Here is a 54565-nt window from a genome sequence, read left to right on the forward strand (position 1 = left end):
CAGCTGGCCATGCTCCTGTAGCCGCCGTTCCCCATGCGGTGGAGGGCCCGCGAGGACCCGACGAGGCACGAAAGCCCCCGCGCGACGTCTGAGTTCCACCGGTCGTTGGGCGGGGGCTTTTCGCTGCCTTTTTCGGTTTCCCTTCATGCACTTGTGTCACGGGGCGAGTTGGCGTGTTTTTCGACTTCGAGGCCGCCCGAAATTTATTCATAAGAGACATGGAAGGTCGCGCCGCAAATATGGGAACTGCGCAGTGAATTCGGCTGCCCATCGATGAACGCGCAGTGAAAGGAAAACAAACAATGCCACGCAGGTCGATGAAAACTCTCGGGACCCTGGCGGCCGCCGCGGTGCTCACCGTCGGCGTCGGCCTCCCGGCCGCGCACGCCGACTCCGGTATCCGTGTCGTGTACGGGGGCGGTGAGAACGACGGTGCCTCCAACGAGGAGTGCGCCGGGCAGTGGCTCCACGCCACGAACCAGTTCCGCCTGCAGGACCGGGACCTGGCCGACGACGACTGGTGCTACATCGACTACCGGTTCGAGGGCAGGGACAACACCGGGCGGTACTCGATCCCGCAGGACCAGAGCAGCGGGTGGTACTACTCGAACACGATCGACAATCCCGGCGCGGTACCGCGCATCGAGTTCAAGGTCTGCCAGGAGCGCCAGAACGACCCTGACCTGTGCCTGAACTGGCGCACGTACAGGACCTGATTCTCCGCGGCCGGAAACCGCCACTGACCAGCCGGGCGCCGGGTGTTCGGTGAGTGCCAGAAGGGCTGCGGAGTGACCACGGCGGCTCCCGCGCGACAGAAGTGTCGCGCGGGAGCCGTGTTCGCCACCTGCTTCTCGTCAGCGCGATTCTCGGTGCCGACGGGAGCACCGGATTCGGCGGGACCGGTGGCCGGGCCGCCGGCCCCCACCTCTCCCGCGCCCGGGTCAGACCACCGCGCGGAAGTGCGTGGTCAGGCGCTGGTCCTCGTCCAGGATGTGGAAGGCCACCCCCGGGGGCTGGTCGCGGTTGGCCGCGGGCTCGCCCTCCCAGGGCATGCGCAGCGTCCACGTCACGCCGGGCGCCAGCAGCAGGGGCCGCCCGGCGAAGGTGGTCGCCCCGCCGGTGTGGGCGTGCCCGACCAGGATCCCCGCCACCCGGGGGTGGGCCCGCAGCAGCCCGGCCAGGTCGTCGGCGTTGTCCAGCCGCATGGAGTCGGGCAGCGGGTGGTGGACCCGCACGGGCGGGTGGTGCAGGGCCAGCAGGGCGGGCCGGTCGTCGGGAAGGGCGCCCAGCGTCTCGTTGATCCACACCAGGGTGGCCGTGTCCAGGTGGCCGCCGTCCTTGCCCGGAACCGTCGAGTCGCAGGCCAGCACCGCCGCACCGCCCACCTCGTGCACCTGGTTGAACGGTGCGGTGGACGGCTCCCGGCCCAGCAGCGACCCGCGCATCCGCTCGCGGTCGTCGTGGTTGCCGGGGCAGACCAGCACGGGGAAGGGCAGGTCCAGCAGCCGGGCCGCCTCGCGGTACTCCTCGGCGCTGGCGTGGTCGGCGATGTCGCCGGTGACCAGGAGCGCGTCCGGTGCCTGGGCGAGGCCGCGCAGGTACTCCACGGTCCGGGCGGCGCGCCCGGTGGTGCGGTCGGTCCCGTCCAGGTGCAGGTCGCTGATGTGGGCGAGCAGGAGCGTCATGGCCGTCCTTCGTCGGTCGCGGGTGCGTCACGCCCTCCGGGACCGCGCGGACCTGCCGGTCCTGCCGCTGGGAGGGCGCACGGAACCCGTGTGGCCGGGACCCCTCGGCTTCCGCTCCGCGCCCGCCCCAGGCCGTTGACCGGCCGTTTCCCGTCGGGTGAGACGAGGCTATTGCGCACGCTGCGGGCGGGACAGGGTGGTTGTCCACCCGCGATCGGCGGCCGCGGTCCCGGACGGAAACCGGGGCGACCACAACAATCTCTGTGTTCAAAACGACCAGAAGATTTACCGGTCGGCAAACCGTGGGTCATGCTCTCGAAACCGGTGCGGATGCGACCGGCGCCACGGAGCGGTGTAACGGCCGCCACGCTCCCGCCTCGGGCGGTCCGTCGGCCCGCGAGCGCCCGCCCGCACCGCGGACCGGCAGCAACGGAGAGAGCCACCCCATGAGTATCCAGCGCATTCTGCGCGTCGGCGGCGCGGTCGCCGCGGCCGTCGTCATCGGCGCCGCGGCGGTCAACGCCTCGTCGACCGGCGGCGACGGCGCCGAGGCCGTACGCAGCCGACTGACCACGATCGTGCCCGCCGCGCCCGGCGGCGGCTGGGACCTGGTGGGGCGCGAGGCGCAGAACGCCTTCCGCGAGGGAGAGATCGTCGCCAACAACCAGGTGGTCAACGTTCCCGGAGCGGGCGGCACCATCGGCCTGGCCCAGGCGGTCCGCCAGGAGGGCCGGGCCAACATGCTGATGGTGACCGGCACCGTCATGATCGGCAGCATCATCGTCAACAACTCCTCGCACGACCTTCAGGACGTCACCCCCATCGCCCGGCTGGCCGACGACTACGAGGTGATCGTGGTCCCCGACGACTCCCCGTACCAGGACATGGGCGACCTGGCCGAGGCCTGGCGGGAGGACCCGGGCGGGATGGCGGTCGGCGGCGGTTCCCTGGGCGGCACCGACCACCTGCTGGCCGGGCTGGTGGCCTCCGACGTCGGCGTCGACCCCCAGGACGTCAACTACATCGCCTTCTCCGGCGGCGGCGAGGCGCTGACCTCGCTGCTGTCGGGCAGTGTCGACGTCGGCATCAGCGGCTACAACGAGTTCAGCGACCAGATCGAGGCGGGCAACGTGCGCGCCCTGGGCGTCTCCGCGCACGAGCGCGTCGAGGGCATCGACGTCCCCACCCTGGCCGAGCAGGACATCGACGCGGTCCTGCCCAACTGGCGGGGGTTCGTGGCTCCGGCCGGCATCACCGAGGAGGAGCGCGCCGAGCTGACCGCGATCGTCACCGAGATGCACGACACCCCCGAGTGGACGCGGACCCTGGAGCGCAACCGCTGGGACGACACCTTCCAGACCGGCGAGGAGTTCGAGGAGTTCCTCGCCCTGGAGACCGAGCGCATCACCACCATCACCGAGGAACTGGGCCTGTCTTGAGTACCGACGCCACCACCCCCACCCGGGCGACGGAGCCCGCCGCCCCGCCGCCCCGCCCCTCCTGGTGGCGGGGCAGGTCCGAACTGCTGGTCGCCGCCCTGGTGCTGGGCATCGCCGGGTTCATCGCCGTGCAGACCGCCGCCATGCCGGTGCCGCCGGGCACCGAACCGCCCGGTCCGCGCTTCTTCCCCACCCTGGTCGCGATCTTCATGGGCGCCACGGGCATCGCCCTGGCGGTGCAGGTCGTCCTGCGTCCGGCCCGCACCGCCGACGTACCGACCACCGGGGAGAACCCGGACGCCGCCACCGACGCCACCGACGGGAGCGCCCCCTCCGGTGAGGAGGGGCCCGTCCGCATCGACTGGCGCTGCCTGGGGATCGTCGTCGCCTCGCTGACGGTGTTCATCCTGCTCCTCCAGCCGGTGGGCTGGCTGCTGTCCGCGGCGCTGCTGTTCTTCGGCGTCGCCCACGCCCTGGGCAGCCGCCGCTTCCTGTTCGACGCCGTGCTGTCGCTGGTGTTCTCCTCCGTCATCCAGCTCGCCTTCGTCGCCGGTCTGGGCCTGAACCTGCCGGCCGGAATCCTCGGGGGCATCTTCTAAATGGACGTTCTCAACAACCTCATGGCGGGGTTCGCCAACGCGCTGAGCCCCGAGTACCTCTTCCTGGCGCTGCTGGGCGTCATGCTCGGCACCGCCGTGGGCGTGGTGCCCGGCCTGGGCTCCTCCATGGCCGTCGCGCTCCTGCTCCCGGTCACCTTCCACCTCGATCCCACCGGCGCGTTCATCATGTTCGCCGGTGTCTACTACGGCGGACTGTTCGGTGACTCCACCGCCGCCATCCTGATGAACACGCCGGGGCAGGCCTCGGCCATCGCCACCGCCATCGAGGGCCACAAGATGGCCAAACGGGGGCGGGCCCCGCAGGCGCTGGCCACGGCGGCGATCGGCGCGTTCATCGGCGCGATCGTGTCCACCACGCTGGTGGCGTTCTTCTCACCGGCCATCGTGCAGCTGGCGTTGCAGTTCGGCCCCGCCGAGTACTTCGCGCTCACCGTCTTCGCGTTCGTGGCCACCTCCGCGGTGGTCTCGCACTCGGCCGTGCGCGGCCTGATCGCCCTGGGCATCGGCCTGGCCATCTCGATGGTGGGCATCGACGGACTCAGCGGCGCCGAGCGCTTCACCCTGGGCGTGCCCCAGCTCTTCGAGGGCTTCAGCATCATCACCGTGACCGTGGCGCTGCTGGCGATCGGCGAGGTGCTGCACGTGGCCGCCACCGCCCACGCGGGCGGCGGGGCCGGTGGCGGCCTGCGGCGCAGCGCCACCCCCTGGCTGAGCCGCGCGGACCTGCGGCGCACCCTTCCGGCCTGGATGCGCGGAACCCTGTTCGGCCTGCCGTTCGGGTCCATCCCGGCCGGCGGCTCGGAGATCCCGACCTTCCTGGCCTTCGGCAGCGAGCGCAAGCTCGCCGCACGTCGGGCCCGGCGCGGCAAGGGCGAGGACGAGTTCGGCAACGGCGCCATCGAGGGCGTGGCAGCCCCGGAGGCGGCCGCCAGCGCCACCGCCGGAACCGCGATGGGCACCCTGCTGGGCCTGGGCCTGCCCACGTCGGCGACCGCCGCGATCATGCTGGCCGCCTTCCAGCAGTACGGCATGCAGCCCGGTCCGCTGCTGTTCGAGCGCGACGGCGACCTGGTCTGGGCGCTGCTGGCCAGTCTGTTCATCGGCAGCGTCATGCTGCTCATCCTGAACCTGCCCTTCGCGCCGCTGTGGGCGAAGCTGCTGCTGGTCCCCAAGCCGTACATGTACGCCGGGATCGCCGTGTTCTCGTCCCTGGGCGTGTACGCGGCCGCGTCCTCCATGGTGGACCTGTGGCTGATGCTGCTCCTGGGTCTGGTGGCTCTGATGATGCGCCGCTTCGACATCCCGCTGGCCCCGGTGCTGATCGCGGTCGTCCTCGGGCCGGTGGCCGAGACGGAGCTGCGCCGCGCCCTGGCCGTGGGGCAGGGCGAGGTGTCGGTGCTCGTGGACAGCGGGATCACCCTGGGCATCTACGGGCTGCTGCTGACGATCGGCCTGATCGTGGCCGTCGGCCGACTGCGCGCCCGGCGGGCCGCGCGTAAGGACCACACCCCGGTGGAGGCGGGCCGCGGCTGACCCCGGCACGGCCCCCTCGGGCGCGGCGGCACGGACCACTCCCCCGTGCCGCCGCGCCGTTTCTGTTCAGGCCCCGGCCCGGTCGGCCGCCGACCGGATGTTCTTGCTCACCCTCGGAAACGGGACGTGCAGCGAACGTCTCGCAGAAGTCTCACGACCGGCCGTCTACGAGAGGCCCCGCTGGTCAAGGACTCGCCCGATCCTCGATCATTCCTCGGCGTTCGACCCTTGCGGTGGGCCGGAGGCCAGGACGCTGGTGACGAAGTCCGCCAACTGTGACCGCATTCTTTCCCGCGGAATGCGCTCTTCTCCGGCCAGGTGCTCGACGAGGTCGGCTCGTGTGGCGGCGAGCAGGGCGTGGGCAGTGAAGCCGCTGTCGGCCAGGCCGGGGGTCTGCTCCAGTACGGCTCGGAGCAGGCGGTGCCACCGCTCGTAGTGCTCCGCCCGGTACGGGCTGCTCTTCCCTCCTTCCTCCAGGGCCAGCGCGAGGCGCCGATTGTCGAGTTTGAAGCACAGGACGGCATCGAGCAGGGCGGGTACGCGATCTCGCGGTGGGGTCGCAGGCCCCAGGGGTGGCGGGCCGGTCTCGACGGCCTGCCTGATCGGTTCGAGCCGAGCCTCGTACAGCGCGCGGAGCAGCCCAGCGCGATCGCCGAAGGCCCGGAAGAGTGTGCCCTTGCCAACGCCGGCCGCAGCCGCGACGTCGGCCATGGTGACGTCCTCGGGACTCTCGCGGCGGGTGAAGAGGGCGTCGGCGGCCGCGAGCACGGCCTCCCGGTTGCGGATGGCGTCCTTGCGAGACGACTGGCGTTCGGGCATGCCGCTCCTTCCACTTGTAAAACGGACCCGTGGTCCATATCGTTGAAACGGACCCGAAGTCCGGATTCTATGATGTGGAGGATACCCATGTCCGCACCGACCTCCCCGGAGGTTCTGTACCGCCACAGCCTGCGGCTGCTGCTCGACAAGGACATACCCGCGTGGGTCGCCCTGTGGGCCGAGGACGGCCTCATGGAGTTCCCCTTCGCCCCCGACGGCTGGCCCCGGCGCCTGGAGGGCAAGAAGGCCATCGCCGCCTACATGCGCCACTACCCCGACCACATTGACCTGCACGACTTCCCCGACCTGCGGATCCACCAGACCACCGATCCACAGACCATCGTGGTCGAGATGCGCGGCGTCGGCCGCTTGGTGGAGAGCGACGCTCCCTTCGACATGACCTACATCGCCGTCGTGACTGTTCGAGACGGACACCTCACCTCCTACCGCGACTACTGGAACCCGCTCGCCGTCCAGGAGCCCGGCGCCGACTTCACCGGGAGCAGCCGATGACCACCACCGGCACCACACTGGTCATCGGCGCCACCGGCACCACCGGAAGCCGTACCGCCGCACAGCTGACGGCTGCGGGTCACCGCGTCAAAGCCGCCAGCCGCCGGGCCACCCCGGTCGCCGACGCCGAGCCGGCCCCCTTCGACTGGTACGACCCCGCTACCCACGCGGCCGCCCTCGACGGCGTCGGCCGCGTCTACCTCATACCGCCACTGGGCGACTCCGACCCCGCGGCGACCATGCTGCCGTTCCTCCAGCAGGCCCGCATCGCCGGCGTGCACCGCGCGGTGCTGCTGAGCTCCTCGGCCATCCCCGAGGGTGGCCCGGCGGTGGGAACTGTGCACCAAGCCCTGCCCGATCTCTTCGAACAGTGGGCGGTACTGCGGCCCTCGTGGTTCATGCAGAACTTCACCGGCACGCACGCGCATGCTCGCAGCATCCGCGACGAGGGCATCATCTGGACCGCCACCGAAAGCGGCCGGATCGGCTTCGTTGACGCCGAGGACATCGCGGCCGTCGCCGTGCACGCTCTGACCGACGAGCGAGCCCCCAACGCCGATCTCCTCCTCACCGGACCCGAGGCACTCGGCTACGACGACATCGCCGCGACCATCACCGAGGTCACCGGCCGACCCGTGGCCCACCGCCGTCTGTCCTACGAGCAGATGCGCGATCGCCTCACGACGCAGGTGCCGGTGGAGTTCGCCGCGATGCTGGCCGACATGGACCGTGCCATCGCCGAAGGCGCGGAGGACCGCATCACCGACACCGTCCAGCGCCTCACCGGTCGGCCCCCGCGCACCTTCCGAGCCCTCCTTGAGAGGGAGACGCGATGCAGCATCTGATGTTCCAGGACGATCAGCGGTTCTGGTTCGAGACCCTGCGTCATCTCGGCCGGGCCGTCCACGGAGGCTCGGGCGTCGGTGAAGTCGTCACACCCGTGCGGTGGCCCGCCGCGCGGGACCTCGGCTCCGCGCGGACTTCAGGGCGCCTCGCGGGCCTCGTGTTCGTCCCTCCGTGGGCGCACGCCCGCGATCGCGATGTCCAGCAGGCGGCCCGCCTGCGCGCCGTCGGGGTGGTCCTCGGTGGCGAGCGAGATGGCGCTGACGAGCGCGACCAGGTCCTCGGCGCGCACACCGGGGCGCACCGCCCGCGCCTGTCGGGCGCGGTGCAGGAGTTCTCCGGCCGCGGTGGTGATCATCGCCGCGCAGCCGTCGTCGCGCTCCAGCAGGTCGGCGTCCCGGCCGTCCCGCAGCAGCGAGGCGGCCAGGCCTCGGCTGGCCTCGGCGTAGGCGTTGAGGTCCCGCAGCCAGGCGGAGAGGGCGTCGCCCGGCTCGCGCGTGCGGGCGTGTTCCCGCGCCCTCGCGCAGAGCGCTTCGACCCGGTCGTGGAAGACGACCTCCAGCAGAGAGCGCCGGGAGGGGAAGTGCCGGTGCAGGGTCGCCGAGCCCACTCCTGCCCGGCGGGCGATCTCCTCCAGTGAGGCGTCGACGCCGTGGGCCGCGAACGCCTCCTCGGCCACGGCGACGATGCGTTCGTAGTTGCGCCGGGCGTCCGCACGCAAGGGCCTTCGCGCTGTGCTGTCGACCACTGTGACCTCCTGCGTTTGCTAAGTGGGGTGCCTCTCCGGTTATCTTAGCGGAGCGAAGTGGGGGGCCACCCCACTTATTGCGGTGAGACGTCCGGGAAAGGACAGCCATGCGTGTGGTGCAGTACGACCGATTCGGCCCGCCCGAGGTGCTGTGCGTCAACGAGGTGCCCACGCCGGACCCGGGAGAGGGCGAGGTGCTCGTCGAGGTGCACGCCGCGAGCGTGGACGCGGGTGAGGTCGCCTTCCGCTCGGGCAGGATGCGCGGGATCACCCGCACCGAGTTCCCCCGGGGCGTGGGCGGCGACTTCGCGGGCCGCGTCGCGTCGGTGGGCGCCGGAGTGCGCACCTGGCGGGCCGGGGACGCGGTGTGGGGGCTCATGCCGCACTTCGCCTTCGGGGCCATCGCCGACTACGTCGCCGTCCCCGAGCAGCGGCTCGCCCGGGCTCCCGAGAACCTCGGCCTCCTGGAGGCCGCCGCCCTTCCGGTGTCGGGCACCACCGCCCTGACCGCGCTTACGGACAAGGCCCGTCTCGCATCCGGCGAGCGGCTCCTGGTCCGCGGCGCCACCGGAGGCGTCGGCAGCATCGCGGTCCAGCTGGGCAAGGCGCTCGGCGCCGAGGTCACCGCCCTCGCCAGCGCCCGCAACCTCGACTGGATCCGGGAGCTCGGTGCCGACGCGGCCCTGGACTACCGCACGACCCGGCCGCGGGACCTCGGCCGCTTCGACGTCATCGTCGACCTGGTCGGCACCGACCTCGGCGCCTACCAGGCGCGGCTGCACCGGCGCGGGCGCATGGTCGCGCTCGCCTTCGACCAGGACCGCGTCCTCAGGTCCGTGCTCGGCATCGGGCTCCGGGCCGCCGTGCGGCCCCGGCGGACCAAGCTCTTCAGCAACAACCCCTCGGCGGACCGCATCGCCGAGCTCACCCGCTTCGCCGAGGAGGGGAAGGTCCGTCCCCTGGTCGACACGGTCTTCCCGATGGCCGACGTCGCGGAGGCCCACCGCAGGCTGGAGGCGGGCGGCGTCCGCGGAAAGTACGTCATCGACGTGCGGCGCACGTAACGGCTCCACGGAGCCGCCCTCCATCCGGCCGCCCCGCGGGTCCCGGGCCGGAGCGGGTTCGGGTCCCGACCGCTCCGGTTCCCCGGCGGGGCCTTGGCCCGCCGACCCGGGAGCCGCCCCCGCGGGCCCACCCGGTGAACTCCCGGGGGATCTCCCGGGGCCCGGGTCAGGCGGCGGCGCGCGCCCCGGCCCCCCGTGCGCGCCGCCTTCGCAGCAGCACGCCCTGGCGGGGCGAGAACAGGTAGGCCAGGGTGAAGGCCGCCGACTGGGCCAGCACGATCGCCCCGCCGGTGGACACGTTCAGGTGGAAGCTGAGGAACACCCCCGCCACGGCCGCCACCACCGCCACCGCCGCGGAGATGACCAGCATCCGCTCGAAGCGGTCGGTGAGCAGGTAGGCGGTCGCGCCGGGGACGATGACCATGGCCACGACCAGGATGATCCCCACCGCCTGGAGGGCCACCACCACCGTGACCGACAGCAGCCCCAGCAGCAGGGTCTCCAGCAACCGGGGGTTGATGCCCACCGCGTGCGCGTGCACCGGGTCGAAGGCGTACAGGGTCAGGTCGCGGTGCTTGTACCAGACCACCGCCAGCACCACCCCGGCCAGGACGAGCACCTGCCAGATGTCGGTGTCCGACACGCCCAGCACGTTGCCGAACAGGATGTGCCCCAGGTCGGTCTGGCTGGGCACGCGCGAGACCAGGACCAGACCCAGGGCGAACATGGCCGTGAAGACCACGCCGATGACGGCGTCCTCCTTGACCCGGGAGGTGCGGTTGACCACCCCGATCAGGGCGACCGACCCGGCGCCGAAGACCAGCGCGCCCACGGCGAAGGGCAGCCCGAACAGGTAGGACAGCACCACCCCGGGCAGGACGGCGTGGGAGACGGCGTCGCCCATCAGCGACCAGCCCACCAGCGTCATCCAGCACGACAGGACGGCGCACGCCACCCCGGCGACCATGCTGACCAGCAGGGCGCGCCGGACGAAGTCGAAGCCCAGGGGCACCGTGAACCACTCCGCGACCGCGGTCAGCGCGTCCATGCCGTTCCCTCCTCCTCGGTGTGGATCCCGAAGGCCTCCATGAGGGTCTCCGGGCGCAGGACCTCCTCGGGGGCGCCGTACGCGACGACGCGCCGTTGGAGCAGGACCGCCTCGTCGCACAGGGCGGGCACCTGGGCCAGGTCATGGGTGGACACCAGCAGGGTGTGGCCCTCGCCGCGCAGTTGCAGCAGCAGTTCGGTGATGCGCCCCTCCGAGCGCTTGTCCACCCCGGCGAAGGGCTCGTCGAGCAGGAGCACGTCGGCGCCCTGGGCGATGGCGCGGGCCACGAAGGCGCGTTTGCGCTGGCCGCCGGAGAGCGCGCCGATCTGGCGGTCGGCCAGGTCGCTCAGGTGGGTGCGGTCCAGAGCGTGCTCCACCGCCTCCCGGTCGGCGGGGCGGGGACGTCGCCGCCGTCCCATGCGTCCGTAGCGGCCCATCATCACCACGTCGCGCACGCGTACCGGGAAGGCCCAGTCGACCTGTTCGGACTGGGGCACGTAGCCCACCAGCCCGCGGCGGCGGGCGGCGGCCCCGGTGTGCCCGAGGATCCGCACCCGGCCCCCGTCGGTGGGGACGAGGCCGAGCACGGTCTTGAACAGGGTGGACTTGCCCGACCCGTTGGTGCCCAGCAGGCCGCAGACGCGGCCGGGGGCCACGGACAGGCTCACGCCGTCCAGCGCCAGGACGTCGCCGTAGCGGACGGTGGCGTCGGTGACCTCGATGGCGGCGTTCAACGCTCCTCCCCCCGCAGCCCGGCCACGATGGCCTCGGCGTCGTGGCGCAGCAGGTCCAGGTAGGTGGGGACGGGGCCGTCCTCCTCGGACAGGGAGTCGACGTAGAGGGTCCGGCCCATGGTGGCGCCGGTCTCGCGCGCCACCGAGCGCTGGGAGCCGTCGTTGACGGTGCTCTCGCAGAAGACGGCGGGGACCTGGTTGTCGCGGACGAACTCGGTGACGGCGGCGGTCTGCCGGGGGGTGCCCTGGGTCTCGGCGTTGACCGGCCACAGGTACATCTCGGTCAGCCCCGCGTCGCGCGCCAGGTAGGAGAAGGCGCCCTCGCAGGTGACCAGGGCCCGGGAGCTGTCGGGGATCCCGGCGAGTTCGGTCTCCAGGTAGTCGCCGACCTCGCTGATCTCGTCCTTGTAGGCCTCGGCCGCCTCGGCGTAGACCTGCTCGCCCCCGGGGTCGAGTTCGGTGAGGGCGTCGCGGATGTTGTCGACGTAGACGGGGGCGTTGTCGGGGGACATCCAGGCGTGGGGGTTGGGCTGGCCCTCGTACTCCCCCGCGGAGACGGGGATGGTCTCGACGCCGTCGCTGAGCACGGCGGTGGGGGCCTGCACGCGTTCGGTGAACTGGCTGAACCAGGCCTCCAGGCCGAGCCCGTTCTCCAGGATCAGGTCGGCGTCCTGGCCGCGGACGAGGTCGTCGGGGGTGGGTTCGTAGCCGTGGATCTCGGCTCCGGGCCGGGTGAGCGAGGCGACCTCCACACGCCCGTCGGCGACGTTGCGTGCCATGTCCGCCAGAACGGTGAACGTGGTCAGGACCAGGAGCCGTCCGTCGTCGCGCTCCTGCCCGGCGGAGGAGGAGCAGGCGGTCAGGCCCAGGACAAGGGCGAGGGAGACGGCGGGAAGCCTCGCCGACCAGGAATGTGAAGAAGCCTCATCTTGAAAGTTCGGCACGCCTAACTTTTTACCACAAGAGAGCCAAACTACACATCGCGGCGGCGCGTCGCGGTCGCGGATCCGGGGCCGGAGACCCGGGTCTCCGGTCCCGGGCACCGCTGACCCACCCGGGCGGGTGAGCCGACACACGGGCGCGGCGCGCCCTCGGAAGCCGCGCTACCCGGACGGACGCCACGGGCACGCGAACGCAGCGGACCCTGCCGGAACCCGCGTCGGGCCGTCCGGCCGATCGCTGACGAGCGCGCTGCTCAGCCCAGGTCGGCCAGGGCCGTCCGGGCCGAGGCCGTCCAGCGCGGCGACCCGGCCCCGGCGGCCACGCGCAGGGCCAGCCGGTAGTGCTCCGCGGCCCGCTCGCGGCGCCCGAGCGCGCGGTCCAGGTCGCCGAGCTGGTGCGCGACCGGCCCCAGGGTCAGCAGGCCGCTGCCCGCACCGGCCAGCTCCCCGGCGGCGGGTGAGAGCAGGCGGTGGGCGCGCTCCATCGCGGGGCGGTCGCCGACGGCGGTGGCGGCCCGGGCGGCCAGACAGGTCAAAGCCTCCCTGAGCAGGCCGGGCGGTGCTTCGGGCGGCGGGGGCGCGGAATCAGGGGAGGCCAGGGCCTCGGCCCAGGGAACGTAGGGGCCCCAGTCCTGGCGCGGGTCCACCGGTGCGGGTTCGCCGACCTGAAGGCGCAGGCACAGCAGCGCCAGGGGCAGGACGCCCTGCTCCACCCCCGGCATGCCGGTGTCGGCGAGCCGCACGCTCGCGGCCCGGTAGGCGGCCTCGGCCTCCTCGGCGGATCCCCGCACGGCCGTGCGCAGCGCCTCGTACCACCGGGTGAACACCCCCACCAGCGGAATCCCGTGGCGCGAGCCCAGCCGGTCGGCGCTGGCCGCGTGGGCGTCGGCGGCGCCGAAGTCGGCGAGCGCGGAGTACGCCTGGACCAGGACGAGGTGGCCGAGCACCTCGAAGGTCACCAGGCCGTGCCGGGAAGCCAGATCGACCAGCTCCGCACCGATCTCCACGCGGCGCGGGGCCCGCCCGGCGCCCTGGAAGGACTGCATGAAGCGGGCGTTGAGCGCCAGGCACAGCAGAGCCGGGTCGCCGAGCCCGCGGGCGGTCTCCTCGGCCTGGCGGGCAGCGTCCGGACCCCGTCCGGTGGCGGCGCCGCGCAGTTCCAGGGCCAGGGCGCACAGCAGGCGGGCGCGTTGCTCCCGGCGGTCCTCGGGCAGAGCGGCCAGGGTGCGCTCGGCGGCTCCGGCGACCTGGCGGGCCAGCGCCTCGTCGTCGTTGCGCGGCCACAGGGCGGGCACGTCGAAAGCGGTGATGACCTGCGCCGTCAGCTCCACGTCTCCCAGTTCCTCGGCCGCGGCGACCGCCCGGGCGCGGTGGCGGCGAGCCTCCTCCAGGCGGCCGGTGACGGCCAGCGCCCGCACCATGCCCATGACCGCCTCCAGGCGTTCACGGACCCGCTCCTGACCGGAGCGGTCGTGGGCGGCGACGGCCTCCCGCCACAGCCGGGCCGCCTCGTGCGGAGCGAAGCGCTCCTCTGCCCGCAGCGCGGCGGCGCGCGCGTGGTGTGCGGCCCGGGCGGCCGTGGCGCGGGTGCCCGCACGACCGAAGTGGTGGGCGAGCACGTCGGCCCGGTCGGGGTGCAGCGCCTCGACGGCCTCGGCCACCGCCGTGTGCCAGTGTGCCCGGCGCGGTCGGGAGAGGTCCTGGTAGAGGGTGTCGCGCACCAGCACGTGCGCGAAGCGCAGGCCGGGTGCGCCGTCGGGCTCGTCCGGTTCCGCGCGGTCGGTGAGGAAGCCCGCCTCCAGCACCTCGTCCAGGGCGTCGAGCAGGGCGTCCCCGCCCGGGGACAGGGCCGACAGGACGTCGGGGTCGATGTCGCGGCCGATCACGGCGGCCTGCCGCAGCAGGGTCTGGGCCCCGGGCGTCAGGGAGCCCAGGCGGTGGCGGATGACGTCGCGTACTCCGGCGGGAACCGCGTCGAGTGCGGTGCCGCCCCCGTCGGACAGCAGTCGGGCCAGCTCACGGACGAAGAAGGGGTTGCCGCCGCTGCGCCGGTGGACGGTGCGCAGGGCCCGCCTGCCGACGTCGTGGCCGACCAGGGCCCGGACGATTGCGTCGGTCGCGTCCTCGCCCAGCCCGCCCAGGTAGGCGCGGGCCGGTTCGCCGGGGGCGAGCCGGGCCAGGGTCGCGGTCAGCGCGGGAAGGACCTCGCCGGTCCGGTAGGTCCCCACGAGCAGCACCGGCCCGGGGAGCGGTTCGGCGGCCAGGAAGGTGAACAGTTCCAGGGTCTCCTCCGCCGCCCGGTGCAGGTCGTCGAAGACCAGGAGGACGGGGCCGCGCCGCGAGGCCGAGGCGAGGAGGCGGGCGGCCTGGCGCAGGACGCCGAACCGGGCCGCCGCGGGGTCAGGGGCGGTACCTCCGTGCGCTGCGGGGTCCGTCCCGGTGGGGCTCGGGGCGCCGGGACCTGTGACGGGTGTTGAGACAGCGGTGTCGCCGTTCCGGCCAAGGCCAGTGGTGCCCCCGTGGACCGCGGTGTGCGTGGTGCCCGTGGTCTCCCGGTCGGTGTCCGCGGTCGCCGCCAGCACGGCGGCGATCTGCGTCCAGGGCCAGGCGGTGGGCGCACCCTCGTGCTCGGGACCGCGCCCCCAGGCCGTGGTCCACCCGCGCCCGGCCAGCCGCCGCGCGAGCTCCTCGGCCAGGGCCGACTTGCCCGCCCCGGCGTCACCGGAGACCAGCGCGACCCGGGCCGGGGTGTGCGGCGCGGCGCAGGCGGCGGCCCCCTCCAGCAGCTCCAGCTCCCGGTTCCGGCCCACGAGGGGCCGCCGGACGCGTTCGGGCGCGGCCTCCGCCCGCGACGGAACCGCGGTGACGGCGGCACGCGGGGTGAGGTGGGGCGCCTGGGCCAGGACGTCGGCCTCCAGCCGCCGCAGTTCGGGTCCGGGATCCACCCCCAACTCGTCCGCCAGGGTCCGGCGGGCCCGGCGCAGCACGGCCAGCGCGTCGCCCTGACGGCCCGAGCGGTACAGGGCCAGCGCCCACTGCCGCCAGGCGTTCTCGCGCAGGGGGTGGGCCAGGGCGTGCGCCTCCAGGACGGGCACGGCGTCGCCCGCCCGCCCCAGCGCCAGGAGCGCCTCGGCGTGCCGCTCCACCGCCAGCAGCCGCAGCCCCTCCAGCCGGTCGGCCTCGGCGCGCGCCCAGGGGTAGGCGGTGAACTCGGCGTAGGCGGGTCCCCGCCACAGTGCCAGCGCCCCCTCCAGGTCGTCCAGCGCCTCCCCGGACCGGTCCTCGGCGAGCAGCGCGCCGCCACGGGTCACGGCCGCGCCGAAGCGGCGGGCGTCGACCGCCTCGGGGCGGGTCCGCAGCGCGTAGCCCGGCGGCGCGGTCACCAGCAGCCGGGCGGGCCGCCGGGCGGGCCGGTCCGGCTCCAGGGAACGGCGCAGCGCGGAGACGAAGGTGCGCACCGCCGCCACGGAGCCCTCGGTGGGCGCCTCCCACAGGTCGTCCACGAGGCGGTCGACGGGCACGGCACGGCCCTCGGCGACCAGGAGCCGGGCCAGGACCGCGCGGTGCCGCGGCCCCTTGAGGGCGAGCGGTCCGTGCGCGCCGACGGCCTCCAGGGGGCCCAGCACACGGAAGAAGACCGCCCTCGCCTCCGTCTCCTCCCCCGTCATGGGAGCAAATCTATCCGGCCGTCCGCACCGGCCGGGGCCGCCGACGCCCCCGCTCAGCCGTTGCTCATCGGCTGCTCATCGGCCCCCGGCAGGCTCGTGGACGACCGAGTTCCCCGGCGACCGCCGGGGACCCGACTTCGACCCACCGGAGGAGACCACCGTGGAACCGAGGATCCAGGGATTCGACTACCAGCGGGTGCCCGTCGCCGAGGGCGTGGCGCTCAACGCCGCCGTCGGCGGGTCGGGCAGCCCCCTCGTGCTGCTGCACGGCTTTCCCCAGACCCACCTGATGTGGCGCCACGTCGCGGCCGACCTGGCCGCCGACCACACCGTCATCTGCCCGGACCTGCGCGGCTACGGCGACAGCGACAAACCCGCCGACACCGACGGGAACGCCTACGCCAAGCGCACGATGGCCGCCGACGTCGTCGCCCTGGCCCGCGCCCTGGGCCACGAACGCTTCGCCCTGGCGGGCCACGACCGGGGCGCCCTGGTCGCGATCCGCGCCGGGCTGGACCACCCCGACGCCGTCACCCACCTGGCCTCGCTCGACGTGCTGCCGACCCTGGACATGTGGGAGGTGATGCGCGGGGCCTCGGCCGCGGTGGGCTTCCACCTGTACCTCATGGCGCAGCCGCCCGGCCTGCCCGAGCAGCTGATCGGCGCCAGCCCGGACGCGTTCTTCGGGCACTTCCTGGACATCTGGACGCGCGACCCCGAGGCGATCCCCGCCGAGGTGTGCGCCGCCTACCTGAGGGCCTCCCGCGAGGCCGTGCCCTCGATCGTGGCCGACTACCGGGCCTCGGCCGGGATCGACGTCGAGCACGACGAGGCCGACCGCGCGGCCGGGCGGCGCCTGGCCATGCCGGTGTCGGTGCTCCAGCAGGACTGGGGTGCGGCGCTGGGCTACGACGCCGCAGCGGTGTGGCGGGCCTGGGCGCCCGACCTGCACCACAGCACGGTGACCTGCGGCCACTTCATGGCCGAGGAGGCCCCGGCCGAGGTGGTCGGGGCGCTGCGCGACCTCCTGGCCCGGTAGGCGGGTCGCGGGGCCGGGCCGCGGCGGGCTCTGTCAGAATTCCCCGGAAAAAGATCGGTGGACGTGTCGATCCGCGGCACCCCCCGTTCGACCTAGGGGTGAAAGGGCCCACAAGGGGCCCGTGGCATCCAGGGAGACAGAGCCATGAAGTACATGCTGATCATGCGCGCCACCGACGAGGCCTTCGCGGGGATGGGCGAGATCGACTTCGACGAGATGCTCGCGACCGTGGGCCGGTACAACGAGGAGATGATCAGCGCTGGGGTGCTGATCGCCGCGGAGGGCCTCGACGACGCCGCCGAGGGCGTGGTCGTCGACTACTCCTCCGAGCCGCCCGTGGTCACCGACGGCCCCTACGGCGAGACCAAGGAGCTGTTCGGCGGATTCTACATTCTCAATGTGGCCTCCAAGGAGGAGGCCGTGGAGTGGGCCAAGCGATCGCCGATGACCGGCCCCGGTTTCAAGACCGAGATCCGCCGGGTCACCACGATCGACGAGTTCCCGCAGGACAACGAGTGGATCCAGAAGGAGCGGTCGTGGCGCGAGGCCACCGGCCAGCTCTGAGCGGACCGACCGGAGATGGCTGACCCCACCGGCCGCGAGGCCGTAGCCGCCGTCTGGCGGATCGACTCGGCGAGGATCGTCGGCGCGCTCGCGCGCTACACCGGCGACTTCGCGCTGGCCGAGGACCTGGGCCAGGAGGCGCTGGCCGAGGCGCTGGTGACCTGGCCGCGCGAGGGCGTGCCCCGCAACCCCGCGGGGTGGCTGCTCACCGTCGGCCGCCGCCGCGCGATCGACGCGTTCCGCCGGCGCTCCGCCCTGGACGACAGGTACGCCGTCCTCGCCCGTGACCTGGGCGAGGGCGGCGCCGCCTCGGGCAACGCGCCCGCCGACCCCGCCCGGGAGGCCGGGGACGTGCTGTGGGATCCGGACCGGATCGACGACGACGTGCTCGCGCTCATGTTCACCGCCTGCCACCCCGTGCTGTCGCGGGAGGCCAGGGTGGCGCTCACCCTGCGCGTGGTCGGCGGTCTGACCAGCGACGAGATCGCCAGGGCGTTCCTGGTCCCGACCGCCACCGTGCAGGCCCGGATCACCCGGGCCAAGAAGACCCTCGGGGCGGCCCGGGTGCCCTTCGAGGTGCCCCCGGCCGAGGAGCGGGCCCAGCGGCTCGGCTCGGTACTCAACGTGGTCTACCTGATCTTCACCGAGGGCTCCTCGGCCAGCTCCGGCGGCGACCTGCTCCGGCTCGACCTCGCGGGCGAGGCCCAGCGCCTGGCCCGGGTGCTGGCCCGGCTGGTTCCCGACCAGTCCGAGGTCCACGGCCTGCTGGCGCTGCTGGAGCTGACCGCGGCGCGCTTCCCCGCCCGCACCGGGGCGGACGGGCGGCCGGTGCTGCTGGAGCACCAGGACCGCCGCCGCTGGGACCGCGCCGCGATCCGCCGTGGGCGAGCCGCCCTGGCCCGCGCCGGGAAGGTCGGCCGGGGACTGGGCGCCTACGGCCTCCAGGCCGCGATCGCCGAGTGCCACGCGCTCGCCCCCTCGGTGGAGGAGACCGGCTGGGAGCGGATCGTGCTGCTCTACGAGGCGCTCGGCCGTCTGGCGCCCTCCCCGGTGGTGGACCTCAACCGGGCGGTGGCGGTCTCCATGGCCCGGGGACCGGCCCCGGCGCTGCGGGCCGTGGACGAGCTGGCGGCGGCCGGGGCGCTGGCGGACTCCCACCTGCTGCCGAGCGTGCGCGGGGAGCTGCTCGTGCGCCTGGGCCGCACCGGCGAGGCGCGCACCGAACTGGAACTGGCCGTGCGCCGGTGCGGCAACGAGCGCGAGCGGGAGGTGCTGGAGCGCAAACTCGCCGACCTGGGCTGACCGGCCCGCACCCCCGGAGAGCGCCGCGCCACGGCCTCCCCCGGCCCTGCGGTCCCCCGGCGGACCGGGCTGACCAGGGACGGCGCTCCCGCAAGGCCGGAGCACCGTCGTACCTCAGTACTATGGTCGCTCCGCTCGCATGGAAAACCGCTGTCCCTGCGGGCTTTTCGACGTCCACGGGGTCACGACGGCCCGCACCGCAAGGGAGTCCGATGGGGGCCGAGCCGCACCGCACACTGCGTGGCCGCTACCAGCTGCTGGCCGAGATCGGCCGGGGCGGGATGGGCCGGGTCTGGCGGGCCCACGACACCGAGCTCAACCGCACCGTCGCGGTCAAGGAGATCCTCCTGGGCCCGGGCCTGGACGACCACGAGCGCGACCGGATGGCCGCCAGGGCCCGGCGCGAGGCGCAGGCCACCGCGATGGGCGGACACCCCAACATCGTCACCGTGCACGACATCGTCCAGGACGACGGCCGCCCGTGGATCGTCATGGAGTTCCTCAGCGGGCGCTCCCTGCACGCGCTGGTCCGCCAGGAGGGCCCGCGCGGCGCCCGTGTGACCGCCCAGTGGGGGCTCGCCCTGCTCAGCGCGCTGACCACCGCGCACGGGCAGGGGATCACGCACCGCGACGTCAAACCCGAGAACGTCATGGTCACCGACACCGGTCGGGTGGTGCTCACCGACTTCGGCATCGCCACCATCGCCGACACCTCCTCCGTCACCCAGACGGCCGGGGTGATGGGCTCCCCCGCCTACCTGGCCCCCGAACGGCTGGCGATGAGCCCGGCGACCCCCGCGAGCGACCTGTGGTCGCTGGGCGCGACCCTGTACCACGCGGCCACCGGCAACTCCCCCTTCCGCCGGGAGGGCATCCCCGCGACGCTGCACGCCGTCACCTCCGAGGAGCCGCCCGACGTCCTGGGGCGGGGTCCGCTGGCCCAGGCGGTGCGGGGCCTGCTGGTGAAGGACCCGGCCGGGCGGATCGACGCCGACCGCTGCCGGGCGCTGCTGACCGCGGAGGGAGGCACCGCCCCCGCGGCCTTCACGGGGCCCTCGGCCACGGCCGCGTTCGTGCCGACGCGGCCGGGGATCGCCCCCACGCGTGAGGTCCGCCCGGGGCCGGCGCCCGTGCGGCCCGGGGTCCCGGGGCCGGTTCCGCAGGCCCCCGCGGCTCTCCCGCCCCAGACGACGATCACGACGGCGCCGGGGCCGCAGCGGGGCGGGCGGCTGTCCTGGCCGATGGTGGTGCTCACCCTGGGCCTGGCCTCACTGGTGGCGGTGGCGGCGCTGGTGGTGGTGCTCGACCCGTGGGGCTCCGACACCAGTGTCGCGGCCTCCGGGGCGGGAACCGGGGACCCGGGCTCCGAGGAGTCCTCCGACCCCGGCGCCGGCGAGCAGGAGGCCGGGGACGGGGACGGGAGCGAGGAGAGCGCCCCCGAGGAGACCGGCGCGCCCCAGGAGGGCGGCGCCGACGGCGACCCCGTCCCCGGGACGACCTGGACCGAGGACCCCGAGGGCTTCGGCCTGCGGACCCCCGAGGGCTGGATCCGCCGGGTGGACGGCAGCAGCGTCTTCTACGAGTCCCCCGCCGACGCCAGCTACCTCCAGATCGACATGGCCCAGCACCCCACCGACGACGAGTACCAGCACGTCCTGGACCAGGAGCAGGGCGTGTACGACTCGGGGCGGCTGCCGGGCTACGAGCGGGTGCGGATCGCGGACGTCACCGGCGACACCGGCTTCCACTCGGCCGCCGAGTGGGAGTTCACCTGGCAGGACGAGGCAGGCGAGACGCGTCACGTGCTGACCCGCAACATCGCGGCGGCGCCCGGGGTGTACTACACGCTGGCCTGGGCGTCCACCGACGCCTCGTGGGCCGCCCAGGACGCCCAGCGCACCGCCGCCCTGGAGTCCTTCGTCCCGGCCTGACCCCGCTCCGGTCCGCCTCGGCTTCGGACCCCCGGGAGCGGGCCGTGCGTAAGGCCGGTGTCCGAAGGACAGCGCCACCACGCCCGTTCGCGAAGGACGCGGCGTCCGCTGTGCCTACTGGCCGCTCACTCGTTCGGTCGCCCCGTCTTCGGGGGTGGTCCCTCCCCGGACGGCGGGGCGGACGGATGCTTCGCGGAGGAGAACTGTCCCGTGGCGATCAGGACCACGACGAGCGCGAGCGGCACGATCCACCCGCTCCAGCCCAGGATCGTGGCCTGCGTGGTGTCGACGTGCTCGCCCGCCTTCGCGAAGAGGAGGTAGGTCCCACCCGCCCCGTTGAACGCGGCGTGCGCCAGAGCCGCGGGCCACACCGACCCCGACCGCAGCCGCAGCCAGCCGAAGACCGCGCCGACCACAACGCACATGCCGACCATCGCGGCCGCGCCGAGCCAGCCCGGTGCGTCGGGGTAGTTGTACCCGAGGAGGATGAGCGGGGCGTGCCAGAGGCCCCAGATCACGCCCGAGACCAGCAGGGCCGGGAGCGTGCCGAGCGGCATCAGTCTCGGGAGCAGCCACCCCCGCCACCCGAGTTCCTCTCCCAGCGCCGGGATGAGGTTGACGAAGGCCGCCACGGGCAGTGCGGCGAGCTGGATGGCGATCAGCGCGCCGACCGGGATCGGGATCTCGGCCGCTCCGGCGGCGCCCGCCTGCTCGTGGAGGTCCTGTTGGAACCCGGAGAGGTTGGCGAAGTCGGCCGGATAGACCCCCAGCAGCGCGCCGACCGGGAGCGCCGCCAGGACGAGCGCGATGGGCACGACGACCCCCAGCGCCGCGTAGCCGAGCAGTCTCCGAGCCGGCCTCAACGGCCACAGTCCGAGCGTCCACGCCTTCTGCCCCGGCCGCTCCACGAGGAACACGACGACGAGGGCGGCGATCGCGGGGGTCATCATCATGGCGGTGGCCACGAGCGGGAACCAGGGGCTGGTGAGTCCGTCGCCGAACCAGAGCGGGAGCGCGACGAGCCAGGCGAGTGCGAACGCCAGGGCGGTGAACACGCCGATGGAGCGCAGGTCGCGGTCGCTCATACGGGATCCGCCTCGGGTCGTGGCCGTCCTCGACACGTTCGGGGATGCGCCGGTCACGACGGCTTCCCTTCGAGGATGTGCAGACCGGCCACGGTGCGGTCGTCGCGGAACGCGATCCGTGCCGTGTAGTCGCCCGCCTCGAACGAGAGCGGCGTGTTCGTGACCGTCACGTCGCCGGCACGGGCGGCCTCCGGCTCCCCCCGCCCCTCGAAAGCCCCCGAAAGGCCGATGATCTGCGCCCACGCGGCCGCGAGCGCGTCCTGTGACAGGCCGTCGCGCATGGTCGAGTCGAACCGCTCGGTGACGTGCGACCACCTCCCGGACGCGAGGTCCTCGATCACCGAGGCGGCCAGTTCGGCGGCGCCGGGGAGCGGTGTGGTGTTCATGGGCTCTCCTGTTCTGGGGTCGATCGGTCTGCCGTAGCGCTGGAAAGCCGCCTGCCTGCTCACGCCGAGCGCGTCACCGATGACCTGCCACGTGACGCCGTCCTGGCGCGCCTGCCCCACGACGGCGCGCACGACGTCGTCGGCGGCCGCACGCATGCTCACGGCGCGCCCCAGCGAGTCGGCCCAGTCGTCGTCCCTCGTCAGGACGCGCGAGGCGAGGAACGCTTCCATGCGCGCTTTCAGGACACGCAGCGCCTCTGTCAACTTTTCTTGCATATGTAAACTATAGGTTTACAAGCAGGCCGTGCGCAAGCGGGTGGGCGAGACCGGCCACGGGGAACGGTGCCTCTCACCGGCATCCGAAGGACTTCGCGGTACGTGTGCCCCTTTTCGGCCTGTGCCGCCCGAACCCCGCCGCGGCCGCGCTCAGCTGTCCAGGTGGCGCAGCACCGCCAGCACCCGGCGGCTGTAGCCGGAGGTGTATGCCAGCCCCAGCTTGTCGAAGATCGCGTTGACGTGCTTCTCCACCGCGCTCAGCGACACGTAGAGCCGCTCGGCGATCGAGGCGTTGCTCAGCCCCTGCGCCATGTGCTCCAGGACGTCGCGCTCGCGCGGGGTGAGTCGGGCCAGCGGGTCGGTGTGGGTGGTGCGCGCCAGCAGCTGGCGCACCACCTCCGGATCGAAGGCCGCCCCGCCCCCGCGCACCCGCTCCAGGGCCTCCAGGAACTCCCCCACCTCCGACACCCGGTCCTTGAGCAGGTAGCCGACCCTGCCCGAGGCCCCGGCCAGCAGTTCGGCGGCGTAGCGCTGCTCCACGTACTGCGACAGCACGAGCACCGCGACCCCCTCGTGCTCGGCTCGGATGCGCAGCGCCGCCCGCAGCCCCTCGTCGGTGTGGGTGGGCGGCATCCGCACGTCCACCACGGCGGCGTCGGGCGCGTGCTCGGCGACCGCGGCCAGCAGCGCGTCGGCGTCGCCGACCGCCGCCGCCACCTCGTGCCCCTCCTCCTCCAACAACCGCACCAGGCCCTCCCTGAGCAGGACCGAGTCGTCAGCGATCACCAGGCGCATGGGGGCTCCGTATCGTGGTCAGGGGCAGCACAGCGCGTACCGTGGTCGGGCCGCCCCGGGGACTGTGTACCGCCAGTGTGCCGTCCAGGGCCCGCACCCGCCTGGCCAGGCCGGTCAGTCCGCTGCCCTCGGGGTCGGCGCCGCCGCGCCCGTCGTCGAGCACCCGCAGGTCCAGGGCGCCTTCGGAGTCGTCCAGGTGCACGGTCACCGCCTCGGCCCCGGCGTGCTTGACGGCGTTGGTGATGGCCTCGCGCGCCACGAAGTACACCGCCGTGGCCAGTTCGCGGGGCGGCGGGGCCGACAGGTGCGCGCGCACCTCCACCGGAAGCGGGCTGCGTTCGGCCACCTCGGTCAGCGCCGCCTCCAGGCCCAGGGTGTCCAGGGCGGTGGGGTAGACCCGCCAGGCCACCTCCCGCAGCTCGTCCAGCAGCACCCGGGTCTCGGTGTGCGCCTGGCGGACCAGCCGCGCCGTACGCTCGGGGTCGTGGCCGCGCTGGGCCCGCCCCAGCAGCATGGCCAGCGCCACCACGCGCTGCTGGACCCCGTCGTGCAGGTCGCGTTCGATGCGCCGACGCTCCTCGTCCACCGCCCGCACGATGCCCGACCGGGTGGAGGTCAGCTCGTCTATGCGCCGGTACAGCAGGTCCTCGTCGCTGGGGCCCACCAGGCGGCGGGCCAGGGCGCGGTCGGCGGCCGAGGCCAGCGCCACCACCAGCCACGTCGCCGCCAGGACGAGCAGGCCCATGAGCAGGCCCACGTTGACACTGGAGACGTGTATCCGCGCGCCGGGCATCAGCACGGGAACGTTGGTGCCGCTTCCGGTGAACAGCTCCAGCGCGGCCCCGCCGACGAAGACCGCCACCAGCAGCAGCGCCGTGGGCGCCAGGTAGCCGCACACCAGCGCCACCGGAAGGCGCAGCAGCAGATAGGCCACGCGCGGAGCGGCCTCGGGCCCCGGATCGACGGTGCTGGCCCCCGTCCACCGGGCCAGGCGTGCCAGGTCCGCGTCGCCCAGGCGCACCGACCACCGGGTCACCGCGCCCCGGAACCGGTTCCGGGCCGGAGAGGTCAGGAGCGGGGAGAACACCAGCGCCGCGACCGCCGCGAGGACCCAGACCAGCGTGAGCACGGCGGTGCACAGTCCCAGCAGGGTGCCCGTCAGCTCGCGCCCGGCCCGTGCCAGCGGCGCGGCCGCCGCCCGCGCCCAGGAGTGGGGGCCGTCCCCGTCCCCGTCCCCGGCCCACTCGGTCATGTGCCCCTCACCCCTCTTCTCTTGCGACCGTCCGCGTTCGCCGCCTCAGGCGTCCCGGAGCCGGAGCACCAGGGCACCCGCGGCCAGGCTCGCCGCGGTCCAGCACACGAGCACCGCACCGCCCGCGGCGGGCGTGAGCGCGTGGTCGAACCGCCCGATCACGAAGGCGCTGTCCACGAACGAGATCCCGGCGAAGAACGGCATGCGCCCGGCGAGGTAGAGGCCCACCTCACTGCCCATCAGCAACAACATCACCGGCAGGCCCAGAATCAGCATGAACACCGTGGTCAGCGCCGCCGCGGCCGACCGCAGCGCGGCGCCGACTCCTATGGTGAACACGGCCACGGAGGTCAGGTACACGGCTATGCGTACCACGTCCGCGGCGGCCTGCCCCGGGTCCAGGGTGCCGTACCCCTCCAGGTAGGGGTGCCGCGTCACCAGGTGCGCCAGAAGCGTACCGACCGTCCCCGTCACCAGGGACGCCGCGAACACGGTGGCGGCCACGGACAGGGACTTCGCCGCGAGCACGCGCGCCCGCACCGGTACCGCCTGGAGGGTGGGGTGGATGGAGCGGGAGGAGTACTCGGAGGTGATGACCGGCAGCGCCACGGCGATGACGGCGAACTGCACGACCCACATGGTGGCGTAGACCGCCATCTCCGAGGCCGGGACCTCGGCGGTCGGCACGTGCCCGTTCTGCATGTTGCTCACCGTCGAGAGCGCCGCGCCCGGCGCCACCAGGGCCATCAGCAGCAGGGCCGCGGCCAGGCCCCACCATGTGGAGCGCACCGAGCGGAGCTTGACCCACTCGGCGGAGGCGGCCGCCGCCAGGTCGGACAGGGCCCGCGCCGGGCCGGGGGCGCGTTCGGGGGCGAGGGCCGGGGGCGTCCCGGTCGTGGTGGAGGTCGTCACGGTCGGCTCCTGTTCGCGGTGGTGTACTGCACGCTGTCGGCGGTCAGCTCCCGGTAGGCCTGCTCCAGGGACGCGTCGCGCGTGCTCAGCCGGTGCAGGGCCACCCCCGCCCGGTGGGCCAGTTCCCCGACGCGTTCGACGGGCACGCCGGTGACCACCAGCTCATTCGGACCGGGGCGCTCCACCCCGGCCCCCTCCGCCTCCAGCGCGGTGACCAGGTCCTCGGGGTGGGGCGCGCGCACCAGCACGGCCGTCCACGCGCTGTTGCCCAGCACCTCGTCCAGGGGTGCGTCGGTGATGAGCCGACCCCGGCCGAGCACCACCAGGTGGTCGGCGGTCAGCTGCATCTCGCTCATCAGGTGGCTGGAGACGAACACGGTGCGCCCCTCGTCCGCCAGGGAGCGCATCAGGTCGCGGATCCAGCGCACGCCGTCGGGGTCCAGGCCGTTGACGGGCTCGTCGAACAGCAGCAGGCCCGGGTCGCCCAGCAGGGCGGCGGCGATACCCAGGCGCTGGCTCATGCCCAGGGAGAAGGCCCCCGCGCGCCTGCGCGCCACCTCGGCCAGCCCCACGGCCTCCAGGACCTGGTCCACGCGGCGGTCGGGGATGCGGTGGGTGCGGGCCAGCCCCAGCAGGTGGGAGCGGGCGCTGCGCCCGGGGTGCACGGCGCGGGCGTCCAGGACGGCGCCCACGTGGTGCAGGGGCCGGTCCAGCTCCCGGTAGGGGCGACCCCCGACCAGAGCCTGTCCGGCGGTGGGCCGGTCCAGGCCCAACACCATCCGCATCGTCGTGGTCTTGCCCGCGCCGTTGGGACCGAGGAAGCCGGTCACCCGGCCCGGGCGCACCTCCAGGTCCAGCGAGTCCACGGCGAGGGTCTCCCCGTAGCGCTTGGTCAGTCCCCGCAGGGTGATCATGTCCGGTCCCCGTCTCGTCGTTCGTGCGGTGATGACCACGCTAGGAACCGCGGCCCCGATCGGACCATGGTGTGGACCGCCAGGTCGGGTGCGGTGGGCGCCCCGGCGGGGGTGGGGTTTTCCTCAGTGCGGGGGCGGGACCGAGCCGTCGGCGCCGTGTCGGTGGGGCCGTTTCGTCCCCGGAGGCGCCCGGGCCCGGATAGCCTCGGTCCGTTCCCCGTTTGCAGGAGGTGCGCGGTGTCCCGGACCTGGACCGCGATCGACTTCGAGACCGCCAACCACGACCGCGGCAGCGCGTGCGCGGTCGGCCTGGTGCGGGTGCGCGACGGCGCGGTCGTGGACCGGTACACCACGCTGATCCGGCCGCCGAGGCAGGTGGACTTCTTCTCCCGGCACAACATCGCCGTGCACGGCATCACCGCGGCCGACGTCGCCGGCGCCCCCTCCTGGGAACAGGCGCACGCGCGCATCGTGGAGTTCGCCGACGGCAGCCCCCTGGTGGCGCACAACGCCGCCTTCGACATGGGGGTGCTGCGCCAGGCCTGCGGGCACACCGGGCTGTCCCACCCCGCGTGGGAGTACGCGTGCACGCTGGCGTTGTCCCGGCGCACCTGGGGCGGGCTGCCCGACCACAAGCTGCCGACCGTGTGCGCCCACATCGGGCACCGGGTGACGCACCACCACCGCGCCGACGCCGACGCCGAGGCCGCCGCGCGCATCGTGATCGCCGCCATGGAGCGCTACGGCACCCCGTCACTGGCCGACCTGGCCCGCGCCGCGCGCATGGACCTGCGCCGGGTGGAGGCCTCGGCAGGGAGCGCGGTGCCCGCCCCGGCCGCGGCCGCCGCCGTGCCCGAGCCCGCCCTGTTCGCCGCGCCCGCCGTTGCGCCCGCCGCGCCCGAGGACCGGTTCGGCCGGTGGCAGCGCGACGCCCAGACGCCGCTGCCCGAGCCCTCTCCGGACGCGGACCCCACCGGGCCGCTGTACGGGCGCACCGTGTGCGTCTCCGGCGACCTGGAGTCCATGGACAAGCCCGAGGTGTGGCGGCGTGTGGCCGAGGCGGGCGGGCGGCCCGCCAAGAACGTCACCAAGAAGACCGACGTGCTCGTCCTCGGGGGCCACGGCGGCCTGGGAAAGACCGCCAAGCACCTGCGGGCCGAGACCTACCGCGAGCGCGGCCAGCGCATCGACCTGGTCACCGAGGCCGAGCTGCTGGCCCTGCTGGGGATGACCACCCGCCCCTGACCGGCGCGCGCTTCCCGCTTCCGCGCCGGAAGAAGAGGACCGCCCCGCCGGTACCGCGCACGGCGGCCGCCCGCGCCCCGAGACGGACGCGGGCGGCTCCGTGGCGGTCGGTCAGACCCTCTCGTTCGGCGACGTGGGAAAACGCAGGATCGCGCCGTTCTCCGCACTGGTGTGACCGTGGTCGAGTACCTCGCCGAAACCGGCGTCGGCCGCCATCGCCGAACGCAGCATCAGCGCGCTGGCCGGGGCCCGGAACGCCGAGTCGGGGTCGTCCAGGTCCGCCGGGTCCTTCGACACCAGCACCGGCTCGCCGGGCGAGCCCCACAGTTCGGGTTCGCCGTCACGGTCGGCGCCCAGCAGCAGGGTGCGCACCCGCGCCTCCGACAGCATCGGCAGGGTGGGCTCGGTGCCGCGCACCGCCTGGTCGTTGGCGAGCTTCTGGTGGTAGTCGGCGATGATGTCGTCGTGGCCGTCGATGACGAAGTCGCGCAGCGCCTCCGCCGCGGCCTCGTGCAGGCGCTCCTCGGCGTCGGGTCCGCCCCGTCCTCCGGGCACCAGCCTGATCGGGATGCTCAGCTTGCGCTCGCCCAGGTTGTCGCGCAGGTAGGCGATGGCCTCCTCGTCACCGCCGACGAAGATGATCCTGGCGTCCACCTCGGCGACGGCCTCGCGCACCTGCTGGGCGATCCGGGCGGTGTTCTCCCGCCAGGTCTCCATGGGGTAGTGCTTGCCGTCGAAGCGGCCATTGTACCCGCTCAGGACGCCGGGTCCGCCCCGGCCCATCGGGTCGATGTTGCGCAGGTCCGCACCCGAGAAGTCCTTCTCGGAGGCCGGTCCGCTGGAGGGCTGGCCGGTGTAGGAGAACACCTTGGCGTTGACCCGGTCCAGCGCCACCAGGACGTAGGGCAGGTAGCGCCCCCGGTCGACGACCACGGGAAGGGGGTCGGGCACCGGCATGCGCAGGGCGCGGCTCCGCGCGGGCGGTTCGGAGAGCGTGTACGCGCCGAGCAGACGCCCCTCGGAGGCGAACAGGGAGTGGCCGTGACTGCCGAAGGCCCGGGAGGAGCCGTCCCTGACCGCCTGTTCCAACACGTCGAGGGTGGCCTTGTCGGTGCCCAGCGAGGAGAGCTCGTCCCGCAGGTGGCGCCAGCGCAGTTCGAGTTCCTTGCCGGCGTCGGTCCTGTCGCGGCTGGTGTCCAGGTGCACGGAGGCCACCGGAGCGTCGCTCTCGTACAGAGGTCGCAGAAAACCCAGGTCCATGTGTCCGCGGGGCGTGTGTCCCCGCCCCGCCCACCTCCTTCTCGGGGTCGGTCTGCGGGCCATCCTCGGGCCCATGATGCTTGCTTCGGGTCACGCCACGTCGGCACAGACGCGCTTCTTGCCCAAGGATTTCCTGTCCTTGGACGGGCCCCCTACCCGAAGGAGCGGAAGACATGGGTGGACAGGCATGGGTGAACGCACAGGAGAGGGTCCCCAACTGTCGGGTGCGGAGGGGACGCGCCTCCCTAACGTGGGTGAGGCCAAGAAGGAGGAGGGCACCATGCTGGACCGGCTCAACCGGGCCTTGGAGAAGGTCGAGGAGGACACCGGAACGCCGGTGGACGTGGCGGAGATGGCGCGGATCGCGCTCACCTCCGAGCACCACCTGCGCCGCCTGTTCTCGGCGCTGGCGGGGATGCCCCTGTCGGAGTACGTGCGCCGGCGCAGGCTCACCCTCGCGGGGGTCGAGGTGCTCGGGGGCGGCGAGAGCCTGCTCGACATCGCGGTGCGCCACGGTTACGGGTCGGCCGAGGCCTTCGCCCGGGCGTTTCGCGCCATGCACGGCGTGGGACCGGGCGAGGCCCGCAGGACCGGCGCGGTGCTCGCCTCCCAACCGCGGATGTCCTTCCGCCTGACCGTAGAAGGGAGCACCACCATGCGCTACCGGATCGTGGACAAGGAGGCCTTCCGCCTCGTGGGTCCCAAGGCACGGGTACCGATCGTCCACGAGGGCCGCAACCACGCCATGGAGGAGTTCGTCAGGAACCTGGACAAGGAGGTCCGGGCGCGCGTCGCGGAGCTCTCCGACCAGGAGCCACGCGGCGTCCTGGGTGTCACCGCCGCCCTGTCCCCCGATCGTGAGGAGGGAAGTCAGATCGACTACTACGAGGCCGCGGCGACCTCCGCGCGGGGCGCGGAGGGCATGGAGACACTGGAGGTGCCGAGCGGTACCTGGGTGGTCTTTCCGAAGTCGGTGCCCGTGGCGGAGTGCCCCGAGGGGTTGCAGCACATGTGGGCGGACGCCTTCGGCCAGTGGTTCCCCTCCAACACGGCCTACCGGGCCACCGAGGGACCGGAGATCCTGCGGGTCTCCTACACCGAGGACGGCGCCACCGCCGAGGCCGAACTGTGGCTGCCCGTCGAGCGCGTCTGAGCGCCACGCGGTCCCGTGCCCCACGGCGCGGGGCCGCTGACCGCCGGTGCCCGCGGGATCTGTGCCTGACGGCCACCGGCGGGACCGGCTGTGGCGGAACACTCCCCAGGCGCAGGCGTTCCTCGCCTTGCGGAGGTGGGACCCGAAGACGGGGACGTCGGTCTGAGTCCGTACCAGGTTGCGGACGTGCTCCAGGGGGTGCTGTCGTGCTGGACCGGCGTGTGTTTCACCTGTTCATCGGCCCCTCGCGCAGCGGCACCCACCCGACACGGGTTAGCGAAGTACTACCAGTTGTCGGAGGGCCGCACCTACTTTCGCACGCGAAAGCGGAGCATCGTGACGGCGCCCGACTGGGTGTTGCTGAAAGGCTCCAGGTCGATCCTGTCGAGGCTTGGGGGTGAGAAGCGGACGCCGTCGCCGAGCAGCACCGGCAGGACGTACACCAGGATCTCGTCGACGAGCCCGCGCTGCAGGCACTGGGCGGCCACGTCGGCGCCGAGGATCTCCAGGTTCTTACCGCCCGTGGCGCTGCGTGCCGTGGCAACGGCTTCCTCAAGTCCACAGGTGAGGAATGTGACGGCAGGGTCCGGCTCGTCGGGAGGCTCGTGGGTGAGGACGAACTGTGCTCCCCCGTCGTAGGTGGTGTCCTGGTCGGCCATACGTTTGGCGACCTCGTAGGTGCCCCGACCGATGAGCATGGCGCCCGTGGCCGCCATGACCTCCGGGACCGCGTCCGCAGTCAGGTACTCGGAGATCCAGTCCATCGCGTGGCCAGGACCGGCGATGAAGCCGTCCAGTGACATCGCCCTGTTCACGACCACTTTGCCGGTGCCGATGCCCACATCACTCATACGTCTTCTCCAAGGATGTTGGAGGCCCGAAGCCGAATCATAGTTCAGCCGGAAGGAAGGGCGAGGGCAGAAGTCGCACGCGTATCTGCGGTGGCCCAACGCGAGCGACCGGCATCCGGATGCGCTGGCCGCGCAGCGTCGGGAACGTGCCCGGTACGGAGTGAACGACACGTGGGATCGTCGGTCGTCCCCGGTCCCGGACCGCGTGACCGACCCGGCGATCGTTTGTGGTCACCGCACTAGACACGGGTCCGGCAGCGGTCCAGGAACCGGCGCAGTACCTCGTTGAACCGCGCGGGCCGCTCCAGGTTGGGCAGGTGTCCGGCGCCCTCGATGATCTCCACGACCGAGTCCGGCACCAGCACGTGCATGGACTCGGTGAGACCGGGCGGGGTGAACACGTCGTGCTGGCCCCCCACCAGCAGGGTCGGCGCGGACACCCGGCGCAGCAGGGGCACGTAGTCCTGGCGCCTGGCGCGGCCCAGCAGGGCGGCCGCCGCGCCCTCGGGCGGGGCCGCGTACATCATCGCGCGCACGTGGTCGGCCACCGCGGGCAGTTCGCGCACGTTGTCGGCGGTCATCATGCCCACGAGCATCTCGTCGCCGTAACCGCGCATGCCCTCGGCGCGCAGCCGCTCGGCCAGCGCCACGCGGGCGGCCCTGCCCTGTTCGGTCTCGGCGCTGGGGTTGGTGGCGGCCAGGGTCAGTGAGTCGACGCGGTCGGGGAAGAGCCGGTACAGCTCCAGGGCGATCTGGCCGCCCATCGACAGCCCCACCACGCTCACCACGTCCAGGCCCAGGTGGTCCAGGAGCGCGTCCAGGTCGCGGGCGAAGGTGTCCAGGTTCGTGGTCCCGGGGACGACGGTGCTGTTCCCGTACCCGCGCAGGTCGGGGGCGATCACCCGGTAACCGCGTCCCGCCAGAGCCCTGACCTGGGGCTCCCACATGGTGCGGTCGAAGGGGTGACCGTGGATCAGGAGGGTGGGGTACCCGGCCCCGCGGTCGGTGTAGGTGACGTTGATCCCGCGCACGGAGGCGATGCCCGAGCCGTCACTGCTCGCCGTGTTCGTCGTCTGGTGTGCCACAGGAACCGATGCTATTCAGGCGCGCAAGGGCCCTGGCCACCGAGGGCCCCAGAGGCGGGGCACGGCCGGGCCGTAGGTGGTCCCTCGACACCTACGGCCCGCGGGTACCGCGGCCCGCCGTCCTCGGGCGCGGTACGGCGTGGCGGGCGTGCGCCCGCCACGCGGTGTCCGGACGCGGAGCGCCCGGACACAGGGGAGACGCGCGCGGACGCCGTCGGGTTCGGACGGGATTCAGCGGTGTGCCGTCCCCTTCCGGTCAGGGGACCGGCCGGACCGACGGGTCGAACGGGTCCCGCGCCCGCCGCAGCCCAGGACGAGCGCCGCCACCAGGTAGGGCGCCGCGAACAGGGCGAACGCCAGGGCGTGCCCGGTCATCGCGAACACCCCCGCGTACAGCAGGTAGGAGGCCGTGGTGAGGGCGTCGGTGCCCAGCCCGGCCAGCGAGGTGACGGTGGCCCGGCTGGACCCGGTGATGCGGTCCTGGAGGCGGGCGTCGGCGACCACGCCCGCGGTCTGGCAGAGGCCGAAGCCCACGCCGATCAGCACCCATCCCGCCGGGCTGCCCAGCAGGGCTCCGGCGGCGATGGCGGGCGCGGCCAGGCCCACCAGGACGGCCAGGACCCGTACGGGCAGCCGGGAGGCGGGACCGGCCAGCAGTCCGCCCAGGGGCACGAAGATCCACACCACCAGGACCGCCACGGGGACGGTGGCGGTGGGGACGCCGGACTCGGCGACGAGCAGGGGGACGTACTCGTCCAGCGTCCCCCAGAACGCGGTCACCGCGACCACGAGCACGATCGCGCCGCGCACCCGTCGGCTGGAGCGGGCCTCGGCCAGTCCGCCGCGCAGGGCGTCCAGGTAGCCGGACGGCCCCTCCTCCGTCTCTGCCTCCGTGTCCTCGGCCGTCGCGGCGGCGTCAGCGGACACGGAGCCGCCCGTGGCGGCGCGGTGCTCGGGCAGGGCCAGGGCCGCCAGGGCGCACAGCACACAGGCGGCGACGCTGGCCGAGCCGACCGCCGCGTAGCCGCCGTGGGTCATGACGGGGATGGCCAGCAGGGTGGCGGCGCCGACGGCGGCCACGTCCAGGGCACGGGTCACGCCCATGACCCGGGCGTAGCGGTCGGACGCGTCGCGGTGTGCGAGTTCGGTGTAGACGAGGGCTTCGAGGGCGCCCGAGGACAGGGCGCCGCCCGCACCCCACAGGACGAAGCCGAGAGCGAAGGTCCAGTAGCCGGGCCACAGCAGCCACAGCGTGAACGCGCACGCGGCCAGGAGCGGCGCGGCGGCCAGCAGGTAGCGCCGCGGCACCACGTCGGCCCAGGCCCCGGCGGGGACGGACACGACGACCGAGGACAGCGACCAGAGCACGAACAGGGAGCTGATCTGGGCGACGGTCAGGCCGGTCTCGTCGAACAGCAGCGCGTACAGCGGGTAGAGGAGGACGAACTCCCCCAGGGCCGCGTAGGCGTACAGGGGGCGGGTCAGGCGGGATGGACGCGTGCCGGGGGCACGCGAGGACAGAGCGGTCATGGAGGTCTCTCGGTCGAGCGGAGGCGGGCACCGGGGCGGGGATCGCCCGGGGTGGGCCGCGTGCTCGGGCCGAGGACCGGCTGGGGACTTAATGTCGCTGGAACATGACTCCAGGATAGGCGTGCGCCCGGCGCCGCGACAGGGGGTGTGGACAACCCGCGAGTGGTGCCGTGCCACGCGGGCACACGGGTCCCGCACGCGGCCGCCCCCGCACGGCGGCCGCGTGCGCGCGTCGCCGTCAGTCCGCGCGGCCGGGACCGGGGACGATGCGCTCGACCGCGTCGGTCACCAGGTCGTGGAACCGGTCCTCGGAAAAGAGGTCGGGCAGGGTGAGCCGTTCCAGGATGAGCCAGTTCAGCGCCAGGTAGAGCAGGACGACGGTGGTCGCGTCGCCGGGCATGCCGGAGCCGGTGTGGAAGGCGGTGTTGGCGTCCAGGTCGGCGCGGACGCGCTCGGTGAGCAGCTGGCGCAGCTCCGGCCGCCGGGTGGCCTCCAGGCGCAGTTCCAGCAGGGCCAGGTAGCCGGAGGGGAAGCTGCTGACGCGCCCCACCATCTCGTGCATCAGCTCGGTGACCCTGTCGCGGTCGCGCGGCCCCTCCTGGGCCGCGGCGATCACGTCGCTGTCGGGGTCCAGTCGCTCGTAGAAGCGGTGGCCGACCTGGGTGAGCAGGTCGTCGCGGTTGTTGAAGTAGTTGGACGCCGTGCCGTTGGGGACGGCCGCCTCGGTGTCCACGGCCCGGAAGGTCAGTCCTCGCGCGCCCTCACGGGCGAGCACCTCGATGGCCGCGTCGAGCAGGGCCGCCCGGCGTGCCGGATTCTGCCTCATGTCAGATCTCTCCTCAGAACGAAGTTGACACCACTTCGATCGTAGTACTATGTTCTTACCACTCTAAGCAGAGTACTACGAATTGAGTCAATCTGAGAGGAAACCCCATGCGTGCCGATTCCCTCCGCCTGGACCTGACCGCCGCGCCGTCGGCCGAGGTTCGCCCGAAGGCCATCCCGCCCTTCACTCCTGCCCAGCCCCGGCGCAGGTACCGCGACGAGCGCCCCAAGCCCCGTTCGGTGCGGCGCGCCAGGCCGCTGCCCAAACCGGGCGGTGTCCGCTGACCGCCGCCCCGACCGCCCCGCTGGAACCAAGAGGAGGAACGCGCATGCGCAAGCTCGTGTACTACGTCGGCATGTCCATCGACGGCTACATCGCTGGACCCGAGGACCAGATCGACTTCATGCCGGTGACCCAGGACGTCGTCGACCACATCGTCGAGCACTATCCCGACACCCTGCCCACGCACGTGCGGCGACAGCTGGGCGTGGACGTGCCCAACCCGAACTTCGCCGTCGGCGTGCAGGGGCGGGCCACCTACGAACCCGCTCTGGAGCTGGGCATCACCAGCCCCTACGTCCACCTGCGGCAGTACGTCGTGTCGGAGAGCCTGGCCAGCTCCGACCCGGAGGTGGAGGTCATCTCCTCCGACGTGGTCGAACGGATCCGCGAGCTGAAGTCCCAGGAGGACGGAGAGGGCGGGGACGTCTACCTCATGGGTGGAGGCCGTCTCGCCGGCGCCCTGCTGCCGGAGATCGACTCCCTGATCGTCAAGCTCTACCCGGTCGTCGTGGGGGACGGCGTTCCCCTGTTCCGGACCGGGTTCTCCCCCACGCACTTCACGCTCACGGGGACCCGGGCCCTCTCCGGCGGCATGGTCGTCCTGACCTACGACCGCACGTGAGCATCGGCAGACCCCGCCGGAGGGGGCGCGGGTCAGATCCCGTGCAGCTCGCGGGCCCAGGCCTCCAGCCCGGCGGCGAACCCCTCCCGCTGCTCCGGCGAGAGCCGGTCGAAGGCCCGCAGCAGGGTCCGGGCTCGACTGGCCACGAACGCGCGCATGAGGTCGCGGTGCTCGTCGGCCAGCGATATCAGGGCGCGCCGCCGGTTGGCGGGGTCCTCGCGGCGCGCCACCAGCCCCACCCGGGTCAGGTCGCCGACCAGTTCGCTGACGGTGGAGGGGCCCACCCCCAGACGGGAGGAGAGTTCGCCCATGCCGATCTCCTGGCCGTGGACGAGCTGGGACAGCACCGCGCCGTGCCGGGCGGTGAGGTGGTGGTCGGTGAACAGCCGCCGCAGTCCGGCGGGCATCTCGGCGTGGGCACGGCGGTAGTAGGTCTCGATGAGGGGCACGAAGCGCAGCGTCCCCTCGACCATCGCGCGGTCCGGCACGCGCGTGTCGTCGGCCTCTTCCCGGCCCGCCCCCTGATCCATGCGCCGATGTTACCGGGGGTGTGGCGTGGTCGTCCGGGGCTCAGTCGGCGACGCCGACGGCCCGGCGCACGGTGGCCGGGTCGCCCAGGACCCGCAGCAGCGCGTGCGCCAGGTCCGCGCGCGAGATCCGGTAACCGGAGGGCACGTTGCGGTCCAGGGCCAGGCGGTACTCACCCGTGGCCGGGGTGTCGGTCAGCTGGGGCGGGCGTATGACGGTCCAGGCGGCGCCGCTGGCCTCCAGGGCGGCCTCCATCCGCCCCAGGTCGAGGTAGGCGTCGCGGAAGAGCCTGCCGATCAGCGGCATGAGCAGTCGCTGCGGCAGTGGTGCGCCCGGTTCCTTCGGGCCGACGGGTGAGGCGCTGACCACGGCCAGGCGTGTGGCGCGATCGCCCTCCAGCGCGCTCAGCACCGCGTCGGTCCAGGTGGTGGCGGGAAAGCCGCCCTTGGCGCTCGCGGCCAGCGCCGAGACCACCGCGTCCGTCGCGGAGAGCAGGGAGCGCAACCGGTCGGGTTCGGGGACGGGCATCCGGACCGTCTCCAGCCGCCCGTGGGTGACGGGCAGCCGCGCCGGATCGCGGACCAGGGCCGTGACCAGGTGCCCCGCGTTCAGGGCCTGGTCCACGACGTGGCGCCCAGTGCCTCCGGTGGCGCCCAGGACGGTGATGCGCATGCTGACTCCTCGGGGGGTGTCGGGAGGGTCTCCTGGAACACCATCATAGTTCGGGTATCCGAAGTGTTCGTCCGGGGTCGGTTTCTCGCGCGCGGACGGCCGCCGCATGCGGGCCGCGCGACGAGTTTTCCGGCCCTCCGGCGTGTTGCGGGCCCGACCTGCGCCGCAACAGGCTGTCACCTGCTAGTCACCCTAAGGGGTCCAACGTTCACCACCCGGTGGTTGGGACGTTCCGCCCGCCATGGCCGGATAGAGCACGGTCCCCCGCCCGGCCCGACACGGGGTCGGGTTCCCCCGCGACCCGATCAGGAGACCGTCCATGCCGGGAACCCCCCGCACCCCCGTCCCCGTCGCCCTCCCCGCCGCGAGCGTCAGCAGCACCACCCGGCGCCAGGCCCTGGCCGGCGGCGCGGCCACCCTGGGCGCCGTCGCGCTGGGCACCGCCTGGAGCCCCGGCGCCCGGGCCGACGCCTCCGTCCGCGCCGACGCCGCCACCCGGTCGGGCGGCATCGCCGAGCCCTTCACCCTGGGCGTCGCCTCCGGCGACCCCTTCCACAGCAGCGTCGTGCTCTGGACCCGCCTGGCCCCCAACCCCTTCGCCGAGGACGGGCTGGGCGGCATGCCCGACCGGCGGGTGGAGGTCGAGTGGCAGGTGTCGGAGGACGAGGGCTTCGGCCTCCTCTCCGCGTCCGGAACCGTGGAGACGGGCCCCGACGCCGCCCACTCGGTGCACGTGGAGGCGCGGGGGCTGCGGCCCGGCGCCGAGTACTTCTACCGGTTCCGCGTGGGCAACGAGATCAGCCAGATCGGCCGCACCAGGACCGCCCCGCCTCCCGGGATCCGCACGGACCGGTTCTCCTTCGCGTTCGCCAGCTGCCAGAGCTACACCGCCGGGCACTACAACGCCCACGCGCACCTGGCCGAGGAGGACCTGGACCTGGTCGCGTTCCTGGGCGACTACATCTACGAGACGGGCGGCCAGGGGAGCCTGGGCCGGGGACATCTGCCCGACCGGGAGGTCCGCACCCTGGCCGAGTACCGCGTCCGGCACGCCCAGTACAAGAGCGACGCCAACCTCCAGGCCGCGCACGCCGCCTTCCCGTGGGCGGTGGTCTTCGACGACCACGAGCTGGAGAACAACTGGGCCGACGACCGGTCCAACGGCGAGGACGTCCCGGCCGAGGAGTTCCTGCGTCGGCGCGCCCAGGCGCTGAAGGCCTACTACGAGCACATGCCGCTGCGCTTCGCCCAGAGGCCGGTCGGCCCCGACATGCAGCTCTACCGCAGACTGGTCTTCGGCGACCTGGTGGACGTGCACCTGCTCGACACCCGCCAGTACCGCGACCCGCAGGTGTCCGACGCCGAGCGCGGCGACCCCTCGCGCACCCTGCTCGGCGCCGGGCAGAAGCAGTGGCTGCGGGAGGGGCTGGCCTCGTCGCGGGCCCGCTGGAACGTGCTCGCCCAGCAGGTGTTCTTCTCCCAGCGCGACTTCGCCGAGGGGGAGGCGACCAACTTCAGCAACGACGCCTGGGACAACTACCTCGTGGACCGCGACGAGGTCCGCGACCAGCTGGCGCGCACGCGCAACGGGGTGGTGATCACCGGGGACGTGCACGCCAACTACGTGTGCGACGTCAAGGCCGACTTCGACGCCCCCGAGTCGCCGACGGTGGCCACCGAGCTGGTCGGCACGTCCGTCACCAGCGGCGGCGACGGCACCGAACAGGCCCCCGGCGACGAGGTGCAACTGAGGGAGAACCCGCACATCAGGTTCGTCAACCGCAAGCGGGGCTACGTGCGCAACGTCGTCACGCCCACCGAGTGGACGGCCGACTACCGCGTCGTGGACCGCGTGAGCGAGCCGGGCTCGCCCATCCGCGACCGGGCGCAGTTCGTGATCGAGGACGGTGTGGCGGGCGTGCGCGTGGAGGGGTGATGACGACGGGGGCCGGACGGCGGGTGCGCGCCACCCGTCGCCCGGACCGGGCCGAGGTGATCGGCTCAGCGGCGCTGGATCTCGGTCAGGTCGATGTCGATGGGGAAGGGCCGGGAGGTCTTGAGGCGTCCGCGATGAACTGTGGGCCTGGCGTATCCGCCGGTGGGAGCGAGTTCGTGGGCGAACACCACGGCTTCGCCGCGGTCCTGTTCGATCAGCCAGAAGTTGGGGATACCGGCCTCGGCGTACAGTTGCGGTTTGCGCTCACGGTCACGCAGCTCCGACTCGGGAGAGACCACCTCGACTACCAGTTCCACAGCCTCAGGTGCGAACCAGGTCTGTTCCGTCCCCCCGGTCGCCTGGGTCTGCACCAGGACGAGGTCCGGTTCGGGCCTTTGCCGACGGCCGAGTTTGACGGTCATCTCCCTGCGCACGCGCAGGCGGTCGGGGGCCTGCTCGAACAGGCGCGTGTCCAGGACCGAAAGCACGACCGTGTGGAAGTTACGTTGAGGGGTCACCAGTACCAGGCTTCCGTCGATGAGTTCGGTGTGCGGCGGAAGATCCGGGATGCTGTCCAGGTCGTCGGCGGTGAATCCCTCCGGAGGCGGGGTCAGCGGCTCGTACCGGGATTCTGTGGAGGACCGGCGTTCGGCCACAGGGGAAACGGGCATGTCGCTGCCTCCGGTCGTCGGATCGTTCTCGTCACCCACGGTAGCCACGTCCTTCGGGTAGCGACGGCGTTTCCGGGAAACTCCTACCCCTGGTCGTCGGGGCTGATCCACAGTGCCTCGGCGGCCACCAGCCCCAGGGCCTGGGAGCGCTCGGGGGCACCCTCGTTGCGACCCACGGTGATCTGCATCGACCCGGCGTAGGGGCGGCGCTCGGCCACCTCCACGCGCATCCCGATACCGATCTCGATGTCGGCCAGGTAGCGCAGCAGATCGGGGTCGGTGTCGTTGACGCGCACGATCACGCCGCTGACGCCCTTCTCCGCCTCCGACAGCAGCAGGCTCTCGCGCTCCACGATGTGGCCGTCGCGGGTGGGGATGGGGTCGCCGTGCGGGTCGACCACGGGGTCGCCCAGGTGGTGGGCGATGCGGTCGACGAACTTGTCCGAGACCACGTGTTCGAGGATCTCGGCCTCGTCGTGCACCTCGTCCCAGGAGTAGCCCAGCTCGGCGACCAGGTAGGTCTCCAGCAGGCGGTGGCGGCGCAGCACCGACAGCGCCGCCTTGGTCCCGGGCTCGGTGAGGTTGACCGCGCCGTAGCGGCGGTGCTCCACCAGGCCCAGTTCGCCGAGTTTGCGCAGCATGCCCGACACCGAGGAATTGGATACCGACAGGCGCTCGGCCATACGGGAGATGGTCACCGGCCCGGTGCCGCGTTCCTGGAGGTCGTAGATGACCTTCACGTAGTCCTCAACCGACGTGGACGGTCGTGTCGGTGCGTTGTCCATGACCACAACCGTATCGCGGACGACTCGTCGGCCACCATGTGCGCACCAGCCCTGTGGACAACCCGAGCAGGCCGCAAGGGTACCCGGGTGTGGCCTGGGAGAACGGGGTTTGGTCGAATCGGAGAGTGGAACAGCACAGCACACCCTCTTCCCCCATACCCGCGGACCGCATGAAGCGCTGGCGGTCGGCGACCGAGCTGCCGCTGGTCGTCGCCGCCCTGGTGTTCATCGGCGCCTACGCCTGGCCCGCCGTCGACCCCGACCTGTCCCCGCACTGGCAGGAGCTGTGCGGGGTGCTCATCGCGGTCGTGTGGGCGGCCTTCGCCGCCGACTACGCCGTACGTCTGTACCTGTCACCGGACCGGTGGACCTTCGTACGGCAGAACCTGCTGGACCTGCTGATCGTGGTGCTGCCAGTACTGCGCCCCCTGCACCTGGTCCGGCTCCTGACCGTCGTCTCCCTGCTGCACCGGCACATGTCGGTGTCCCTGCGCGGGCACGTACTGCTGTACACCGCGGGCATCACCGTCGTCATGCTCGTCATGGCCTCGGTGAGCGTCCTGCGCGCGGAGCAGGGTGCCCCGGACGCCAACATCACCACACTCACCGACGCGTTCTGGTGGTCGCTGGTGACGGTGTCCACCGTCGGCTACGGAGACCTGTACCCGGTCACCGGCACGGGCCGCCTGATCGCCGCCTTCCTCTTCGTCATGGGCATCGGTCTGCTCGGCGTCATCACCGGAACTCTGTCCACGTGGCTGGTCCAGCGCGTGGAGGACGACAACGGGACGCGCGAGCGGTCCGCCGACGAGGACACCTCGCGGCAACTGCGTGAACTCACCGAACAGGTCCGCGAGCTGAGGGCCGAGCTGGGCCGCGCCACCGCGGCGGCCGAGCCGACACCGCCGGAGAGCGGGCGCGCCGACCCGTGAGCGACCGGGCCGCTGGTCCCCTGCCCCCGGCCCTGGCGGGACGGCTCGTGTGGGGGGTCACCCCGGGCGGCGCGCGACCACCGAGAAGTTCAGCGGGATCCTGGGGGCGCCCTCGGGCAGCCGCCACCCCTGCGGGCACTCCACCAGGCCGGGAAAGGCGGGCCAGTCCATGAACGGGTGCTCCCCGAGCGCCTCGACGACCAGTCCGGCCCCCAGTAGCGCGCCCGTCACCTCCGCCAGGTCGTGGCGCCACTCGTGGTTGACGGTCTGCGTGATGGAGTCCGTGGGTCCGTCGGTGTAGGTGGCCGCGTCGTCGTAGACGTTGGCGCCCCCGCCGCTGAGGTAGTCGCCGCTCACCTGCCACGGTTCGAAGTCCATGGCGCCCAGGATCGGATGGTCGTCGCGGATCGCGAACACCCCGCCCGGCTCCAACAGGTCGTGGATCGACCGGGCCCACGAGCGCAGCTCGGGCAGCCACACGATCGTCCCGGCGCTGGTCACGACCACCTCGAACGTGCGGTCGATGACCTGGGAGGCGGTGCGCGCGTCGCCCTCGACCCAGGTGACGTCGGCGCCGACGGCGGCGGCGATGCGCCGGGCGTGGGCCAGTGAGTTCGGTGACAGGTCCAGGCCGTGGACGTCCACGGCGCCCAGCCGGGCCCAGCAGACGGTGTCGGTGCCGATGTGGCACTGTAGGTGCAGCAGCGACCTCCCCGCCACCGTGCCGTTCTCCAGGTGGGGCGCGAGCACCGCGAGGTCGTTGCGCACGACCGGGGAGGGGCGGGAGGGGTCCGCGATCAGCCCGTCGACGTCGTACATCGCGGACCGCGCGTGGACGTCGGCGCGCTGGTCCCAGTTCGCGCGGTTCTGGGCGATCGCCCTGTCGTACTCGCTCACGTCTGACCGCCTCGCTCCGTGTACGCGGGAAGTGGTGCGCGCGGGCGGGCGGCGCCCGCCCGCACCGGTGTCCTGTCCGCCGGGGGACGGGGTTCCTCCGGCCGTCGGACGCGCCGCCCGATGGTACAGCTCCGCGTGACCGCCCCGCCGGGATTTTCCGGGCGCGCACCGGCCCGGAGGCACGCGCCTCCGGGAGGCGCACCCCGGTTCCGAGGCATCAGCCCCTCAGCACCTCGGTCAGGCTGGTCAGCAGGCCGCGGGCGTGCCCTGGTGGTAGTACATCCGCCACGCGCCGTCCGCGTTCCGGCGCCACAGGGAGCTGCGCAGGGCCCGCGCCCCGTCGGCCTCGGTGGCGTAGGTCAGGTGCACCAGGTCCGGGGCGAGCAGCCGCCCCACCATGTCGGTGACCCGCACCCGGCGCCGCCCCGTCCCGGCAGTGTCCGGGCCGTCCATGGCGGGCAGCTCGGCCAGCATCGCCTCCCGGTCCCAGCGCCTGCCCGACCTGCCCACCTCGGTGAACTCGGGGTCCAGCAGCTCCCCGGCGAGCCTGCGCGAGGCGCGCACGTGGGGCTCCAGCAGCCGCAGCTCCCCCTCGATCACCCGCTGGACCGCCTCGCCCGCCCCGCCCTCGGCTCCGTACATCCCTCGTCCACCCCTCTGAGCTGTTCGACCACGGTGACACCAACCGGGGCGATCCCTGGTCACACCGCGGCGTCGTGTTCGCGGGCGGGACGCAGGTGGTCCAGCTCCCCCGGCCCGACCGGGTAGGGGCGCTCGACGGGCAGCAGCCGGGTCGCCGCGAGCGTGTCCCCCTCCTGGACCAGTGTGTGCACCCGGCGCGCGAGCGGGGTGACGTCGGTGATCGAGACGATCCACTCGTCCGCGTAGCGCCGCGCGGCCTCGCCCGCCAATCCCAGTTGCAGGGAGCGGTGTTCCAGCGGGGTCAGGTACAGGTCGCGCTCAGGGTCCCACTGCACGCGGGTGGGCGCCTCGCGCAGCCGCGCGCGCCAGGCCTCCCGGTCGGGGTGGACGGCGGGCGTGTGGTGTGACAGGCACGCGTTGCGCAGCGCCCACGCGAAACCCGAGCGGGAGACCTCCACCGCCAGCACGGTCTCCTGGTCCTTCTTGAGCCCCCACCCGCACCGGTACATCATCCACAGGAAAAGACGGCTTGATCCAGGTCATGCGGTCGCGCTTCCAAGCGGAGGGAAAGCGCCCCTCACGCGCGGCGGGCAGCCCCAGGGAGGGGGCGTAGGCCTGGTAGACGGTGACCGTGGTGTCGGTGTGGAGCGCGCGGATCTGGTGCTTGGGGACGTCCATGGGGCCCAGCGTGCTGCCCCGGAACCGGTCGCGGCAAGCGGTTTTCCTCCCCTGGCGGGGGTCGTTCAGCGCGCGCGGGCGGGCACGTCGGCCTTGAGCAGCATCTCCTCGTACTCCTCCTCGGGGTCGGAGTCCAGCACGACCGCTCCGCCCGCGCCGATGGTCAGCTCGCCGCCGCTGAGCACGGCGGTGCGGATGACGATGCTGAGGTCGGCCGCGCCGGAGGAGGACACGTAGCCCAGCGCGCCGGAGTAGATCCCGCGCGCGGAGGTCTCCAGACGGTCGAGGATACGCATGGTGCGCTCCTTGGGTGCGCCGGTCATCGACCCTCCCGGGAAGCAGGCGCGGACCGCGTCCACGGCCGACACCCGCGGGCGCAGTGTGCCCCGCACGGTGGAGACCAACTGGTGCACGGTGGCGTAGGACTCGGTGTACATGAACGCGGGCACCTCGACGCTGCCGACCTCGCACACCCGCCCCAGGTCGTTGCGGAGCAGGTCGACGATCATGAGGTTCTCGGCGCGGGTCTTGGCGCCGGTGCGCAGCTCGCGGGCCGCGCGCGCGTCGGCGTCCGGGTCGCTGTGGCGCGGCGCGGTGCCCTTGATGGGGCGGCTCTCGGCCGTGCGGTCGCCGTCCACGCGCAGGAAGCGCTCGGGCGAGGCACTGAGCACGCTCGTGGGTCCCAGCCGCAGCAGGGCGGCGTAGGGCGCGGGGCTGGCGGCGCGCAGGCGGCGGTAGGAGTCCAGGTCTCCCCCGTCGTGGGGCAGGCGGACCCGGTTGGTCAGGCAGATCTCGTAGCTCTCCCCGGCCGTGAGCTCGGCCAGGCACTCCTTGACGTCGGCGACGTAGTCCTCGCGCGGGCGCTCCAGAAGGCGGGCCAGTTCGGCGGACGGGGCAGCGGCGGGGGCGGGCGCGGGCAGCTGTGGCAGGTCGGTGAGGGCGGTCAGGGTCGCGTCGAGCCAGACGTCGCCGTCGGGGAGGTCGTCGGCGCACACCGCGTAGGTGCGGTTCCCGTGGTGGTCGACGGCCACGAACCGGTCGCAGCGCAGCCACACGGCGTCGGGTTCGGGCGAGGTGTGGGCGCTGTCGCCGCCGCAGTCGGCCTTGAGCTCGTAGCCCAGGTAGCCGACGTAGCCTCCGGCGAAGTCGAAGGGCAGACCGGAGGGCGAGGGACGGGGGACGCGGCGGCCGAGGGCGTCGAAGACGCTGCCGGGCTCGTGGTGCTCGGTGCCGTCCGCGGCGCGCACGGTGACGGGGCCGCCGACGCGGTAGGTGAGCACCTCGCCGGTGGCGGCGCCGAGGAAGGAGAAGCGCGCGGGTCCCTCCGGGCGGGAGCTGTCCAGCCAGAACGCGTACTCGGCGTCCCCGTACAGGCGGGCGAAGGCGGCCTCGGTGTCCACGGCCAGGGGGAGTTCGCGCGTGCGGACGGTCGGTGCGACCGTGGCGGCGGGGGCGGGTCCGGGGCGTTCTGTGTGCTCCGTCGTCGGGGCGCCCCCGCCCCGGGTGGTCGCGTCCCGAGCCGGGGACGGGTCCGGGTGCGCGGCCGGGAGGGCGGTGTGCGGGCGGGCCAGGTCCAGGAAGTTCGCGACCAGCTCGGCGCCGTGCTCGCTGGCCACCGACTCGGGGTGGAACTGCACGCCCCAGCGGGGCAGTGTGCGGTGCTCCAGGCCCATGACCACGCCGTCCTCGGCCCAGGCGGTGGCCGTCAGTGCCTCGGGCAGGGGCTCGGGAACGGCCAGGGAGTGGTAGCGCACGGCGGTGAGCTCCTGGGGCAGGCCCGCGAACAGGCCCGCGCCGGTGTGCCGGATCCGGGACAGGTGGCCGTGGCGGGGCTGGGGGGCCGAGACCACGTCGGCCCCGGCCAGGTGGGCGATGGCCTGGTGGCCCAGGCACACTCCCAGGACGGGCAGCCGGGTGCGGGCCAGGAGTTCGGGGACGCGGCCCAGGTCGCGGGGGTTCTGGGGGCGGCCCGGGCCCGGTGAGACGACCACGGCGTCCACGTCCGCCGGGTCGAGCCGGTCCCAGCGGGAGTCGTCGTGGGTGAGCACCTCGGGGGTCCGGCCGAGGACGCGCGCCAGGAGCTGGAAGAGGTTGTAGGTGTAGGAGTCGTGGTTGTCCACGAGGAGGACGCGCATGACCACCCTTTTCGTCCGGATCGCGACAATCCAGGTTACGGCGATCCGGGCGGGGCGGTTGTCCACAGGCGCGAGGAACCCCTGGAGAAGGGACCCCGACACGGGTACACAAGAAAGGGGAAGAGCGGTTCTTCCAGGAGTGGGGGAGCAGACGATGACCTACGTCATGGCAGCGGTCGTCCTCGTGATCATGGTGGCGCTGGGCGTCTTCTTCGTCGTCACGGTGGCGTCCGTGGCGGGCGCGGCCCGTTCCGACCTCGCCCGCCCGGGACGGAGCCGGGCCCCCGCCGCGCCCGCGCCACAGGCCGTGGACGCGGCGGAGGAGGAGCTGCGGCTCAGATACGCGCGCGGCCAGATCGACCGCGAGGAGTTCCTCCAGCGCAAGATCGACCTGGAGCGCTGAGCCCTCAGCCCCGCATCTCCTCCAGGGTCTTGCCACGGGTCTCCTTCACGAACCTCAACACGAAGAAGAACGACACCAGCGCGAAGAACGCGTACATCAGGTACGTGCCGCTCAGACTCCAGTCACGCAGGCTCGGGAAGCTCACGGTGATGAGCCAGTTGGTGAGCCACTGGGTCGCGGTGGCCACACCCATCGCCGCGGCGCGGATGCGCAGCGGGAACATCTCCCCCAGCAGCACCCACACGACCACGCCCCACGACAGCGCGAAGAAGAGCACGAACAGGCTGGCCGCGCCCAGTGCCACCGCGCCCCAGCCGAACGACAGCGTCACCTCCTCGCCCTGCACCACCGCGTGGCTGAAGGCGTAGGCGGCCAGCGCCAGCGCCACCGTCATCCCGGCCGAGCCCACCAGCAGCAGCGGCTTGCGGCCCACCCGGTCCACCAGCAGGATCGCCACGAACGTACCCACGATGTTCACGATGGAGGTGAACAGGCTCAGCAGCAGCGAGGAAGACTCGTCCACGCCCACCGACTGCCACAGCGAACTGGAGTAGTAGAAGATGACGTTGATCCCGACCAGCTGCTGGAACGCCGAGACGGCCATACCGATCCACACGATGGGCAGCAGACCGTAGCGGCCGGTCAGGTCGCTCAGCCTGGTCCGGACCTCCGAGCCCAGCGCCTCACGGATCTCCCCGATGCGCTTGTCCACCCGCGCGGTCCCGCCGCCCTCCACGTCGGCCAGGATGCGGCGGGCGCGGTCCGTCTGCCCCACACGCACCAGGTAGCGGGGCGACTCGGGGATGAGCAGGCTCAGCCCCAGGTAGACCAGGGCGGGCAGGACCTCGATGCCCAGCATCCACTGCCAGGCCTGGACCGGTCCCAGCATGCCGCTCGCGGTGCCGTCGGCGATCTGGGCGATGCCGTAGTTGACCAGCTGCGAGGCGGCGATGCCCAGCACGATGGCCAACTGCTGCAACGACGCCAAACGGCCCCGGTAGGCGGCGGGCGAGACCTCGGCGATGTAGGTCGGTGCGATCACCGAGGCCAGGCCGATGGCGACACCGCCCAGGATCCGCCAGGCGGTCAGGTCCCACACGCCGAACGGCAGCGCCGAGCCGATGGCGCTGATCGCGAACATCACACCGGCGATCTGCATGGTGCGGATACGGCCGATGCGGTCGGCCAGGGCGCCCGCGACCGCGGCGCCCACCACGCAGCCCAGGAGCGCGGAGGCGACCGTGAAGCCGAGCGTGGCCGGTCCCACACCGAACCGTTCCTGGATGGCCGGTACCGCCCCGTTGATGACGGAGCTGTCGTAGCCGAACAGGAAGCCTCCCATCGCCGCTGCCGCGGCGATCATCGTCACGTGGACGATGTTGGCCTCCCCCTCCGGAACCGACTCGTCCCCGGCCTGTCTGGCTCCGCTCACGTCCCTCGTCCTTCCCCCGTCGCACACTGGTCGTTCCAAGAGTGGACACGCCGGGGAGCCGAGGGTCACGGACAAAACGCCCACGGGCCAAAAGATGTCCATCGTTTGGCCCACAACGTGTATCGGTCACGCGGTGGCCGACCGCGTACGATCTGGACGGGTTCCCGACGGTGCCGCGAGGAAGGTGTGTTCTGTTGACCGTGCTCTTCGACCTGTTCGGCGTCCTGGCCCGCCACCAGTCCGAGGAGGGCAAGGACCGGCTGGTCCGGGTCGCGGGCGCGCCCGCCCCGGCCTTCTGGAAGGCGTACTGGGCGCGGCGCCAGCCCTACGACCGCGCCGACGTGAGCGCCGCCGAGTACTGGCGCGGCGTGGGCGACGACCTGGGCGCGCGCTTCGACGGGGAGCGGACCGCCGCGCTCGTCGAGGCCGACGTCGCCAGCTGGAGCGCCGTGGACGAGACCATGGTCGCCCTGGTCGAGGAGCTCGCGGCCTCCGGTCGGCGCCTCGGGCTGCTGTCCAACATCCCCGAGGAACTGGCCGCCCACTACGAGGCGCACCACCCCTGGCTCGGCAACTTCCACGTGCGCGCCTTCTCCTGCCGCATCCGCCGCGCCAAGCCCGAACCGGACGCCTACAGGTGGTGCCAGGAGGCCCTGGGCGTGGATCCCGGGCGGATCCTCTTCGTCGACGACCGCGGGGAGAACGTCCGGGCCGCGGAGGCGCTGGGCATGGGCGGCCACGTGTTCACCGCCGCCGACGGGTTCCGCGAGAGCCTCGCGCGCTGGGAGTCCGCCCCGAGGAGGTGAGCCCTGCCCGCCGCACACCCCGGGGCCCGGCGGGGCGCCCTCTCCGGAGAGGGCGCCCCGGAAGACGCCGAAGTTCCCAGTCATCCACAGGGCCGTCAGCTTGACCTTGGCGATGCGCCAACCGCCTGCGCGACCTGGACCGAGCCTGTCAGGACCACGGCACGTTCAAGGTGCGGTGGCGCGCCAAGGACCGGTGGAAGCCCTCCTTCCGCTTCCCCGACGGCACACGGATGAGCATCGAACGCCTGGGCCGCAACCCGAGGCGCATGAGCGCCCCGACAGCGCGGTGGGCATTGACCGGGCGGGTGCGGGCTCGTCGCGCCGATTTCGCCGCGCAGGTCGCCCATACGCTGTGTGCCAAGAACGCGGCCCGGCGGACCGGGAGCCGGATCGTGGAGGTTGATCCCGCGTACACGTCCCAGACCTGTCACTCGTGCGGATACGTCGCGGAGGAGAACCGAGAGAGCCCATCGGTCTTCCGTTGCGGCAGGTGCGGGCACACAGCTCATGCGGACGTGAACGCGGCCCAAAACATTCTCACGCGCGGATGGACTAACCCTTCGGGGTGAACCGTGCCAGCCTGTCGAGACCTCTGGGATGCCATGTCGATGAAGCAGGAACCAGCTGCGGCCGCGAGGCGCGCAGCGCCGATCGGGCTGCAAGGCCCGGTCGGAATCTCCCTCGTTCACGAGGAAGAGGAAGTCAACATGTGCTGCGTGGCCTTGAAGGACTCCATCCACGGCGCGGTACCCGCGACCCACGCGTCGGCCGCCAGGCGCGTGGCCGGTTGGCCGAAGCCCTCACCGAAGTCGACCTCGACCTCGTCGGTGAAGCAGGAGCGGAACATCTCCCAGTCACGGGAGTCGGTTCCGGTGGCGTAGCGGGTCTGGACCCCGATGATCTCGGCTCGGTCCAGCAGACGCCTGAGTTCGGCGTCGCGGGGCCGCGTGTGGTGTGTCTGCGTCAAGGGACGTCCCTTTCTGGGCCGCGTCGGTGTCAACGGCGGCGGAGTTCGTGAACGGTCGGGTTCATGGCGCTGCGCGGGGTGTCCTCAGCGGAAAGGCCACTCCGGTGAGTTCCTCGGAGGACTCCCACAGTCGGCGTGCGGCGTCGGCGTCACGCGCCTTCGCCGCGCGCCGGACCAGCTTCGGTGCGCCTCGGAGCCCCATGAGGCGACGGGGACCGGCGTAGCTGTCGCCGGGAACGTCCGCCGTGGCGGCGTAGAGCGTCGGCAGGGCGCCGTGTTCCGCGCTCTGCGTGACCAGGCCGATCAGCGCCTGGCTCGCCCGCAACCACAGGTTCTGCCCCTCGGGCCTCATCAGGTTCGTGGCCGAGATCCCGGGATGCGCGGCTGTCGAGATCACCGTGGAACCGGCCTCGTCCAGGCGCCGTTGGAGTTCGGAGGCGAACAGGAGGTTGGCGAGTTTTGACTGCCCGTAGGCGGAGTACTCCCGATAGGGCTTGCGCTCCCAGTTGAGGTCGGCGAAGTCGATCGAGCCGATCAGGTGCGCGAGCGAGGCCACCGTGACGACCCTCTCCCGAATCCGCGGCAGAAGCAGGTTCGTGAGTGTGAAGTGGCCGAGGTGGTTGGTCCCGAACTGCAACTCGAAACCGTCGGCGGTGCGGGACATCGGCGGGAGCGACAGACCGGCGTTGTTGACGAGCAGGTCAACGGGCTCGGTGAGCTGCCGCGCGAACTCCTGGACCGAGGACAGGTCGGCGAGGTCGAGCCTGCGTACCTCGACGTCCCCGGTCATCGTCGCGGCGGCGGCGCGGCCCTTGTCGGGGTCGCGGACGGCGAGCAGGACCCGCGCACCCCGTGCGGCGAGGACGCGAGCGGTCACGCGTCCGATGCCGCTGTTCGCACCGGTGACGACGGCGGTGCGACCGGCCATGGAAGGGACGTCTGCAAGGGAGAACGCTGGCATGACCCCGAATGTAGCCACTGCAAACAATGATGTCAATGCAAACATCGCGTGTTAGGATGGCGGACGTGACCGAACCCGCCGGGCAGCGCCCCTACCACCACGGCAACCTCCGCAGCGCGATCCTCGACACGGCCGAGCGCCAGCTGCGCGAGCGCGGAGCGGACCAGCTCTCCCTCCGGGACCTGGCCAGGGAGATCGGCGTGAGCCACGCCGCGCCGCGGCGGCATTTCGCCGACCGTCAGGCGCTCCTCGACGCACTGGCCGAGGCGGGCTTCGTCCAGTTGGGCAGCGCGCTGCGCACCGCGCTGGCGGAGGCGGGAGACGCGTTCGACGTGCGGGTGCACAAAGCCGTGCTGGCCTTCGCCCGTTTCGCCACCGAGAACGCCGCACTGCTCGAACTGATGAACTCCGGCAAACACCGGCCGGGAGCCACACGGATCGCCGAGGCGGCCGAGGCGGCCTTCGGGCAGGTGAGCGAGCTGATCGAGGAGGGGCAGGAACACGGCGCGCTCGAACACGGTGACCCCGAACGCATCGGGATCATCCTGTACGCGACCGTGCAGGGCATCGCGACGATGGTCAACGGCAACATGATCGACGCGGAGAGGCTCGACGGGCTGGTCGAGACCGCGGTCGAGCAGTTCCTGCGGGGCGCCAGCCCGCGCGGCCGGTAGTTCCCCGCGCACCGGGCCGCCGCGGACGCGCCGCTGCGCAAGGAACACATCTGGCTGCCCGCCCTCGCCCCGCGAAGGACGCCGTCACCCCGACCGCCCGGTACCGCCGATGACCGGTACCACCGCGATCGGGGCGTTTGTGTGTCTGCTGGCCACCGCCGTCGAGGAGGGCCGGGGCCCGTCCTCGACGAGCGGCGTCCTGGCCGACAGCGCCTATCGCCCGCTGCCGACCTGACGGTCCGGCCTCACTTCAGGTGCCGGGCGAAGAACCGGTTCCCGGCGTCCCCCTCGAAGTGCGGGACACCGGTGTGCCCGCCCATGTTGGCGTGCAGGGTCTTCTCCCCGGAGCCGAAGGCGTCGAACAGGTCCAGGGCCAGCTGTCGGTCGTTTCCCTCGTCGTCCCACTGCAACAGGACCTGCAGCGGAATGGTGACCTGTCGGGCCTCCTCGAACATGGTGCGGGGCACGAAGCTCCCGGCGAACAGAAGGGCGGCCGAGATACGCGGCTCGACCACCGCCAGCCGGACGCCGATGGAGACCACTCCCCCCGAGTACCCGACCGGGCCGCCGATCTCGGGCAGCGAGAGGAGGGCGTCCAGGGCGGCCCGCCATTCCGGAACCGCCTTTTCGACCAGCGGGAGGACGAGCCGGTCGACGGTCTCGTCGTTGACCGGCTCGCCGGCCGCCAGTGCCCGGAGCAGGTCGGCGCGGGCCTCCTCGGTAGCGGCGGAACCGGGCCGGTCACCGCCCCCGGGAAGCTCGATGGTGGCCGCGGCGAATCCCTCCGCCGCGGAGTGCCGGGCCCGGGCCGCCAGTCGGGGGTACATCCTGCGCAGTCCGCCGGGGTGGCCGAGCAGGATCAGCGGGGCCGGTGCGGACGCGGATCCGGGCGTCCACAGGATGCCGGGGATCTCGCCGAGGGTGAATGCGCGTTCGAGGACGCCGTCGTCGAGGCGCTGTTCGGAAGTGAAACGCACGGTCGTGCCTTTCGGGAGTGCTCGTGAACGGCGCTCCCGGACGGCCTATCGCCCGACCGTGACCCTGGAGGGGAGCACCCATGTCGATACGTTCACGGGTACCACCTCCTCGTTCTCTGGCACGGCCTCCGGAAAAGTAGCAGTGGTCGCCGTGGTCCGCCAACAGGTTTTCGCGCAGGCTCCGCCGTCGGGGAGGCCGGGGACAAACAACCGCCCCGCACAAGACTTCCGCCGTGTTTTTGGCTGGTTCGGCGGCTGTGCCGCCCGCGTCCGGGGCTCCAGGATCGTCCCCGTGACCACATTCCTTCCCCTGGCCGAGAAGGCCCTTCGCCGCGAGACGCCCACCCGCGCCGAACTCCTCGGGGTTCTGAGCAGCTCCGACGACGACCTGATGGACCTGGTCGCCGCGGCCTTCCGCGTCCGACAGCGCTACTTCGAGCGCCGCGTCAAGCTCAACTACCTCGTGAACATCAAGAGCGGCCTGTGCCCGGAGGACTGCTCCTACTGCTCCCAGCGCCTGGGCTCCGACGCCGAGATCGTCAGGTACACCTGGCTCAAGCCCGACCAGACCCGCGAGGCCGTCGCCCACGGGGTGGAGGCGGGCGCCACCCGGGTCTGCCTGGTGGCCAGCGGGCGCGGCCCCACCGACCGCGACGTGGAGCGCCTGGCCCCCGCCATCGAGGGCATCAAGACCGAGCACCCCGGCGTGGAGGTGTGCGCCTGCCTGGGACTGCTCTCAGAGGGGCAGGCCGACCGGCTGCGCCAGGCCGGGGCCGACGCCTACAACCACAACCTCAACACCTCGGAGAAGCGCTACGCCGACGTCTGCACCACCCACGAGTTCGCCGACCGGGTGGACACCGTGACCAGGGCCAAGCACGCGGGCCTCTCCCCCTGCTCGGGGCTGATCGCGGGGATGCGGGAGAGCGACGACGACCTGGTGGACGCCCTGTTCGCGCTGCGCGAGCTGGAACCGGACTCGGTACCGGTCAACTTCCTCATGCCCTTCGAGGGCACCCCGCTGGAGGGCACCTGGGAGCTGACCCCGCAGCGGTGCCTGCGCATCCTGGCCGCCGCCCGGTTCGTCTTCCCCGACGTGGAGGTGCGCCTGGCGGGCGGCCGCGAGATCCACCTGCGCTCCCTCCAGCCGCTGGCGCTGCACATCGCCAACTCGGTGTTCCTGGGCGACTACCTCACCAGCGAGGGGCAGGCGGGCCGGGCCGACCTGGAGATGATCGAGGACGCCGGTTTCACCGTGCAGGGCGCGGGTGAGCCCACCCTGCCCAGGGAGCGCCACGACCTGCTCAGGCCGCGCCAGCGGGGCGCCGGAACCGCTCTTCCGCCCAACGCCTGACACCGGCGCGGCCCGAGGGCGCGGCGCGCTCCGTCCCCCGCGCGCCGCGCGAACCCGTCCCGGTCAGGAACGCGGGACGGGCTGCTCGCCGTTCCAGATGGGGATCTGCTGGTAGTTCTGGGCCGCCTCGACGGCCAGCGCGTCCTCCTGCCGGTCGCGCACGCACTTGGCCAGGGTGAACGTGGACGTGATGACGTAGAGCAGGCCCAGGCCGAGGAAGGCCCGGATCCACAGGTCGACGGGGAGGTAGATGATCCCCGCACCGACTCCGACCGACGCCGCGCCGAAGGACAGGGCGGACTGGAGGAAGAACTGCGGGGTGGACCGGGGCTGGGGGTGTAGGTGTTCATGCGTCCATGCTGTCGGCTCCCCCGGACACGCGCCTGAGTACCGCTACTCAACTCCCCGCCGAGTCCCGCCGGGGAGCGGACGGGGCCCTTCTCCTCGTTCCGGGGCCTTCCCCGCGCTCGGGGCGGTCGGCCGGTCCGGGCCGATGCCGCGAGGAGGTCAGGCGGGGGTCACGGGACGGTCGGGCAGGAAGGGGGACAGGTCCACTCCGGGATCCTCCCCCATGGCCAGCCTGGCCGCGACCAGGCCCTGGAAGGGGCCGAAGGTCAGCCCCTCGCCGCCCAGACCGGTCGCCACCACCACACCGGGCAGCCGCTCCACGGGGCCCAGCAGCTGCCGTCCGTCGTGCGTGCACGGCCGCAGCCCCACCCGCGTCTCCACCACCGTGGCGTCCGCCAGTTCGGGCAGCACCTCGACCGCGGTGGAGAGGTTGTGCAGCAGGCCCGACGCCGTCACCCGCCGGTCGAACCCGGCCTCCGGTTCCCACGTGCCGCCGGTGACCACCCGGTCGGGGCCGAAGGCCGACACGAAGTACCCGCGCTCGCCGAACCGCACCACCGGCCAGGCGCGGGTGTCGCGCCCCGGCAGCGCGAAGTGGGTCACCTGCCCGCGCACCGGGTGCACGGGCAGATCCACACCGGCGGTGGCGAGCAGCCCGGCCGACCACGCGCCCGCGGCCACCACGACCACGGGCGCCTCCAGGGCCTCGCCGCCCACCCGCACACCGCTCACCCGGCGGCCGTCCCACAGCAGGCGCGACTCCCCCTTGAAGTAGCGCAGCCCCCGCTCCTCGGCCGCGTTGAACAGGGCGACCCGCGCCGCCGCCCCGTTCAGCCGGGCCATGCCCTCCACGAACACCCCGCCGTAGGGCTCGGGCAGCAGCGGGAACCGCTCGCGCGGCTCGCCCGGGGCCAGGCGCTCCACCGCGCCCATCGTCGCGAACTCCGGGCGCTCGGACAGGGTGCGCAGCAAGTCGAACCCGGCGTCGTCGCCCTCGCGGTCCACGGACAGGCCCCCGACCACCTCGTAGCCGGTGGCCTGACCGTCCTCGGCCAGCTCGGCCATCAGCCGCGAGTAGTGCTCGGCCGCGCGGGCCTTGAAGCCCCACACCGGCGGCTCGTCCCACGGCAGCGGCCAGGGGAAGACCACCCCCAGCCCGGCGGCCGTGGCCTGCCCGGGGTGCGAGGCGTCCACCAGCGCGGTGGACACACCCTTCCTGGCCAGGTGGAACGCCGCGCTCGTCCCCACGATCCCGCCGCCGACAATGATCACGTCCATGACCACCACCCTGCCCCCGCCCGCTCCGGCGAACAAGCCGAACGACCCGCGTGCCGCGTCCGGGAAACGGGTACGGGTGCGCGATAGGTTGTGCTCTTCCCAGATCCCGGTGCCGCACCCCTGGAGGACGTGTACGTGGACGGATACACCTACTACGGGGTCGCCCTGATGCGCCGCCCCGGCCCCGACCTGGCACGGGGCATCGTCACCCACGTCCCCCGCGCGGAGGTGGACCCGGTCCTGGCCGCGCGCCAGTACACGATCTACCAGGAGGCCGTCGCCTCGGCCGGGTGGCGGGTGTGCGAGGTCGAACCGGCGCCCGAGCACCCCGACGCGGTGTTCGTGGAGGACACCGTGGTGGTGTGCGAGGACCTGGCGGTCCTGACCCGTCCCGGCGCGCAGGAGCGCCGCGGCGAGGTGGAGGGGGTCGAGGCGGTGGCGCGCACGCTCGGCCTGCGGGTGGCGCGGATCGAGGCGCCCGGGACCCTGGACGGCGGTGACGTGCTCCAGGTGGGCTCGACCGT

At 72.9% G+C, this 54565-nt stretch carries 56 protein-coding genes and 1 pseudogene (2 of these 57 only partly in view); 25 read left to right on the forward strand and 32 right to left on the reverse strand.

From position 1 onward, the window contains the following. Both FYW99_RS08455 and FYW99_RS08460 read left to right on the forward strand, forming a co-directional pair. On the forward strand, positions 1 to 21 hold the end of the coding sequence (locus tag FYW99_RS08455) for a thioesterase family protein (RefSeq protein WP_150251454.1). Its footprint begins 792 nt before the window's first position; the window shows 21 of its 813 coding nt (coding positions 793-813); its start codon lies beyond the left edge, outside the window; the stop codon is at positions 19 to 21. Positions 22 to 302: 281 nt separating this feature from the next. Then, a complete protein-coding gene (locus FYW99_RS08460; RefSeq protein ID WP_150251456.1) occupies positions 303 to 716 on the forward strand; it encodes a hypothetical protein in 414 nt (137 codons plus the stop codon). 225 nt (positions 717 to 941) lie between these two features. Here FYW99_RS08460 and FYW99_RS08465 read toward each other — a convergent pair whose 3' ends face one another. Continuing rightward, complete coding sequence (locus FYW99_RS08465) at positions 942 to 1685, reverse strand: metallophosphoesterase (protein ID WP_150251457.1); 744 nt, start codon at positions 1683 to 1685, stop codon at positions 942 to 944. A gap of 446 nt (positions 1686 to 2131) precedes the next feature. On the opposite strand from FYW99_RS08465, the gene FYW99_RS08470 reads away from it, so the two are divergent. Genes FYW99_RS08470 through FYW99_RS08480 form a run of 3 tightly spaced genes read left to right on the forward strand, consistent with a single transcriptional unit; the run spans position 2132 to position 5277 of the window. Then, the gene (locus tag FYW99_RS08470; RefSeq protein WP_150251459.1) at positions 2132 to 3124 is read left to right on the forward strand and encodes a Bug family tripartite tricarboxylate transporter substrate binding protein; all 993 of its coding nucleotides are present in this window, start codon (positions 2132 to 2134) and stop codon (positions 3122 to 3124) included. Next, entirely contained in the window at positions 3121 to 3723 is a 603-nt protein-coding gene (locus FYW99_RS08475) for a tripartite tricarboxylate transporter TctB family protein (RefSeq protein ID WP_150251461.1), read from the forward strand. The genes FYW99_RS08470 and FYW99_RS08475 overlap by 4 nt, the downstream gene beginning before the upstream one ends. Next, positions 3724 to 5277: a tripartite tricarboxylate transporter permease gene (locus FYW99_RS08480; protein ID WP_150251463.1), complete on the forward strand. Its 1554-nt coding sequence runs from the start codon at positions 3724 to 3726 to the stop codon at positions 5275 to 5277. Between the two features lie 207 nt (positions 5278 to 5484). On the opposite strand, the gene FYW99_RS08485 is transcribed toward FYW99_RS08480, so the two are convergent. Next, entirely contained in the window at positions 5485 to 6096 is a 612-nt protein-coding gene (locus FYW99_RS08485) for a TetR/AcrR family transcriptional regulator (protein ID WP_150251465.1), read from the reverse strand. A gap of 87 nt (positions 6097 to 6183) precedes the next feature. On the opposite strand from FYW99_RS08485, the gene FYW99_RS08490 reads away from it, so the two are divergent. Together FYW99_RS08490 and FYW99_RS08495 are read left to right on the forward strand one after the other, a co-directional pair. Beyond that, positions 6184 to 6609 (forward strand): nuclear transport factor 2 family protein, encoded by a 426-nt coding sequence (locus FYW99_RS08490; protein ID WP_150251467.1) that lies wholly within the window; start codon positions 6184 to 6186, stop codon positions 6607 to 6609. Then, entirely contained in the window at positions 6606 to 7454 is an 849-nt protein-coding gene (locus tag FYW99_RS08495; protein ID WP_150251469.1) for an NmrA family NAD(P)-binding protein, read from the forward strand. Before FYW99_RS08490 ends, FYW99_RS08495 begins: the two co-directional genes overlap by 4 nt. Before the next feature lie 137 nt (positions 7455 to 7591). Here the strand turns inward: FYW99_RS08495 and FYW99_RS08500 are convergent, their stop codons facing one another. Continuing rightward, complete coding sequence (locus FYW99_RS08500) at positions 7592 to 8200, reverse strand: TetR/AcrR family transcriptional regulator (protein ID WP_150251470.1); 609 nt, start codon at positions 8198 to 8200, stop codon at positions 7592 to 7594. A gap of 107 nt (positions 8201 to 8307) precedes the next feature. On the opposite strand from FYW99_RS08500, the gene FYW99_RS08505 reads away from it, so the two are divergent. Further along, positions 8308 to 9264 (forward strand): NAD(P)-dependent alcohol dehydrogenase, encoded by a 957-nt coding sequence (locus tag FYW99_RS08505; protein ID WP_150251471.1) that lies wholly within the window; start codon positions 8308 to 8310, stop codon positions 9262 to 9264. A 166-nt stretch (positions 9265 to 9430) separates the two neighbouring features. Here the strand turns inward: FYW99_RS08505 and FYW99_RS08510 are convergent, their stop codons facing one another. The 4 genes from FYW99_RS08510 to FYW99_RS08525 form a co-directional block, all read right to left on the reverse strand. Next, positions 9431 to 10312, reverse strand: a complete 882-nt coding sequence (locus FYW99_RS08510; protein ID WP_150251472.1) for a metal ABC transporter permease — start codon at positions 10310 to 10312, stop codon at positions 9431 to 9433. Then, a complete protein-coding gene (locus tag FYW99_RS08515; protein WP_150251473.1) occupies positions 10300 to 11046 on the reverse strand; it encodes a metal ABC transporter ATP-binding protein in 747 nt (248 codons plus the stop codon). The genes FYW99_RS08510 and FYW99_RS08515 overlap by 13 nt, the downstream gene beginning before the upstream one ends. Beyond that, positions 11043 to 11990, reverse strand: coding sequence for a metal ABC transporter substrate-binding protein (locus FYW99_RS08520; protein WP_150251474.1), 948 nt, complete (start codon positions 11988 to 11990; stop codon positions 11043 to 11045). The genes FYW99_RS08515 and FYW99_RS08520 overlap by 4 nt, the downstream gene beginning before the upstream one ends. Before the next feature lie 251 nt (positions 11991 to 12241). Next, complete coding sequence (locus tag FYW99_RS08525) at positions 12242 to 15655, reverse strand: BTAD domain-containing putative transcriptional regulator (RefSeq protein WP_150251475.1); 3414 nt, start codon at positions 15653 to 15655, stop codon at positions 12242 to 12244. Positions 15656 to 15815: 160 nt separating this feature from the next. Here FYW99_RS08525 and FYW99_RS08530 point away from each other — a divergent pair, with 160 nt between their 5' ends. From FYW99_RS08530 to FYW99_RS08545, 4 genes are all read left to right on the forward strand, one after another. Next, a complete protein-coding gene (locus tag FYW99_RS08530) occupies positions 15816 to 16694 on the forward strand; it encodes an alpha/beta fold hydrolase (protein ID WP_150251476.1) in 879 nt (292 codons plus the stop codon). Between the two features lie 144 nt (positions 16695 to 16838). Then, complete coding sequence (locus FYW99_RS08535) at positions 16839 to 17258, forward strand: YciI family protein (protein ID WP_150251477.1); 420 nt, start codon at positions 16839 to 16841, stop codon at positions 17256 to 17258. Positions 17259 to 17273: 15 nt separating this feature from the next. Continuing rightward, on the forward strand, positions 17274 to 18560 hold the full coding sequence (locus tag FYW99_RS08540; RefSeq protein ID WP_150251478.1) for an RNA polymerase sigma factor: 1287 nt from the start codon (positions 17274 to 17276) through the stop codon (positions 18558 to 18560). A 212-nt stretch (positions 18561 to 18772) separates the two neighbouring features. Continuing rightward, the gene (locus FYW99_RS08545) at positions 18773 to 20491 is read left to right on the forward strand and encodes a serine/threonine-protein kinase (RefSeq protein WP_150251479.1); all 1719 of its coding nucleotides are present in this window, start codon (positions 18773 to 18775) and stop codon (positions 20489 to 20491) included. Positions 20492 to 20616: 125 nt separating this feature from the next. Here FYW99_RS08545 and FYW99_RS08550 read toward each other — a convergent pair whose 3' ends face one another. The 6 genes from FYW99_RS08550 to FYW99_RS08575 all read right to left on the reverse strand — a co-directional run bounded on the left by FYW99_RS08550 (position 20617) and on the right by FYW99_RS08575 (position 26111). Further along, positions 20617 to 21576, reverse strand: coding sequence for a CPBP family intramembrane glutamic endopeptidase (locus FYW99_RS08550; RefSeq protein WP_150251480.1), 960 nt, complete (start codon positions 21574 to 21576; stop codon positions 20617 to 20619). A 53-nt stretch (positions 21577 to 21629) separates the two neighbouring features. Then, positions 21630 to 22193, reverse strand: a complete 564-nt coding sequence (locus tag FYW99_RS08555) for a DUF3887 domain-containing protein (protein ID WP_150251690.1) — start codon at positions 22191 to 22193, stop codon at positions 21630 to 21632. A 195-nt stretch (positions 22194 to 22388) separates the two neighbouring features. Next, on the reverse strand, positions 22389 to 23033 hold the full coding sequence (locus FYW99_RS08560; protein WP_150251481.1) for a response regulator: 645 nt from the start codon (positions 23031 to 23033) through the stop codon (positions 22389 to 22391). Beyond that, positions 23014 to 24285 (reverse strand): sensor histidine kinase, encoded by a 1272-nt coding sequence (locus FYW99_RS08565; RefSeq protein WP_150251482.1) that lies wholly within the window; start codon positions 24283 to 24285, stop codon positions 23014 to 23016. Before FYW99_RS08565 ends, FYW99_RS08560 begins: the two co-directional genes overlap by 20 nt. A 45-nt stretch (positions 24286 to 24330) precedes the next feature. Beyond that, entirely contained in the window at positions 24331 to 25197 is an 867-nt protein-coding gene (locus FYW99_RS08570; RefSeq protein WP_150251483.1) for an ABC transporter permease, read from the reverse strand. Then, positions 25194 to 26111, reverse strand: coding sequence for an ABC transporter ATP-binding protein (locus FYW99_RS08575; protein WP_150251484.1), 918 nt, complete (start codon positions 26109 to 26111; stop codon positions 25194 to 25196). The genes FYW99_RS08570 and FYW99_RS08575 overlap by 4 nt, the downstream gene beginning before the upstream one ends. A gap of 237 nt (positions 26112 to 26348) precedes the next feature. Between FYW99_RS08575 and FYW99_RS08580 the strand changes: the two genes are divergently transcribed. Next, the gene (locus FYW99_RS08580; protein ID WP_150251485.1) at positions 26349 to 27356 is read left to right on the forward strand and encodes an exonuclease domain-containing protein; all 1008 of its coding nucleotides are present in this window, start codon (positions 26349 to 26351) and stop codon (positions 27354 to 27356) included. A 111-nt stretch (positions 27357 to 27467) separates the two neighbouring features. On the opposite strand, the gene FYW99_RS08585 is transcribed toward FYW99_RS08580, so the two are convergent. Further along, positions 27468 to 28616: a baeRF2 domain-containing protein gene (locus tag FYW99_RS08585; protein WP_150251486.1), complete on the reverse strand. Its 1149-nt coding sequence runs from the start codon at positions 28614 to 28616 to the stop codon at positions 27468 to 27470. Between the two features lie 280 nt (positions 28617 to 28896). Here FYW99_RS08585 and FYW99_RS08590 point away from each other — a divergent pair, with 280 nt between their 5' ends. Beyond that, positions 28897 to 29769 carry a helix-turn-helix domain-containing protein gene (locus tag FYW99_RS08590; protein WP_150251691.1) on the forward strand — a complete coding sequence of 291 codons (873 nt, stop codon included), beginning with the start codon at positions 28897 to 28899 and terminating at the stop codon, positions 29767 to 29769. Between the two features lie 308 nt (positions 29770 to 30077). Here the strand turns inward: FYW99_RS08590 and FYW99_RS08595 are convergent, their stop codons facing one another. The 4 genes from FYW99_RS08595 to FYW99_RS08615 form a co-directional block, all read right to left on the reverse strand. Further along, positions 30078 to 30620 (reverse strand): dihydrofolate reductase family protein, encoded by a 543-nt coding sequence (locus FYW99_RS08595; protein ID WP_150251487.1) that lies wholly within the window; start codon positions 30618 to 30620, stop codon positions 30078 to 30080. A gap of 239 nt (positions 30621 to 30859) precedes the next feature. Beyond that, positions 30860 to 31651, reverse strand: coding sequence for an alpha/beta fold hydrolase (locus tag FYW99_RS08605; RefSeq protein ID WP_150251692.1), 792 nt, complete (start codon positions 31649 to 31651; stop codon positions 30860 to 30862). 285 nt (positions 31652 to 31936) lie between these two features. Next, positions 31937 to 33235 (reverse strand): MFS transporter, encoded by a 1299-nt coding sequence (locus tag FYW99_RS08610; RefSeq protein ID WP_150251488.1) that lies wholly within the window; start codon positions 33233 to 33235, stop codon positions 31937 to 31939. Between the two features lie 238 nt (positions 33236 to 33473). After that, positions 33474 to 34061: a TetR/AcrR family transcriptional regulator gene (locus FYW99_RS08615; RefSeq protein WP_150251489.1), complete on the reverse strand. Its 588-nt coding sequence runs from the start codon at positions 34059 to 34061 to the stop codon at positions 33474 to 33476. A gap of 107 nt (positions 34062 to 34168) precedes the next feature. Here FYW99_RS08615 and FYW99_RS31720 point away from each other — a divergent pair, with 107 nt between their 5' ends. Together FYW99_RS31720 and FYW99_RS08620 are read left to right on the forward strand one after the other, a co-directional pair. Continuing rightward, positions 34169 to 34345: a hypothetical protein gene (locus tag FYW99_RS31720; protein WP_190394594.1), complete on the forward strand. Its 177-nt coding sequence runs from the start codon at positions 34169 to 34171 to the stop codon at positions 34343 to 34345. A gap of 44 nt (positions 34346 to 34389) precedes the next feature. After that, a complete protein-coding gene (locus tag FYW99_RS08620) occupies positions 34390 to 34965 on the forward strand; it encodes a dihydrofolate reductase family protein (RefSeq protein ID WP_150251490.1) in 576 nt (191 codons plus the stop codon). A 32-nt stretch (positions 34966 to 34997) separates the two neighbouring features. Here the strand turns inward: FYW99_RS08620 and FYW99_RS08625 are convergent, their stop codons facing one another. Together FYW99_RS08625 and FYW99_RS08630 are read right to left on the reverse strand one after the other, a co-directional pair. Next, a complete protein-coding gene (locus FYW99_RS08625) occupies positions 34998 to 35495 on the reverse strand; it encodes a MarR family winged helix-turn-helix transcriptional regulator (RefSeq protein ID WP_150251491.1) in 498 nt (165 codons plus the stop codon). 40 nt (positions 35496 to 35535) lie between these two features. Then, on the reverse strand, positions 35536 to 36165 hold the full coding sequence (locus FYW99_RS08630) for an NAD(P)-dependent oxidoreductase (RefSeq protein ID WP_150251492.1): 630 nt from the start codon (positions 36163 to 36165) through the stop codon (positions 35536 to 35538). A gap of 319 nt (positions 36166 to 36484) precedes the next feature. Here FYW99_RS08630 and FYW99_RS08635 point away from each other — a divergent pair, with 319 nt between their 5' ends. Beyond that, a complete protein-coding gene (locus FYW99_RS08635) occupies positions 36485 to 38101 on the forward strand; it encodes an alkaline phosphatase D family protein (protein ID WP_150251493.1) in 1617 nt (538 codons plus the stop codon). A gap of 65 nt (positions 38102 to 38166) precedes the next feature. Here FYW99_RS08635 and FYW99_RS08640 read toward each other — a convergent pair whose 3' ends face one another. Further along, positions 38167 to 38772 (reverse strand): Uma2 family endonuclease, encoded by a 606-nt coding sequence (locus FYW99_RS08640; protein WP_150251693.1) that lies wholly within the window; start codon positions 38770 to 38772, stop codon positions 38167 to 38169. 83 nt (positions 38773 to 38855) lie between these two features. Continuing rightward, the gene (locus tag FYW99_RS08645) at positions 38856 to 39557 is read right to left on the reverse strand and encodes a metal-dependent transcriptional regulator (RefSeq protein WP_150251494.1); all 702 of its coding nucleotides are present in this window, start codon (positions 39555 to 39557) and stop codon (positions 38856 to 38858) included. A gap of 170 nt (positions 39558 to 39727) precedes the next feature. Between FYW99_RS08645 and FYW99_RS08650 the strand changes: the two genes are divergently transcribed. Continuing rightward, positions 39728 to 40489, forward strand: coding sequence for a potassium channel family protein (locus FYW99_RS08650; protein WP_223838866.1), 762 nt, complete (start codon positions 39728 to 39730; stop codon positions 40487 to 40489). A 57-nt stretch (positions 40490 to 40546) separates the two neighbouring features. Here the strand turns inward: FYW99_RS08650 and FYW99_RS08655 are convergent, their stop codons facing one another. The 4 genes and pseudogenes from FYW99_RS08655 to pabB form a co-directional block, all read right to left on the reverse strand. After that, positions 40547 to 41386, reverse strand: a complete 840-nt coding sequence (locus FYW99_RS08655; protein ID WP_150251496.1) for a class I SAM-dependent methyltransferase — start codon at positions 41384 to 41386, stop codon at positions 40547 to 40549. Positions 41387 to 41632: 246 nt separating this feature from the next. After that, on the reverse strand, positions 41633 to 42028 hold the full coding sequence (locus tag FYW99_RS08660; RefSeq protein ID WP_150251497.1) for a nuclear transport factor 2 family protein: 396 nt from the start codon (positions 42026 to 42028) through the stop codon (positions 41633 to 41635). A gap of 59 nt (positions 42029 to 42087) precedes the next feature. Beyond that, positions 42088 to 42706, reverse strand: a pseudogene (locus tag FYW99_RS08665) (DUF4291 domain-containing protein). 65 nt (positions 42707 to 42771) lie between these two features. Beyond that, complete coding sequence (gene pabB, locus FYW99_RS08670) at positions 42772 to 44841, reverse strand: aminodeoxychorismate synthase component I (protein ID WP_150251498.1); 2070 nt, start codon at positions 44839 to 44841, stop codon at positions 42772 to 42774. Between the two features lie 154 nt (positions 44842 to 44995). Here pabB and FYW99_RS08675 point away from each other — a divergent pair, with 154 nt between their 5' ends. Next, a complete protein-coding gene (locus tag FYW99_RS08675; RefSeq protein ID WP_150251499.1) occupies positions 44996 to 45244 on the forward strand; it encodes an SHOCT domain-containing protein in 249 nt (82 codons plus the stop codon). Positions 45245 to 45248: 4 nt separating this feature from the next. On the opposite strand, the gene FYW99_RS08680 is transcribed toward FYW99_RS08675, so the two are convergent. Beyond that, on the reverse strand, positions 45249 to 46676 hold the full coding sequence (locus FYW99_RS08680; RefSeq protein ID WP_150251500.1) for a sugar porter family MFS transporter: 1428 nt from the start codon (positions 46674 to 46676) through the stop codon (positions 45249 to 45251). A gap of 194 nt (positions 46677 to 46870) precedes the next feature. On the opposite strand from FYW99_RS08680, the gene FYW99_RS08685 reads away from it, so the two are divergent. Beyond that, complete coding sequence (locus FYW99_RS08685; RefSeq protein WP_150251501.1) at positions 46871 to 47482, forward strand: HAD family hydrolase; 612 nt, start codon at positions 46871 to 46873, stop codon at positions 47480 to 47482. 266 nt (positions 47483 to 47748) lie between these two features. Then, positions 47749 to 48051 (forward strand): zinc ribbon domain-containing protein, encoded by a 303-nt coding sequence (locus FYW99_RS08695; protein ID WP_223838902.1) that lies wholly within the window; start codon positions 47749 to 47751, stop codon positions 48049 to 48051. A gap of 116 nt (positions 48052 to 48167) precedes the next feature. On the opposite strand, the gene FYW99_RS08700 is transcribed toward FYW99_RS08695, so the two are convergent. Both FYW99_RS08700 and FYW99_RS08705 read right to left on the reverse strand, forming a co-directional pair. Further along, positions 48168 to 48449, reverse strand: a complete 282-nt coding sequence (locus FYW99_RS08700; protein ID WP_223838867.1) for a nuclear transport factor 2 family protein — start codon at positions 48447 to 48449, stop codon at positions 48168 to 48170. Positions 48450 to 48510: 61 nt separating this feature from the next. After that, positions 48511 to 49410: an oxidoreductase gene (locus FYW99_RS08705; protein WP_150251502.1), complete on the reverse strand. Its 900-nt coding sequence runs from the start codon at positions 49408 to 49410 to the stop codon at positions 48511 to 48513. A 56-nt stretch (positions 49411 to 49466) separates the two neighbouring features. Between FYW99_RS08705 and FYW99_RS08710 the strand changes: the two genes are divergently transcribed. Next, complete coding sequence (locus FYW99_RS08710; protein ID WP_150251503.1) at positions 49467 to 50084, forward strand: TetR/AcrR family transcriptional regulator; 618 nt, start codon at positions 49467 to 49469, stop codon at positions 50082 to 50084. Between the two features lie 109 nt (positions 50085 to 50193). Next, positions 50194 to 50319: a hypothetical protein gene (locus tag FYW99_RS32805; RefSeq protein WP_263364053.1), complete on the forward strand. Its 126-nt coding sequence runs from the start codon at positions 50194 to 50196 to the stop codon at positions 50317 to 50319. Positions 50320 to 50329: 10 nt separating this feature from the next. On the opposite strand, the gene FYW99_RS08715 is transcribed toward FYW99_RS32805, so the two are convergent. Further along, entirely contained in the window at positions 50330 to 51061 is a 732-nt protein-coding gene (locus tag FYW99_RS08715) for an alpha/beta hydrolase family protein (protein ID WP_150251504.1), read from the reverse strand. 292 nt (positions 51062 to 51353) lie between these two features. On the opposite strand from FYW99_RS08715, the gene bioB reads away from it, so the two are divergent. Then, positions 51354 to 52415, forward strand: coding sequence for a biotin synthase BioB (gene bioB / locus FYW99_RS08725; RefSeq protein WP_150251506.1), 1062 nt, complete (start codon positions 51354 to 51356; stop codon positions 52413 to 52415). A gap of 63 nt (positions 52416 to 52478) precedes the next feature. On the opposite strand, the gene FYW99_RS08730 is transcribed toward bioB, so the two are convergent. Both FYW99_RS08730 and FYW99_RS08735 read right to left on the reverse strand, forming a co-directional pair. After that, positions 52479 to 52709: a YiaA/YiaB family inner membrane protein gene (locus FYW99_RS08730; protein WP_150251507.1), complete on the reverse strand. Its 231-nt coding sequence runs from the start codon at positions 52707 to 52709 to the stop codon at positions 52479 to 52481. Positions 52710 to 52922: 213 nt separating this feature from the next. Then, positions 52923 to 54041, reverse strand: a complete 1119-nt coding sequence (locus FYW99_RS08735) for an NAD(P)/FAD-dependent oxidoreductase (RefSeq protein WP_150251508.1) — start codon at positions 54039 to 54041, stop codon at positions 52923 to 52925. Positions 54042 to 54176: 135 nt separating this feature from the next. On the opposite strand from FYW99_RS08735, the gene ddaH reads away from it, so the two are divergent. Then, positions 54177 to 54565: the 5' end (the start) of a dimethylargininase gene (ddaH, locus tag FYW99_RS08740; RefSeq protein WP_150251509.1), read on the forward strand. It continues 397 nt past the right edge of the window; only the first 389 of its 786 coding nucleotides appear in the window; it begins with the start codon at positions 54177 to 54179; its stop codon lies off the right edge, out of view.

Source organism: Nocardiopsis deserti (assembly GCF_008638355.1).
Lineage (GTDB): Bacteria > Actinomycetota > Actinomycetes > Streptosporangiales > Streptosporangiaceae > Nocardiopsis > Nocardiopsis alborubida.

Coding starts and splice junctions, on each gene's coding strand:
- FYW99_RS08460 (WP_150251456.1), top strand. CDS start 303: ATGCCACGCAGGTCGATGAAAACTCTCGGGACCCTGGCGGCCGCCGCG.
- FYW99_RS08465 (WP_150251457.1), bottom strand. CDS start 1,685: ATGACGCTCCTGCTCGCCCACATCAGCGACCTGCACCTGGACGGGACC.
- FYW99_RS08470 (WP_150251459.1), top strand. CDS start 2,132: ATGAGTATCCAGCGCATTCTGCGCGTCGGCGGCGCGGTCGCCGCGGCC.
- FYW99_RS08480 (WP_150251463.1), top strand. CDS start 3,724: ATGGACGTTCTCAACAACCTCATGGCGGGGTTCGCCAACGCGCTGAGC.
- FYW99_RS08485 (WP_150251465.1), bottom strand. CDS start 6,096: ATGCCCGAACGCCAGTCGTCTCGCAAGGACGCCATCCGCAACCGGGAG.
- FYW99_RS08490 (WP_150251467.1), top strand. CDS start 6,184: ATGTCCGCACCGACCTCCCCGGAGGTTCTGTACCGCCACAGCCTGCGG.
- FYW99_RS08495 (WP_150251469.1), top strand. CDS start 6,606: ATGACCACCACCGGCACCACACTGGTCATCGGCGCCACCGGCACCACC.
- FYW99_RS08505 (WP_150251471.1), top strand. CDS start 8,308: ATGCGTGTGGTGCAGTACGACCGATTCGGCCCGCCCGAGGTGCTGTGC.
- FYW99_RS08510 (WP_150251472.1), bottom strand. CDS start 10,312: ATGGACGCGCTGACCGCGGTCGCGGAGTGGTTCACGGTGCCCCTGGGC.
- FYW99_RS08525 (WP_150251475.1), bottom strand. CDS start 15,655: ATGACGGGGGAGGAGACGGAGGCGAGGGCGGTCTTCTTCCGTGTGCTG.
- FYW99_RS08535 (WP_150251477.1), top strand. CDS start 16,839: ATGAAGTACATGCTGATCATGCGCGCCACCGACGAGGCCTTCGCGGGG.
- FYW99_RS08540 (WP_150251478.1), top strand. CDS start 17,274: ATGGCTGACCCCACCGGCCGCGAGGCCGTAGCCGCCGTCTGGCGGATC.
- FYW99_RS08545 (WP_150251479.1), top strand. CDS start 18,773: ATGGGGGCCGAGCCGCACCGCACACTGCGTGGCCGCTACCAGCTGCTG.
- FYW99_RS08550 (WP_150251480.1), bottom strand. CDS start 21,576: ATGAGCGACCGCGACCTGCGCTCCATCGGCGTGTTCACCGCCCTGGCG.
- FYW99_RS08555 (WP_150251690.1), bottom strand. CDS start 22,193: ATGGAAGCGTTCCTCGCCTCGCGCGTCCTGACGAGGGACGACGACTGG.
- FYW99_RS08560 (WP_150251481.1), bottom strand. CDS start 23,033: ATGCGCCTGGTGATCGCTGACGACTCGGTCCTGCTCAGGGAGGGCCTG.
- FYW99_RS08565 (WP_150251482.1), bottom strand. CDS start 24,285: ATGACCGAGTGGGCCGGGGACGGGGACGGGGACGGCCCCCACTCCTGG.
- FYW99_RS08575 (WP_150251484.1), bottom strand. CDS start 26,111: ATGATCACCCTGCGGGGACTGACCAAGCGCTACGGGGAGACCCTCGCC.
- FYW99_RS08585 (WP_150251486.1), bottom strand. CDS start 28,616: ATGGACCTGGGTTTTCTGCGACCTCTGTACGAGAGCGACGCTCCGGTG.
- FYW99_RS08590 (WP_150251691.1), top strand. CDS start 28,897: ATGCTGGACCGGCTCAACCGGGCCTTGGAGAAGGTCGAGGAGGACACC.
- FYW99_RS08595 (WP_150251487.1), bottom strand. CDS start 30,620: ATGAGTGATGTGGGCATCGGCACCGGCAAAGTGGTCGTGAACAGGGCG.
- FYW99_RS08610 (WP_150251488.1), bottom strand. CDS start 33,235: ATGACCGCTCTGTCCTCGCGTGCCCCCGGCACGCGTCCATCCCGCCTG.
- FYW99_RS08615 (WP_150251489.1), bottom strand. CDS start 34,061: ATGAGGCAGAATCCGGCACGCCGGGCGGCCCTGCTCGACGCGGCCATC.
- FYW99_RS31720 (WP_190394594.1), top strand. CDS start 34,169: ATGCGTGCCGATTCCCTCCGCCTGGACCTGACCGCCGCGCCGTCGGCC.
- FYW99_RS08620 (WP_150251490.1), top strand. CDS start 34,390: ATGCGCAAGCTCGTGTACTACGTCGGCATGTCCATCGACGGCTACATC.
- FYW99_RS08625 (WP_150251491.1), bottom strand. CDS start 35,495: ATGGATCAGGGGGCGGGCCGGGAAGAGGCCGACGACACGCGCGTGCCG.
- FYW99_RS08630 (WP_150251492.1), bottom strand. CDS start 36,165: ATGCGCATCACCGTCCTGGGCGCCACCGGAGGCACTGGGCGCCACGTC.
- FYW99_RS08635 (WP_150251493.1), top strand. CDS start 36,485: ATGCCGGGAACCCCCCGCACCCCCGTCCCCGTCGCCCTCCCCGCCGCG.
- FYW99_RS08640 (WP_150251693.1), bottom strand. CDS start 38,772: ATGCCCGTTTCCCCTGTGGCCGAACGCCGGTCCTCCACAGAATCCCGG.
- FYW99_RS08645 (WP_150251494.1), bottom strand. CDS start 39,557: ATGGACAACGCACCGACACGACCGTCCACGTCGGTTGAGGACTACGTG.
- FYW99_RS08650 (WP_223838866.1), top strand. CDS start 39,728: ATGAAGCGCTGGCGGTCGGCGACCGAGCTGCCGCTGGTCGTCGCCGCC.
- FYW99_RS08660 (WP_150251497.1), bottom strand. CDS start 42,028: ATGTACGGAGCCGAGGGCGGGGCGGGCGAGGCGGTCCAGCGGGTGATC.
- pabB (WP_150251498.1), bottom strand. CDS start 44,841: ATGCGCGTCCTCCTCGTGGACAACCACGACTCCTACACCTACAACCTC.
- FYW99_RS08675 (WP_150251499.1), top strand. CDS start 44,996: ATGACCTACGTCATGGCAGCGGTCGTCCTCGTGATCATGGTGGCGCTG.
- FYW99_RS08695 (WP_223838902.1), top strand. CDS start 47,749: ATGAGCGCCCCGACAGCGCGGTGGGCATTGACCGGGCGGGTGCGGGCT.
- FYW99_RS08705 (WP_150251502.1), bottom strand. CDS start 49,410: ATGCCAGCGTTCTCCCTTGCAGACGTCCCTTCCATGGCCGGTCGCACC.
- FYW99_RS08710 (WP_150251503.1), top strand. CDS start 49,467: ATGGCGGACGTGACCGAACCCGCCGGGCAGCGCCCCTACCACCACGGC.
- FYW99_RS32805 (WP_263364053.1), top strand. CDS start 50,194: ATGACCGGTACCACCGCGATCGGGGCGTTTGTGTGTCTGCTGGCCACC.
- FYW99_RS08735 (WP_150251508.1), bottom strand. CDS start 54,041: ATGGACGTGATCATTGTCGGCGGCGGGATCGTGGGGACGAGCGCGGCG.